We start from the raw sequence: 55,966 nt of genomic DNA on the forward strand, positions 1-55,966 counted from the left end.
TGTCGGTGCTGGCGCTGGCCGCCCTCGCCGTGCTGCTGTCGATCTGCTCGGAGGCGGACGCGTTCGTGGCGGCGTCACTGACCCAGTTCTCGCTGACGGCCCGGCTCGCGTTCCTCGTCGTGGGCCCCATGGTCGACCTGAAGCTCTTCGCCATGCAGGCGGGCACCTTCGGCCGCCCCTTCGCCCTGCGCTTCGCCCCCGCGACCCTCGCCCTGGCGGTGGCCGTGTCGGCCCTGACGGGAGCGGTGCTGCTGTGAGGGGGAACCTCAACCACCAGGCCCAGGCGGCCCTGCTGTTCCTGCTCGGCGCGACCGTGCTGCACGCCGGACTGACCGACCTCCACCTGCGGTACGTCAAGGCGGGCCTGCGTCCGCTGCTCCTGCTGTCGGGAGCGGTGCTGATCGCGACGGCGGCGGCGACGGTCTGGTACGCGTGGCGCCGCCCGCGGCGCGCGGAGGGCCACCGGGAGCCCCGTGTCTCCTGGCTCCTGACCCTGCCCCTGTTCGCCCTGATCCTGGTCGCCCCGCCGGCCCTGGGCTCCTACAGCGCCACCCACACCGGCACGGCCCTGCGGGAACCGCTCGGCTTCCCGGACCTGCCCGCCGAGGGCCCCCTGCGCCTCGGCGTCGGGGAGTACGCGGCCCGCGCGGTCTACGACCACGGCCGCCACCTGCGGGGCCGCTCGATCAGCGTCACCGGTTTCGTGGCCCTGGACGGCGACGGCGCCCCGTACCTGGTCCGCATGGGCCTCAACTGCTGTGCCGCAGACGCCCAGCCGGTCAAGATCGCCCTCGCCGGGGAGGTGCCCCCGGTGCTGCGGCCGGACACCTGGCTGGAGCTCACCGGCGCCTACAGCCCGCGGCGCACCACGGACCCGGTCAACGACGGCCCGGTCCCCTACTTCGAGGTCACCGCCGCCGAACCCGTCCCGGCCCCCGCCGACCCGTACGACGACGCCTGGGCGGGTTAGGACCCGTACGGCTGCTGCTGCGACCGCTGCCCGCTGTCCGGGCCGCCGACGGCCTGCGCCTGGAGCTGCTCGGCCTGCTCCGCGGTCAGCTTCTGCTCCGCGCCGCAGAAGGTGCACTGCGTCGTGTACTTCGTCGAGACCGGGAACAGCGGCACGAAGAACAGGGTGAACTTGGTGACCCGCTTCCTGAGCGTGTGCGCGGACGGGTTCCCGCACTGCGCGCACACCAGCGTGAGTATCGCGAGCTGGTACAGATACCCCTTGGTACCAAAAATGATCATGTCGTCGATCCTTCCCGGGCCCCCGGCCCCCGAACCACCTCATCAGACGGTGACCGCGGTCGGCAACGTCACCGGCCGGAACACTGCCGCACCCTGCACAAGCGCACCGGCCCCCGGAGGCGGCACGCTTCCCCCACGACCGAAGCCGGTGGTGACGAGGGTGTCGTCACGTAGGCGTTCCGCCCGACCTCCCGGAGAGAAGAGGCAGCCGTGCAGATCACCGTCTCCACCGTGTCGCTCACCGTCGACGACCTGTCCGCCTCGCGGCGGTTCTTCACCAGCCACCTCGGCTACCGGGAGATCGCCGCCGCCGACGGATTCGCCTCACTGACCCGGGGTGACGCGGCCGTCGACCTCGTGCTGCTGCGCGACGGCGCCGAGGTCCCGCCCGCCGTCCGGCGCGACCGGGCCGGCGGGGACTTCGCCCTGGCCTTCACGGTCACCGGCATCGAGGCCGAGGAGGAGCGGCTGCGCGAGCGGGGGGTGGCCGTCACCATGCCGCTGCGCAAGGAGCCGTGGGGCGAGCGGCTGTTCCAGGTCACCGACCCCAACGGGATCGTCGTCCGGTTCGTGGAGTGGGCGGCGCCCGGGCAGGCGGGTGCGGGCGCGTACGCCTAAGGTGGACGCCGTACACCGGGGCGCCGAGAGGGGATGGCGGAGATCAGCAGGCAGGCCGACGCCGTCCACCGGACCCGCACCCCCCTGAGCAGGCAGCGGGTGCTGTCCGCCGCCGTCGCCCTGGCCGACGAGGGCGGGGTCGACGCGCTCAGCATGCGGAAGCTGGCGCAGGAGCTCGGTGTCGTGCCGATGGCGCTGTACAAGCACGTGGCCCACAAGAACGAGCTGCTGGACGGCATGATCGACGTCCTCGTCGGCGAGATCGACCCGCCGGTCGCGGACACCGACTGGAAGACCGCCGTCCGGCTGCGGGTGCTGTCCGCCCGCCGCATGCTGCTGCGTCACCCGTGGGCGTCCGGGATCATCGAGGCGCGGATGAAGGCGCGGGCCGCGCCGACCCCCGCGGTGCTGGCGTACCTGGACTCGATGATCGGGATCTTCCGGGCCGGGGGATTCTCCGTCGGCCTGGTCCATCACGCGATGCACGTCATGGGCAGCCGGCTGCTGGGCTTCTCCCAGGAGCTGTTCGACGACGCCCCCGGCCGCGAGCCGGACCCGGACGCGCCGCCGCCGGAGGAGATGGCCGCGCGCTACCCGCACATCGCCGAGCTGGCGAGCGCGGTCGCCCATGACGCCGGGTCCGTCGTCGGCTCAGGATGCGACGACCAGTACGAATTCGAGTTCGCCCTCGACCTGACCCTGGACGGTCTGGCCCGGCTGCTGCCCTGACCCCGCCCCGCCCCCACCCCGCCCCTTCCGGGCCCTTGCCAGGTGTACGGCGTACACCCATGATGGGGTGTACGCCGTACACCCTTGAGGGGGGATACGGATGAAGGCGATCGTGCAGGAGCGCTTCGGGCCACCGGACATCTTGCGACTGGCAGACGTCGACCGCCCCGAGCCGGGGGCCGGCCAGGTACGGGTGCGGGTGCACGCCGCCGCGCTCAACCCCTACGACTGGCACATGATGCGCGGCGACCCGTACGCGGCCCGGCTGACGCCGGGGGTCGGGCTGACCCGGCCGAAGGCGCGGGTGGCCGGGATCGACGCCGCCGGACGGGTCGAGGCGGTCGGCCCGGACGTGCGCGGACTCCGGCCCGGCGACGAGGTCCTGGGCTTCTGCACGGGAGCCTTCGCCGAGTACGCGTGCACCACCGAAGGCATGCTGGTCCGCAAACCCGCGGCGCTGACCTTCGAGCAGGCCGCGGCCCTCCCGATGGGGGCGGTGACGGCCCTGCGCGGCATCCGGACCGTGGGCCGGGTGGGGGAGGGACAGCGGGTGCTGGTCAACGGGGCCGGCGGCGGGGTGGGCACGTGCGCCGTGCAGATCGCCGTCTCCCTCGGCGCCGAGGTCACCGCGGTGTGCGGCGACGGCAACGCCGGGCTGGTGCGCTCCCTGGGCGCCGCGCACGTCGTCGACTACACCCGCGAGGACTTCACCGCCGCCGGCGCACGCTACGACGTCGTCCTGGACAACGTGGGCAACCACCCGACGGGGCGGCTGCGCCGGACGCTCACCCCGACGGGCACGCTGGTGGCCAACGCCGGCGGTTCGCCCGGCCGGGTGTTCGGCGCGATGGGCGCCACGCTGAAGCTGCTCGCCGCCGGCGCCCTCGCCCGGCAGCGGCTCCGGGTGATCCTCCCGGCGGTCCCGTCCGGACCGGTCCGGGAGGACCTGCGGGACGTCGTCGCGCTCGTCGAGGCCGGCCGCCTCACCCCGGTGGTCGGCAGGACGTTGCCGCTGGCGGAGGCGGCCGCGGGCATGCGCCTGGTGGAAGAGGGACACGCCCGCGGCAAGGTCGTACTGACGGTGGGGTGAGGGGCCGCCGTGCGGGTCACACCGTGAGCTTGACGGCTTCCAGCCAGACGTCGTTCTCGAGGGTGCCCCCGAAGACGAAGTCGGGGCGGGGCTTGCTGCACACCCGCCCGCCCCAGTCGCGCTGGCGCAGCCGGATGGTGTTGCAGATCTCGCCGCTGCCCACGTTCAGGGCGAAGCCCAGCATGTTCGGGGCGTCCTTCTTCGGGCTGCCGATGGTGTAGTTCTTGCCGTTGCCGGTGACGGCCGTCCACGACGGCTGCCACTCACCGCGGCCGTCGACCGGCTTCGCGGAGTGCCGGAAGGCGTTGCCTGCCGAGCCGTCGACGCCGTGCACCGCGATGTTCAGGGCCTTGATCGGCCGGTTCTGGCCCGTGGTGCCGGCCATCGTGCCGTCGCACACCGGCTTCTGCCAGCCCCGCCCGGAGACGTACGCGCGGTAGCAGATGTGCCGTCCGGAGGGGTCGCTCGCGGCGAGCCGCTTCACGGCGGTGGCGGCGGTGTCCTGCGGGGGCTTCGCCGTGACGGTGGTGGTGTTCCCGGGGGCCGTGGCGGTCACGGTGACGGTGACGCCCCCGCCGCTCTGCGTGCCCGTGGTGTCCTTGGGCTTCGGCTTGCCCTTTTCCTTGCCCTTGTCCTTGTCCTTCGCGTCGTCCTCGGCCGACGGCGAGGTGGTGACCGGAGGGGGCGGCGAGATCGGCCGCGGGGGCGCCGTGAGGCTCGGCGACGCCTCGGCGGAGGCGGAGCTGCCGGCGGCGGCCTGTTCCTGGTTGCCGCCGTCGTCCGAGCCGCCGCTGCCGAGCACCACCAGCGGGATGATGACCAGGGCGGCCACACCGAGTGCCACGGGTCCGACGACCAGGGGCCGGCTGAGCAGCCCGGGGCCCTCGAACTCGTCGTCCGACTGCCGGGAGCCGGCCCTGCGGACGGGCCTGGGCAGCGGCCCGCTCCGGCCCCCGTCCCCCGCCCGCCCTCCGGACCAGGGCCCCGAATCCGCCCCCAGCCCCACTTCCGGCTCATCCCCCGACCCCGAACCCGCCCCGGCTGCGAATCCCGCCCCGGCTGCGGATCCCGCCCCGGCTGCGGACCCTGCCCCGGCTGCGGATCCCGCCCCGGCTCGCAGGCTCGCTCCTGACCCCGCTCCCCGGCCCGTTCCCGTTCCGGCACTCGGCTCAGCACCCAGCCCGGCTTCGGACTCCGGTCCGGCACCCGGACCTGCCCCCGGCCCGGCACCGAACTCCGGTCCCGCACCCGGACCCGCCCCCGTGCCGAACTCCGGTCCCGCTCCCAGCTCTGCTCCGGACTCCGGCCACGTACCGGGACCGGTTCCCAGGCCTGCTTCCGGATCTGCTCCGGGGCTCGCTCCCAGGCCCGCACCCGTCTCGGCACCGGACTCCGGTCCCGTACCGGGGCCTGCTTCCAGGCCCGCTTCGGGCTCTGTTCCGCGGCTCTTGCCGAGCCCCGCTCCCATGCCCGCGCCGGCACCGGATTCCGGTCCCGCTCCCGCTCCTGGGGCCGCTTCCAGATCTGCTCCGGGCCCAGCGCCGAACTCCGGTGTACCCGGAACCGCTTCAGAACCTGCTTCCGTCCCGGCACTCGGCACGGCCCCGGGCGCCCGTCCCGGCCCGGCCACGGGGATAACCCCCGTGTCGCCAGGGCGTGGTGGGGGTGGGCCCTCGGGTTCGGGGAGGGTGTACGTCGCCTCGTCGATGCCGGCGTCGGTGGCGGGGGCCGGCGTCGGCGTCGGCATGGGGGACGGGGGCGCCGGCGGACCCTGTTCCCGCAGCGCGCTCGAGCCGTCCGGGGCGACCTCGACGAACGCCACGTAGCCCGCGGCGGGATCGGAGATCGCCGCCGTGACCGTGGTGTCCCGGTCCCGCGCGTGTCCGTGCAGGAGGTCGAGGATCGCGGCGTCGACCGCCTCCCCCTCGGCCACCGGCACCGGTTCACCGTCGACGGCGGCGGAGCCGTCACCGGAGATGACCACCGTGAAGTGCGGGAGCACGGCGTGTTCGCCTCCGGTGACCGGCCCGTCCGCCGCTTCTCCCTCGCCCCGGCTCATACGCGTTCCTCTCTGGCGTCCCCGGCCGCAGGACCCGGCCGGCGCCGTGTCGGCGTTGCCCGCGTACCGCAACGGGCGCCGGCCGGAAAAGGTTCAACTCCCCCGCGACAAGCGGCAGAACGGCGGATTCGGCGATGACACGGACGGAATGGCACGTTCCGTCCTGCCGACGGAGACGGAGCGCTGTCGCACTAGAGTCCGAGGGTGGACCACTACGTGAATTCCCTTCGTTTCGCCGTGCTGGGACCGGTCCGGGCATGGCGCGGGAAACAGGAACTGGACCTCGGCTCCCCGCAGCAGAAGGTGGTACTGGCGGCGCTGCTGCTGCGGCGCGGTCGGCCCCTGCCGCTCGGTGAACTCCTCGACGCCGTCTGGGGGGAGCAGCCCCCCACGGCCGCCGTGTCCGTCCTGCGGACCTATGTGTCGCGGCTGCGCAAGGTGCTGGAGCCCGACCGCGGCCCGGTGGGGCAGCCGAGGGTGATCGTCTCCGTCGGCGACGGATACGCGCTGCGGATCCCGGACGACGCCCTGGACCTCGCCGTGTTCCAGCGGCGGGTCACGGAGGCGAAGCGGGCGCGCGCCGCGGGCGACGTGTCGGGCGCCGCGGAACTGCTGCACACCGCACTCGACGGATGGCGGGGAGCCGCGCTGGCCGGACTGCCCGGCCCGCTGGGCGAGACCGTGTCCGCCTGGCTGGACGAGGAGTGGCTGACCGCCCTGGAGGCGCGGCTGGACGCCGACATCGAGCGCGGACGCCACCACGAGGTGATCGCCGAGCTGATCCCGCTCACCGGCACCCACCCGCTGCGGGAGGAACTGAGCCGGCTGCTCATGCTCGCCCTGTACCGGTCCGGGCGGCAGGCCGAGGCGCTGGCCGCGTACCGCGGGACCCGCGGCGCCCTGGTGAGGGAGCTGGGCGTCGAACCCGGCGCCCCGCTGCAGGAGTTGCGGGACCGCATCCTGGCCGCCGACCCGTCCCTGCTCCCGCACCCGGCCCCTGCCCCCGCACCGCCCGCCCCGCCCGAGCCGTCCGTCACCGCCCCCGCGGACGCCCGTACGGCGGCCGAGGAGCCGGAACCGTACGAACCGGACCGCTCCGCCTCCTCGGCCCCGCACGCCGCCCGCTTCGAGGCGGCGCGCCCCGCGCAACTCCCCGCCGATCTGCCCACCTTCGCCGGACGGCACGAGGAACTCGACCGCACCAACGCCCTGTTACCCGCGGACGGCAGTCCTCCGTCGACCGTGGTGATCAGCGCGATCGGCGGCATGGGCGGCATCGGCAAGTCAACCCTCGCCGTGCACTGGGCGCATCGCGTGGCGGACCGGTTCCCCGACGGCCAGCTCTACATCAATCTGCGCGGCTTCGACCCGACCGGCTCGGCGGTGACCCCCGACGACGCCGTGCGCACCTTCCTCGACGCCCTCGGCGTCCCCCCGATGCGCATCCCGGCCGGTCTCGACGCGCAGGTGGCGCTGTATCGCAGCCTGCTCGCGCGGCGCAGGGTGCTGGTGCTGCTCGACAACGCCCGCGACACCGAACAGGTCCGCCCGCTGCTGCCCGGCTCCCCGGGCTGCCTGGTCATCGTCACCAGCCGCAACCGGCTCACCGGCCTGGTCGCGGGTGAGGGCGCGCACCCGCTGACCCTGGACCAGCTGACCTCCGCGGAGGCGCGCGACCTGCTGGCCCTGCGTCTGGGCACCGACCGGCTGGCCGCGGAACCGCGGGCGGCGGACGAGATCGTCAGCCGGTGCGGCCGGCTGCCGCTCGCGCTCGCCATCGTCGCCGCCCACGCCCGCGCCCACCCCGACTTCCCGCTCAGCGCCATCGCCGACGAGGTGAGCGACAGCCACGGCAGTCTGGACGCCTTCGCCGGCGGCGACGACATCACCACCGACGTACGGGCCGTCTTCTCCTGGTCCTACAAGGCGCTGTCGGCCCCGGCGGCACGCGTGTTCCGGCTGCTGGGCCTGCACGCGGGGCCGGACGTCTCGGCGCCCGCGGCGGCCGCGCTCGCCGGTCTCGCCCCGCGTGCGGCCCGCGCTCTGCTGACGGAGCTGACCCGCGCCCATCTGCTCACCGAGCACCGTCCGGGCCGCTTCACCCTGCACGACCTGCTGCGCGTCTACGCCGCCGAACGGGTCCGCGCCGAGGAGACGCCCGAGGAGCGGGACCTGGCCCTGCGGCGGCTGCTCTCCTGGTACCTGCACACCGCCGACGCGGCCTACCCGCACATCACCCCCAACCGCCGCCGCATCCGCCTGGAGCCGTGGGACGGTGAGTGCCCGCCGCTGGAGTTCCCGACGCAGGAACGCGCGGTGGAGTGGTGCGAGACGGAGCGCTCCAACCTGGTCGTCGCGGTGCACCAGGCCCACCAGGCCGGGCAGACCGGCATCGCGTGGCGGCTGCCCGCCGTCCTGTGGGGCTTCTTCTACCTGCGCAGTCACACGCACGACTGGCTGGACACCTCCCGCACCGGGCTGGCCGCCGCCCGCGCGGCCGGGGACCGGGAGGGGGAGGCCCAGAGCCTGTCCGACACGGCCGCCGCGCTGCGCAGCTCCGGCCGGCCCGACGAGGCCATCGAGCTCCTGCACGAGGCGCTGGAGCTGAACGAGGAACTCGGCGACGGTGAGGCCAGGTCGTCGGTGATCTCCAACCTGGGCGACGCCTACCTGCACGCCGGCCGGCTCGACAAGTCCGTCGAGTACACCCGTCGCGGGCTCGCCCTCGACCGCGTCGCGGGCAGTGTCTGGGGGGAGGGCATCGCCCTGTCCAACCTGGGCGACGCCTACCAGCGGATGGGCCGCTACGACGAGGCCCTGGGCTGCCTCGAGCGGGCGCTGGTCGTGCTGCGGGCGGGCGGCAACCGCTGGGTCGAGGGCGTCACGCTCGACATCCTCGGCACCATCCACCGCCGGCTCGGCCACTACGCCGAGTCCGTCGAGCACTACCGTCAGGCGCTCGCCACGCACCGGGACATCGGCAACCGCTGGGGCGAGGGCCACACCCTGGGCCACCTCGGGGACGCCCATCTGGACGCCGACGAGCCGGAGGCCGCCCGCACGAGCTGGCGGCAGGCCCTGGCGATCTTCGCGGAGTTCGGCCATCCGGACGCGGAGAAGATCCGTGAGCGGCTCGCCGGTCTGCGCGCCGGAGCGGCGGGCGCACGCGGCCGCGGGGCCGCGCCGAGACGGACCGCCTGACATGGATCTCCCTCGCCGGTGAAGCGCGCCGGGCCACCCCCGGCGCTCACCCCGGACAACGGCTGGGAGGTGAGGACGGTTCAACTCCGCGGGGAACCGTCCTCACCTCCTACGGCGATACCTCAGCGCACCTCGCGGTAGACGCGCCCGCTCGCGTTGGCGACCGCGCCGTCGTAGAGCCCCGTGGGGCTCGTCTCCCTGGACAGCGCGAACCACGCGTAGCGCTCGACGAAGCCGAGGCCGTTCAGCATCTCGGTCGAGGACCGGATGAACGCGGTCTGCTCCTGCTCGCTGGGGTAGCGCGGGGTGCCGCCGGAGAAGTCGATCAGCCCGTACTCCGTCAGCCAGACCGGCTTGTCGTACCGCTCGTGCACGGCCTGCAGATAGCCGCGCAGCTGGTTGGCCGCGTCGGGGCCGAAGTCGGCTCCGTACCAGTGCACGGGGATGAAGTCGACGCGCAGACCGCGCTGCTGCGCCCCCTTCATGAAGCGGTCCAGCCAGCCGTCCGCGACGTCCCCGCCGGAGGCGACCGCGGGGGCGCCCAGGCGCAGACCGGTGGACTCCAGCCGGGGCCACAGGTCGAGTGCCTGCTCGGGCGTCATGTTGGCCTGGCCGGGATGGTCCGGTTCGTTGAAGCCGAGGAGCGCCTTGCCCTCCTCGGCGGCCTTTCCGAGTTCCGCGTCGGTGACCGAGCCGGGGCCCCAGATCATCGGGACGAACTCGACGCCCTCCGGCCGGTTCACACCGGCGCCGGAGGAGGCCCAGTTGAAGTACCAGGACGAGCCGGAGTCGGCCAGGGCCTCGGACGCGCCGGCCACCGGGTTCAGGCCGACGCCCTTGCGGGAGGCGGCCGGTGTGCCGCCGCCGTCGCCGGGCTGCTCGGTGACCGCGGGGGCGGGCGGGGGAGCCGGGTCACCGCCGTTGCCGTGGAAGGTGACGGTCATGCCGGTGCACTGCCTGCACTGGTACACGACCTGGTTGCCCTGCTCGGCGTCGTGCTTGGACCAGCTGTAGGCGGTGGGGCACTTCGCGGCCAGCGCGTCGCTGTACGGGGTCTTGGCGTCCCGGTTCGGGTTGACGCACACCAGCGACCGGCCGGAGGCCTCGTCCTTGACCAGGTTCTCCGCCGGGCAGGCGGCCAGCAGGTCGGTGGCGCAGCCCGCCGGGGTGCACTCGCCCGACTCGGGCGGGGTCACGCCGTCCGGCGTGATGGTGATCGGCGACGCGACCGCGTTGACATAGCTGACGTTGTACCAGGGGGCCAGGCTGTCCCGGGGGTCGAAGTTGAACTCGGCGAGACCGGTGGGCTGTTCGCCCGTCACACACCGGTCGGCCCAGGGCCCGCAGTCGCCGACGGCGCAGTGGAACGTGCTGCCCTCCTCACCGGTGCAGCCCTCGCGGGCGAAGAACTTGCCGCGCCAGTGCCCGGCCCCGGAGCGCTCGGGGATCGTGATGGTGGCCGACTGGCCCGGGTCCACCGTCGGCAGTCCGGTGAGCCCGGTCGATCCGTCCGCGTTGACCGTGCTGCCGATCCAGATCCGGTGGTCCGTGGTGTTGCGGAAGGTGACGGTGTGCTCGGGGGAACCGGCGTCCGCGGCCGGTGTGCCCGCGATCTCCACGCCGTCCTGGCGCTGGCTCTGGAGCAGCAGCGCGGTGCCGGTGACCCCGGCGACCACCAGGAGCAGCGCCAGCAGGAACGAGGTGCGCCTGCGCATGAGGGGTCTACGCACGGGGTGCGCCTCCCGTGGGGGCGACGTACGTCATGTCCGTCCTCTCTTCTGGGGGGTGGGGGTGGGTGTGTGGACGGGTGCCGGGCTGCGCGGCCTCGTCGGCGAGTCGGCGCCGCCCGGGGTCGTGGGGGTGCGTGAGGGCCCGAGCGTGTCGAGCGAGCTGCGCACGGCCGCGTGTCCGTCGCCGCTGAGCAGGGACGGCAGGGGCGCGGCCGGTGACAGCAGGGGAGACACCGGCGGACCGGGACTCGTGGGGGTGCTGCTGCGGGTGCTCGTGGGGGTGCCGTCCACCGAGCCGGCGGCGTACGAGGCACGCTCGGACTGGGCGGCCCGCTCGGCCGCGAGGAAGGCGTGCCCGTCGAAGGTGTCGGTGGCGCGCGGGGTGACGGTGGGGTTGTTGCCGAGCTGCTCCCGGTGGACCTCGGTGGCGGTCCTGAAGGCCTCGCCGCCGAGGTCGTCGGTGGGGCTGGGGGAGGCGGTGGCACCGATGCCGCGCTGTTCCCACTGCATCCGCCGGGCCGCCTCGATGGCCTGGCCGTCGGTCATCTCGCCGGCGCGGGGCAGCTCGAAGCTGCTCCGCTCCCGCACCTCGGCCGCCTGCGCGTCCGGCTGTTCCCGTGACGCCGGACGCTCCCAGCGCGCACGCAGCGCCGCGAAGTGTTCCGCGTCGGCCGCCATGATCCGGTCCCGGGCGGCGTTCAGCGCCTCGTCGGCGGTGAGGGTGCTCGCGTTCGATTCCGTCCGCGTGCTGCTGTCGGTGGCGGTGGGCGTGCGGGGGACCGGCGCGGTCCGGGAGGCGTCGTCGCGCGCCGCCGCGCGCTCCCGCGGCGCCGCGGGCGGGGACGTCTCCCGCAGCGCCTCCCGCATCTGCGCGTTGGCGGCGTACCGGGCGACGGTCGGCATGCTCCCGGGGGACTGCTCGAACGCCTTCTTCCACCGCTCGTCGGTCCTGACCAGGTGGAGCACCGCGTCCTCGAACGCCTCGTGCTGCAACGTGGAGAGCCGGCCGATCCGCTGCCCGAGGCGTGCCAGTTCCGGGTGGGCCGGCGGCCCGGAGGCCGCTCGGGGCGCCTCCCGGGCGGACATCTGGGCGGGCGTCTGCGCGAAGGTCTGCGCGGGCGTCTGGGCCGGGGCAGGAGGCCAGGGCCCGCCCGCGTCGACGGCGGGGGCGGCGGCGTAATCCTGGCCGGGCGGGCCCGACCCGCGGCCGGCGAGCCGGTCGAAGAGCCGGCGCAACTCGGCCGAGAGACGGGTCCAGAGGCCCGCCGTGTCCCCGGCGTTCCGTCCGGTGTCGCGGCGCTCGTTCCTCAGCCGGTACTCGGCCTTGATGAGATCACGGGCGAGACCGACTTCGGGACGTTCCTTGACCAGCCGGTTCCGGTTCGGGGAGGCCGCGTTGTCATCCGCCACGGTGCCCCTCTCTCAGGTCGGAAGGTGCGGACACGAGGCGACAACGGGCCGGAACGGGCGGGCGGTTCAAATGCCCCCGGCCCGGTGCCGCCTCGCCCGGTCACCCGGCGGGCGGCGGTGCCCCCGGCGGCGGTCCGAACGGGTCGAGGATGTCGACGGGGGGAGCCTCCTTCGCGCGGTGGGCGCCGGGCTTGCAGCCGGCGAAGGGGCCCTGCGGATCCCGGAGGGCGGACATCACCGGCCCCAGGTAGTCGCGGTGCCAGTTGGCGGGCCCGATCGCCTCGGAGCCCGGCCCGGTCATGTCCCCCCAGGCCAGCCACAGGCCGTGCAGCTGGGCGACCGCCTCCGGGTGCTCCCACCAGCGGCCGCACCACGGGGCGGTGGAGGTCACCTCCCTGCCGTACACCGGCAGCAGCACGTGGTGCGTCCACAGGGTGAGGCGGCGCAGGGTGTCCGCGTACTCGGGGCCCTCCAGATAGAGGATGAACTTGGGCGGGGAGGGCCCTTCGGGTGCGGGGGGCGGCGGGTTCTCCCGCTTCGCCTCCCGTTCCCAGGTCCGCTCCGGCTTTCCGGCGGCGGTGTCGGTCGTCATGCTGCTCCTGGGTGCGACCGCCCGGCGGGGGCCGAACCGGCCCCCGCCGGACGCTCATGGATCGTTCCTACATGGACGGGCCGCTGCCGCCCTGCCTCTGGTGCTGGCTGCCCTGGTGCTGGTGGCCGCCCCTGTGCCTGGTGGTGTTGTAGCCGGACTGCTGGCTGTTCTGTCCGTCCGTCGGGTAGTAGGAGTAGGTGGAGGCCGAGCTGGACACCGGGTTCTGCGGGTAGTAGTTGCCCTGCTGGTACGACTGCTGGGTGGGGTTGTACGACCCGGACGTGTACGGCTGCTGGGTGGGGTTGTACGACCCGGACGTGTACGGCTGCTGGGTGGGGTTGTACGACCCGGAGGTGTACGGCTGCCGGGGGTAGGGCGCCGGGGCGGGCTGCTGGCCGTACGGGTCGCTGCTGGTGGACACCGAGCTGTGCCGGGTGCTGTGCGGCGAGAGGTCGGAGAGCTGGTAGCCCTGCATCTGCTGGGTCAGCGACGTCATGCTCGCGTGGTACGGCGTATCCAGCTGGTATCCGGCGGGCGGCGCGGCCGAGCTCGCGCTGGAGGAGACCGGCGGCAGCGGGGCCCGGGGCGCGGGGGTCTGCTGCTGGTTCTGGAGCCAGGGGGACGCCCCGGCGGCCAGCCCGGAGCCGATGGCGCCCACGGCCATGCCCATCTGGGCGGTGCTCGCACTCGATATCGCGCCGGTGCTGTAGCCGCCGTACACGCCCGCGAACCCGGCCGCGGCCAGGTCCAGGCTCATCTGCGCGTAGTTGACCTTCTTCGCCGTCTCACCGGGGTGCTTGTAGTTCCACCAGAGCTTGGAGAGTTCCTTGCCGCCCCGGTAGCCGGACACCAGCCCGGAGATGGTGACACCGCCGCCGTAGGCCGCCTGACCGCTGGTGGAGGAGGGCGCCGCCGCCGGCTGGCCCGCGATGCCGGCGCCCTGCAGGATGGCGCCGCCGCCGACGCCGAGGGACTCGATCAGCCGGGTGTCGTTCTCCGCGACCCACTTGGCGGTCGAGGAGGCGCTGCTCTTGATCCCCGAGGCGACCTTGTTGCCCACCCGGTAGAACCACTCGTTGCTGCCGGCCGGGGACCAGGCGGTCCGCTGTGGGATCTCCCGCAGGGACTCCGGGTCCAGGTTCGGGGCGTTCCGCAGGACGCGTTCCGACGGGGGAGCCGGCGGCAGCGTCTCGAAGAGCTCCCGCAGTCCATAGCTGGATGCGCTGGAATCGCTCTCTCGGCTTCCCGACGACCCCGTGGGTGAGTTCTTGCGCTTCTTGTCCTTGGGTGGCATGCCGTACCTCCTTGTGGTCCGGTGCGGAGCCGGACCCCTGATGGCCGGCCCCGGCTCGCTGCCGGACAACAACGGAAACCGGACGGAACGGGTTCAAGGAGCCGAACGGGTTCGAGGAGCCGGACCGCGCGGGATGAACCGGCGGACCCGCCCACGCCGTTGTCGTGAACGCGGCGTTCGTGCGGGAGGGCGGCAGTACCCGCCCGCCGGCAAGCCGCGCCCGCATCCGAGGGAAAGGAAGGTGTCATGGCAGGATCCGATTCCGGAGCCAGCAGTACCGCTTCCAACGCCGGCTCTTACCGGTCCGTCAGGGTCCACCGCAACGGGGACGTCACCGATTCGAGCTCCGCCGTCCCGGACGACGCGCCCGAGCCCCACCGGGACTCCCTGGCCGGCGTGTACGACCAGGCCCACGACCGGTTCTACTCGATCACCGTCAGCTCCTCGGGCAGCGAGTACCAGGCCCGGCGCTGGGACCAGCGGGCGGCGAAGTGGATCAAGGACCACAAGGACGGCGTCGGCAGGGCCCTGGTCGACGTCGCCCCCTCCCTCATCCAGGGCGCGGCGAACTTCGCGCCCGCGGGGCTCGCCCGGACGGCCGTCAAGACGGTGGGCCTGGGCAGCCAGGTGGCGCTGACCGCCTACGACGCCTACCAGCTGTACCAGCAGGACCGGGCCGACCCGATGCGGGTGACCTCGCTCGGGGGCCGGGCGGTGTCCACGGGGCTCAACCTGTACAACGCCCTGGGTCCGCAGGGCACCGCCACCGCCGTGGCCGGCGGCGCCGCGAACTGGGCGGCCGGCGCGGCCACGGTGACCAAGGCGGTGGCCGACGCCCAGACGCCGACGCTGCCGCTGTACCAGCAGCGGGCCAACATCCCGCTCCAGGACCTGCCGGCCCGGCTGCAGCCGCCGCCGCCCGGCACACCCACGACCGTCTCCTCCATCGACTCGTTCCACACCGCGCCGTCGGCGCCCGGCGACGGCCCGGCCGTGCCGCTGCCCCGGCTCACCAGCCGGCCGGTGGGGGAGTTCGGCCCGCCGGGCGGCCGGGACACCCGGGAGGACCGGCGGCCGCCCGCGCAGGGCACCGCTCGCACGTCCGCCACGCACCGGACCGTCCACACGCCCCCGGCGCAGCGGGGCGGCTCCGGCCCGAGCATGTGACGCGGGCCTTCGCGGCGCGGTCGGGGCGGGGCCGTGAAGGCCCCGCCCCCTCACGCGTCCGGGCGCACCACCCCGAGGATCTCCATCGACCCGGCCGGCGCCACCGTCACGTAGCGGCCCGGACGCGGGGCGTGGATCATCCGGCCGTCGCCGATGTAGAGGGACACATGGCTGGCGTCGGCGTTGTAGATGATCAGGTCGCCGGGACGCATGTCCGCGACCGGGACCCGGTGCAGCAGGCGCCACTGCTCCTGCGAGGTGCGCGGGATGGCCACGCCCGCCTTCAGCCAGGCCTGCGAGGTCAGTCCGGAGCAGTCGTAGGAGTCGGGGCCCTCGGCGCCCCAGACGTACGGTTTGCCGAGTTCACGGCGGGCGAAGGCGACGGCCTCGCGGCCCGCGCCGCTGCCCTCGGTGCCGGCGGTGTCGAGGACGCCGGTCTCCACCCAATCCGCCTGCGCCTCCTCGGCGTTCCTCCGCTCCAGCGCGGCCAGCTCCCGGCGCTGCTTCTCCTCCAGCCGTGACTCGATCCGCTCCGCCGTGTCGATGCGCGCCTGGACCGTCCGGCGGTGGGAGTCGAGGGAGCTGCGGTTGCGGCGCAGCCGCTTCAGCTCCTCGGCCGCCTCCTCGCCACGGGTGCGCAGTTCCTCCTCGGTCCCGGTCAGGGCCTCGATCACCCGGTTCGTGCCCAGGTGCGCCTGGCGGGCCAGGGAGGCGTTGTCCAGGGCGTGTTCGGGGTCCCCACCGAGGACGAACTGCACCTCGGCGGGGACTCCGCCGCCGCGGTACTGGGAGCGGGCCGCCGCCCCGGCCAGCGCGGTGAGGCGGTTCAGCTTCTTCTCGGTGGCGGCCACCTGGGCCCGGAGCGTGCCGAGGCGCTTCTTCTGCCGGGTCACCTTGACCTCGGCCGCGTTGTACTTCTCCGTGGCGACCTCGGCGTCGTGGTAGAGCCGGTCGAGTTCGGCCCGCACCTCCGGGAGGGTCGCCGGTTCGGCGCTCGCGGGCTGGTGGAGCGCCGCCGTCAGCGCGAGGGCCAGTGTGACGGCGGCCGCCGTCCGGTGGCCGTGAGCGCCGGGGCTGCGTCGCATGGTGTCGTGGCTCCCTTCGTAGGCGCCGTGGGGGCGGGGTGGCCGGACATGGTCGGTGCGCCATGGGCCGCACACACAACGGGCGGGCGCCGTCCGGAGGTTCAAGGCGGGGTGAACCGGGGCGGCCCCGTCGCCCGTTGTGCGCGCAGGGCGCCGGGCGAAGGGGTTGGTATGAACGCGCAGTTGGTGCTGCTCGCGCTGTGCACGGGGTGCGGCCTCGGTTTTCTGCTGGCCGCGGTGCGGGCGGTGGCGTCGGCCGCGGTCCTGTGGGCGCGCGGCCGGCGGGTGATGGGACGCGTGACCGCACGTGCGGCGTCCGACCGGCGGCGCGGCGGGCTCGTCGTGTTCTCCGACCACTTGGGCAGGGACCTGGTCCTCGATCCGGGACCGTGCGGGCCGCTCTACGGAGTGCCCCCGGTCGGCGGCAGCGTGCCGGTCGTGTACGAGCGGGAGCGCCCCACCCGGGCCCGGCTGTGGACCTCCCGCCATCTGCTGGCGCCGTCCTTCGGCTGGTTCCTGTCCGCCACCGTGGCGTTCGGCACCGGGGTCGTGGTGGCGGGGTGAGCCGGGACGGGGACCCGCCCGGCCGCTCCCGGAGGGTCGGCGAACTCGACGTGCTGCGCGGGTTCGCCCTGTTGGGCATCCTGGTGGTCAACGCCCGGCTGATGGGGGACCCGTACGCGGCCTTCGGCGGCGGTCCCGGGGCGTCCGTCCCGGACCGGGTCGCCGCGTGGACGGTGACCGCGCTCTTCACCGCCAAGTTCTACGTCCTGTTCTCCTTCCTCTTCGGCTACAGCTTCGTCCTCCAGGAACGGTCCGCGCGCCGCGCGGGCGCCGCGTTCGCGCCCCGCCATCTGCGCCGTACGGCGGGCCTGTTCGTCCTCGGGGCCGGGCACGCGGTGCTCCTGTACCCGGGCGACATCCTGACGACGTACGCCGTCCTCGCCCTGGTGCTGTACGGGCTGCGCGGGCTCTCCGTGCGGGCCGCGATGCGGGTGGCCGCCGCCCTGCTGCTGGTGCTCTCGGCGCTGCTGCTCGGCTACGGGCTGCTGACCGTCGCCCTCACCGAACCGGTCACCGCCGCCGGGTACGCGCCCCGAGCCGCCGAACGGACCGCCGCCCTCCGGGGCGACGCCGGATCGGTGCTCGGCGCCCATCTGCGCGACCTGCCGACCGCCGTCGGCGCCGATCTGCTGTACGCCCCCGCCATGCTGGCCGCCTTCCTGGCGGGCTCCGCCGCCGCGCGGTCCCGGCTGGTGGAGCGGCGCGGCCGGGACCGGGAGTGGCTGCGCCGGACCGCGCTGCGATGCCTGCCGCCCGGCCTGGCCGGCGGGGTGGCCGCCGCCTGCTGTGCGAGCGGGCCGCTGGACAGCCGCTGGTTCCTGGTCGGACAGGCGGTGACGGTGCTGACCGCCCCGGCGCTCACGGCGTCGTACGCCTGCGGCCTGCTCCTGCTGCTCCCGCGGTGCGAGGACCGCCTCCCGGCGGCGGCGCTGGCCGCCGCCGGGCGCATGGCGCTCAGCCACTACCTCACCCAGTCACTGGTCCTCGCCTGGGTGTTCACCGGCTACGGGCTCGGACTGTACGACCGGGCCGGCCCGGCCACCGTCCTCGCCGGGTGCGTCCTGCTCTACGCCGCCCAACTCGCGCTCGCCGCACGCTTGTCGACGCGCGTGCGGTACGGGCCGGCCGAACTGGTACTGCGGACCGTCACGCTGGGCCGCCGCCGCCCCGGTCCCTCCGGGCGGGAGGTCACGGCACCGGCTTCGACAGCGGCACCCCCGGAACCCCCCGGGGGCCGGGCAGTCCCGGCACTCCCGCCGCCTCCGTCCCCGGCAGCAGACGGCGTGCGGCGCGCTCCGTGATGGCTGCCGTCTCCGCCTTCGCCGCCGCCGAGATCGCGGCGGCGCCGGGCTCCTTGTACCAGGGACGCAGCCGGATCAGCGCCGGCTTGACGCCGGTGGCGAGCAGCAGCGCCGTGCCCTTGGGCAGGGCGCGGATGCGGTCCGGCGGCAGGACGGCCTCCTGACGGTAGGAGTACGACCGCGAGGTGCCCTCCCTGCCGCGGGAGATGGTGGGCGTGCGCACGTCGTGCTGGCCGACGAGCGTGGAGATCTTCTGCACGAAGTCGGCGTCGTCCAGACCCGCGCCGAGCAGTTTGATGGTCGCCGCGCTCCACAGCGCGTCCATGCCGACCTCGCCCCACACCCGGGCGCCCTGGCGGTAACTCTGCAGCAGCGTCACGACGTTGATGCCGCGCGAACCGAAGTGCGAGTACAGGTCCGGCAGATCGGAGATGCGGCAGACGTTGGCGGCCTCGTCGAGGACCGCCGTCAGCGGCGGGTCGAGCCGGCCGCCCATGCGCTCGGCGGCGACCACACCGGCCCGCATGGTCGCGTCGGCGAGCCCCGCGATGACGCCGGCCGCGGAGCCGCCGCCGTCCTTGGAGAGCAGGTAGAGCGTGTCCTCGCCGAGGACGTGCAGGTCGGGACGGAACTCCGGCAGCGCCGGGTCGGGCGAGACCCAGGCCAGGATCTCCGGGTCCAGCAGACAGGACACGGTCTGGCGGGCGGTCTCGTAGATGCCGTCGCGGGTCTCCACCGCACCGCGCACCGTGCCCTGCAACTGCTCGGCCATCGCCACCAGTCCGGCGTCCCTGAGCAGGTCGACCGGGGTGCGGTCGGCGGGGTCGGCGAGCCAGCCGAGCAGCTGGTGCAGGGGGGTGCCGCTGCGGGCGGCGGCCAGGAAGAGGGCGGTCAGGGTGTTCTGGGCGGCCGAGATCCAGAAGTCCTTCTTCGCGGTGTCGTCGTTGACGGACGCGACGAAGTGGCCGGCCATGCGGCGGGCGCCCTCGATGGTGTGGCACTCGCCGAGCAGGTTCCACCACATGGCGCGCGGGGTGTGGGCGATGCCCTGCGGGTCGAACGTCCACACCGTGCCCGCCCGCTCGCGCTCGGCGCGGGTGACGGCGTACACGTCGGACTTGTTGGAGGTGAGCAGGACCGCGCCCTGCGCCCGCAGCACCCGGGGCACCGCGATGCCGGTGGACTTGCCGGCCCGCGGCGCCATCAGGTCCAGCTCCACGTCCTCGTAACTGCTGCGCAGCTCCGGCCCGTTCGGGCTGAGGTCGCCGAGGAGGTTGCCGGTCTCGTCCGGGTGCAGCCGGTCCCGGCCCTGCAGGCTGGGGCGCAGGTCGCGGGCGCGCGCCTCGATGCCCTTGGGGCACATGGCGGCCAGCTCCCGGCGTCCCGCGAGGCCCTTGGTCCGCCCGGCCCGGCCCAGCAGCATGCGCGCCACCAGGGCGAGGGGCACGGCGACGAGCACCAGCAGGCCGAGCATGCCCCCGTAGAGCGCGGCGGCCGGGGCGCCCGGCCACAGGCCGGTGGGCCCTTCGGAGACCAGCCGCTGCACGGTGGACAGCGCGAACGGCGGACCGTCCCAGCCGTTGCCGGTCAGCCCGGACCCGAGGGTCCCGCCGGCCCGGACGACGGTGAACATCAGCAGACCGGTGCCGGCGATCGCCACGATCGCCCAGGGCAGCTGCTCGTGCGCGGAACCGGTGCCCGGAGACCTCACGCGGTCCACCTCCCCGCCGCGCCCGGACCGCCTGGACCGCCGGGACCGCCGGGGCCGCCCGGCGTCGCGTACGCCCCTTCCTGCGCGGCCCGTGCGACCTGTGCGGCGGTCTGCGCGAGCTCCTGCTCCACCGCACGCTCGACGGCCGCCTCGTTCGGCGTCCACCGGGTGTTGGTGTTGTGCAGCCGGCGTTCGGCGTCAGTGATGGCGACCTGGATCGGGATGCCGGGACGCCCGCCGACCTTGATGAGGAAGCGGCCCCGGCCGGGCGGCTCCTCGTGCTCCCCGGCGGCGCCCCAGCCGGGCGGCGACGACCAGGACGACACGAGTTCGATCTCGCGCCGGGACAGGCCCACCACCTTGCCGAGGTCCTCCATCTCCGCCTTCGGCAGCCCCGCGCACACCACCATCCCGGCCCGCTCGACGAACCCGCGGGCCTTGGCCCGGTCGGAGTCGGTGCCGAGGGCCTCGGCGTCCTTCAGCGTGTGGGTGATCTTGGCGTCGCCGAGACCGAGGGAACGGTTGAGCCGGGTCAGCGCGTCGATGCGGTCGACGATGCCGGAGGCGGCGCGCAGCGGGCGCCACAGCTCGTCCAGCACCGTGAAGAACCAGCGGCGGGGCTCCAGCCCGGCGTCCGCGAGGGCGTGCGAGGCGGCCACCGTGCCGAGCCCGTCGGACCAGGCGGCGAGCATCGCGGCGGCGGTCAGCTGGGTGTCGGCCTCACCGATGCCGGAGATGTCGATGCACACCGCGGGGGCCGAGGGGTCGATGCGGGTGGACGTCTCGGAGGCGAAGGTGTCGCCGAGCGGGCCGTCGAGGATGCCGAGCAGGGAGCGGTGCAGCGGATCGACGGCGTCCCGGTAGCGGGCGTCGTCGCCCCGGTCGAGGGTGACCGCCCGCACCCGGTCGGGGCCCTCGGTGAGCACCCGCAGCACGTCCGGCAGCAGCACCGTGCGGCCGGGCGGGGTGCGTTCGCGCAGGTGGTGCAGGACGGCGGAGAGCACGGACTGCTCGTGGTCGTCCATCGGCCGGCCGCGCACGATGGTGATCAGCGCGGCCACCATGTTCAGCACCCGGCCGTGCGTCTCGGCCTTCAGCACCTCGCCCGCCTCGCCGCCGATCCGGGCCGCCGCCGCGCCCATCGCGCCCGGGTCCAGGACGTTGATGCCGCCCCGGCCGCGGCCGATGGAGATCACCTGGCCGCCGAGGGCGCGCACCGTGTCGGCGTAGTCGGGCTTGAGGTCGCCGAGGACCAGCGGCACTACCCCGGTGGCGGACAGCCCGATCAGCATCCGGTTGACCAGCGTGGACTTGCCCAGACCCGGCATACCGAGCATGAAAAGCGACGGGTTGGAGATGTAGCGGGCCCGGGTGAACCAGTTCAGGGGGTCGCCGCAGACCGTGGCGCCGGTGAACAGGTGCTGTCCCAGCGGTACGCCCGTCATGGGCGAGCCGGAACCCGCGGCGAACGGCCACATGCCGCACGCCTGCACGGTGGTGGCCCGCCACATGGTCGGCGGGTCCAGGTACCCGACCCGCCCGCCTCCGGCGCCGTACCAGCCGCGCGGCGGCACATACGGCTCACGCGGGCGGGAAGCGGCCTTCTTCTTGCCGCCCTTCCCCTTGCCTCCGCCGTCGCCGTGTTCCTCGGCCCGCCCGGCCTTCTCCCGCTCCTTGCGCTCCTTGCGGCCGGGCTTTCCCGGGCGGGCGGCACCCGCTCCGGCGCGCAGCGCGCCCAGTTCCTCGCGCGCCCGCAGCTCGGCCAGCCGGTCGGCCTGCTCGGCCCTCTTCTCCTCGCGCCGGCTCACAGCGCCTCCTGCAGCTCGTGCGGGATCAGGGTCTGCTCCCACGGGAGGATCCCGGCGGGCAGCGTGCAGCTGAACGCGGCCGCCTGCATCCGGTCCGCGGGCCGCATCAGCACCCGCGAGGCGGCCGTCAGGTTCCGCACGGTGACGCTGGCGTCGGCCAGCTGCTCCATGGTGTCGACGGTGACCGTCAGCATCAGCGAGAACTCCACGAGCCCCGCGCCCGACGCCTCCTCGGCCGCGGTCTGCTCGGCCGCCCGCATCTCCGAGGCGGCGCGGGCCTGCACCATGCCCCGGCCGGACGTCGCCATGAACTGGGCGCTGCGCCGGTCCGCCTCGACGATCCGCGCCGAGGTGGCCGGGTCGATCGGCCGGTACACCAGCGCGACCCGCTTGCGGCGGGTGCCGGGCGCCGCCTCCAGCATGCCGCGCAGCACCGAGGACCGTACGGTGCCGCGCGGCGCCAGCGTCATCAGCCAGGTCCGGGACACCCCCGAGTCGTGCTGGTAGCTGCCGACCGTCTCGACGGCCGCGGCGGGTCCGGCGTCGTCCCACTCCAGGCCCGTACCGCCGTGCCGGGCGCGGGCGTCGAGGACGTCGGCGGCGACCGCCGGGTCGTAGGCGACCCGCACCACCTCCGCGATGCGCTCCGCCGACAGCGGGTACGCCGCTCCTCCGCCGGCCGCGACCAGGCCGCTGAGCAGACCGGGGATGCGGATGGAGAGGTCCGTGATGACGTCCTCCTTCTTCCGCCGCTGGTTCGCGGGAACGCCGTAGGTGAGGCTGACGTAGGTGTGCATCTCCGAGGACGCCGTGGGGTAGCGCTCCACGACCTCCTCCATCACGGCACGGGCGGCGGCCGGCGCGTCCGGCTGGATGCGCGGGAGCACCTCGTGGGCGAGTCGGGTGCCGGGGTCGGGGGCGGTCTCCACGATCACGGACGCGCCGCGCAGCCCCGGCTCGTGGGCCAGCCGGGCCAGCCACTCGCCCCACAGCGCGACCCAGACGTCGACCTGGTCGGGGTCGACGAGCGAACCGCCGTCCGGGTCGCAGCCCAGGACGATCGTGTACAGGTTGCGGTTGGGGTGGTGCAGCACGCCGAAGGGACGGTCGTAGGCGTCCCTGCCCTCGGTGGCGGTCACCTTGTTGAGCAGTCCCGGCGGACGGAACCTGCCGCCGGGCCGGGCGGACAGCGGACCCGACACGTACAGGTGCGCCCCCCTGGCCCTGCGCCTCCGCCACCCGACGCGCAGGGCGATCAGCTGGTAGACGTTGCGGCCGTCCTGGGTGCGGATGGCGAGCGGGATCAGGAACACCGCGATGGGGACGAACACCACCATCGCCGCGTACAGCGAGATCAGTGACGCGAGCAGGGTGAGGACGAGCCCGCCGAAGACACCGAAGGTGCCGACGAGCCCGAGCGGACCGAGTCCCGGACGCCTGGGGCGGCGCCAGTTCCCGTAGGTCGGATGGGTGACGGCTTCCGTGGACATGAGGGTCCGTTTTCCCTTCGTGGAGTGGTCGGGTGTCGGGGACGGGCGCGTGACGGGGAGAGGAGGCCGCCGGACTCCCGGGGGGTCGGGAGTCCGGCGGCCGGTCGCGGGGGGTCAGGTGTTGTGACCCTTGTCGCCGTCGGCGCCCTCCAGGGACCCGGACGCGGTGCGGCCGACGACCTGCGCCGCGGTCACCGCCGCCCCGATGGCCACGCCGACCGGTCCGCCGGCCGCCGCGGCGGCCCGGCCCGCGCCGGCGGCGGCCCCGCCCCCGGCGCCCGAGGCGCTGCCTGCGCCGGCTCCCGGCGCGCCCGTGCGGCCCGAGCCGCCGAGGCCGGACGCACCGGCGGAACCGGCGGAGCCCGCGGAGCCCTGCGCGCCGCCCGAGCCGCCCGTACCGGACGCGCCCGACGCGCCGCGCGGACCGCTCCGCCCGCCGGAGCCCCCGCTGCCGCTGCCGACGCTGCCGCCGCCGAGCGAACGGGCGCCGGACGCCAGGCCGCCGCCCACCGACGACATCGCCCCGGACATCGCGGACGCCCCGCCGAGTGCGGCGGTGGCCGGCACGACCAGCTTCAGCAGCGCGGGCAGGGCGACGGCGGACAGCAGCATCACGCCGATGCCGGCGATGCGTTCGTTGATGTCGCTGCCGCCGTCCTTACCCGACGAGATCATCGCCGAACCGGCGTACAGCACCAGCCCTGCCGCCGGCTTGTACAACAGCCAGGCGATCATCCAGCCCAGGTGCTTGCGCCACCAGCCGCCGCCCCAGTCCGTCATGGAGGCCGCGGCGGCCAGCGGGAGGGTGCCGAGCAGCAGGATCATCACGCCGAGGCGGATGTACAGCAGGATCGTGTGGATGATGCCGGCGATCAGCAGCAGGAAGGCGAGGACGAGCAGCAGGAACGCCTCGATGCCGTTGCCGTCGGAGCAGGCGCCCACCGCGCTCAGCTGCTTCTCCGCGCCCGCGTTGAACAGGTAGGTGGAGTAGTCGTCCGACAGGGCGGCGGCGGCCGTGACGACGGTGGTGGCGGCGCCCGAGACGAGGACGACCCGCATGATGCCCTTCAGCGCGGTCGTACCGGCCGCACCGCGCCGCTCGATGGCCATCCGGGCGGACGCGAACAGCAGGGAGCCGACCGCCAGATAGACCACGATCCACTGGGTCTGACTGTTGATGTCCTTGGCCGTGGTGGTCCCCGAGAGGGTCGGGATGCTGGTGGTCAGCGCCCCGAACACCGCGATGGCGCCCGCGAGTACGGCGTTGGCGACGCCCTCGACGATGGTCCCGATGGGGTCGCCGAGGAAGCTGAAGAATCCGACCGCGATGTCGACGATGGGATTTCCGGTCGGGCACGCCATGTCAAACCCCCCACAGAAGATGGCCGTTGGTGCCCTGGACCGCCTTCACCGGCGTGTGCAGGGCACCGTTGTCGGAGGGCAGCACCTTCCAGTCGCCGCCGCTCCAGCGCAGGGCGACGTTGGTCGTGGCGTAGCCCTGACTGGTCTTGAGCAGCAGTTCGACGGTCGCCGCCCCGGCGGAGTAGGCGGGCACCGAGAACCCGGCGTAGGAGGCGACGGACGAACTGCTCGCCCCGGCACCGGAGTCGTCGTCCTGGACCGTGGAGCGCTTGAAGACGAACAGGTCCCGTCCCCGGCCGGACACGACCTGCTCCCGCGCGATCGTCCGCCAGTCGGGCCCGCTCATCTGCGAGGGGATGATGTGGGCGGCCAGCACGGCCCCGGCCGGTGTGTGCGCGAAGCACCACCACACGGGTCCCTGGGTGAGGGTCGGCCCGGCCGAGGCCGAGACGGGCACGCGCGAGATGTCGAGGGTGCGCCAGTCGACGTCGTCGGGCGGGGCCGAGGGCAGGGTGTCGCCGTCGCTGTCGTCCGTACGGCAGCCCGCCGGCCGGCCGTCCTCCAGGGCCGCCGTGCCGGACAGCGGGCCATCGGAGGCCGGGGCGCTGCCGCGGCCGCCGTCGGCGTCCTGGTCGGTGGTCAGCGCGACGATCCCGCTCAGCAGCACGACGACGCCGAGGAACGCGGCCGACACCTGCCAGCCGCGCTGCTTCCAGTACGGCCCCGAGGGCTCCGGCCGGTAGCGGCGCGGCTCCCGGTACTCCCTGCGTGTGAACATCTCGACCGTCCCCGTCCCCGTCGCCGGCTCAGTTGAAGACGAAGCCGACCAGCGGGCCCGCGGTGGCGACCAGGACGCAGCCGCCGAGCACCATGCCGAGGCGGCTCATGTGCTCGGAGCTCTCACCGCGCTTGAGCGAGATGGCCATCATCGTGCCGGTGATCAGCACGCCGGCGACGCCGGCCGCGGTACCGGCCCAGGCCGCTATGCCGAGCACGGTGTTGACCTTGCTGGTCAGTTCACCGGGGGCGTTGCTCTGCGGCTGGGGCACGCCGGCGGCGAGCACGTGGGTGGCTTCGAGGAGGAGGGACATGGGATCTCCGAGTGGTCGGCGCCGCGGCGTGACCGGTGGGCGCGGGGAGCGGATGGGGTGGGTGGTGCGGGAGGAGGTGCGTGGCCCTCAGTGGAGGGACAGGTCGCCGAGGAACGCGACGAGCGGGCCGGCCGTCGTGGCGATCAGACAGGCGAGGGTGACGAAGAAGAAGCCGCGGAAGTACGCGCCCCCTTCGCCCGGTTCGCCGCGGCGCAGCTGGATCGCCATCTGGAGGCCGACGATGAGCAGTCCGCCGACTCCCGCGGCCGAGGCGCACCAGGCGAGGACGCCGAGGATGGTGCCCGCGTCGGGGGTCGGGTTGTAGGCGGCCAGGTGCTCACCGAGGGGGAGGGCGAGGCCCGCCAGGGAGGAGGAGGTCATGACACGGTTCTTTCGCCGTCGGTTCCGGTGCCCACCAGGTCGGCGAGCGCGGCGAGCTGCCGGGGCAGGTACTTGGGCTGCCCTCCCGTGCGCCAGGCCGGGATCCACGGCACCCGGTGCACATGGGTGACCGAGCGGACCACCCGGATGCGGCGCAGCAGGTTGAGCGGGAGCCGTCCGGGCGCGTCGGCGATCAGGACGACACCCAGCAGGTCGATCCCCTGCGGTGCCTTTCCGTCCTGCAGCGCGCCCAGCGCCCGTGACACGGCGCGCAGTCCGCGCGCACTGGTCCGGCCGACCAGCATGACCCGGCGCGGTTCGCCCCGCGCCGGCTCCGGCCAGCGGGCCCCCACGTCGACCCCGCCGAGCGACTCGGCGAGCGAGGAGGCGCCGGCCCCGCCGTGCGCCTTGACCCACCCGATCTCGTCCCGCGACGCCCCGCCCGGCGTGCGCCGCCGCGGCTCGTCCCAGGGGGCCTCGCCACCGGGGGCGGGCTTGCGGGGCGCGACACCCTTGCGGACGGCGGGAGCGCCGGACACGGCGGGAGCACCGGACACGGCGGGGGCTGCGGGCGCGGCGGGGGCCGCCGGGGCCGGACGGACGGGAGCCTCGGGCCGGACCGGCTGGACCGGTTGTACCGGCTGTACGGGCTGTACGGGCTGAACCGGCGTCGCGTACCCCGTCACCGGAGCGGGATGCGCACCCGTACCCGATCCCGTACCCGCGCTCGCGGCGGTGCCCGTTCCGGAGGTGTCGCCGCCGGGGGGCGCGGGCCGTGCGGCGGTCTTCGGCCCCCGTACCCACGACCGCTGACCCGGTGGCGTCGGCTCAGGAGTGCCCATGTGCGGCCCGCCCCCTTCTCCGCTCGTGCTTCGGCTGCTGCTCTGGCTCATCTGATTTCCACGGGTTTGAACTTATTTGCGCCGAGCCCCGTTTCGATCTCCCGAGCCCGACGGACAGCACAACGGGCCGTCCGGCCGTCGCGGTTCAAGAGGAGCGGAAGAAGGCAGGCGCGCATGAGTGCGGGCACGGGAGAGAGCGGGGAGGGCGGGAACTCCACCGCCGTCAGGAACACCATCGCCGCGGGCACCGGCTGTGGCTGTCTGCTGTCGCCGCTCGCCCTGCTCGGCGCCCTGGTGGTGATCATCATCATCGGCGGGTTCGGCGTGCTGCTGGCCCCGCTCATCGCCCTGATCCTGCTGTTCTCGGGCGGCGGGGGCGACTCCGCGGGCCCGGAGGACGCGGACGAGGTGATCGCCATCTTCAACGGCGACGGCGGGGGCGAGCTGGACACCTCGACGGTGCCCGAGGACCTGGCGGAGCCGATCGAGGAGGCCGGCGAACTGTGCGACGCCGTCGGCCCGATCGTCATCGCCGCGCAGATCGAGCGGGAGTCCAACTTCAACGAGACGCTCGTCGGCGAGAACGGGGAGGAGGGCATCTCCCAGCTCCCGCCCGAGATCTTCGACGAGTACGGCGAGGACGACGACGACAACGACAAGACCTCGGCGCTGGACGCGGAGGACTCGATCATGGCGCAGGGCCGCTACATGTGCGACCTGGCCGAAGAGGCCCAGCAGATGATCGACGCCAACGAGGCCACCGGCAGCGTCCTCGACCTCGCCCTGGCGGGCTACCACGTGGGCATGGACGCCGTACGCGCGGCCGAGGGGGTACCGCAGACGAACGAGGCACAGGGCTATGTGCTCGCGATCCGCGCCCAGTTCGCCAAGTATGAGGGCGTTGCCGCACCGCCGCCCGGAGCCACTCCGGGCGTCACTCCCGGCATGGGCCCGGACCCCACGGCCTCCCCTTCCGGCGGCTCACCCACCCCTTCCACCACACCCGACCCTTCCGGCCAATGAGCAACAGGAGGACAGCAGCCATGGCCCCCTTCGCGGTGCGCATCTCGGACGAGGGCCTCGCCGAGATCGACGGAGAGCCCCTGGCCACCGACCCGGGCCAGTCCGTGCACGAGGCCGTGCTCGATCGCTTGCAGCAGTACGCGGAGCAGCGTGCCGTCGCCGTCGAGGCGACGGTGACCGACGGTCCCGGCGCGGCGCACTTCGTCCTGGAGGTGTCCCCCGACGGCTCCAGCCGCCTCCTCGACCGACCCTCGACCCCGACCCCGACCCCGGCGCCTGCTCCCGCCCCACCCCCGGCCCCCGCTTCCGCGGTGGCCACGGCGATCGCCCGCGCCCGGGCCGCCGCGACGGCGCCCCCCGCCCCGGCGCCCCGCCCCCTCCCCTCGCAACTGGCGGGCCGCATCGCGCACATCAACGCGCTGGCGACCGCGGGCCGGCTGGCGGAGGCGTCGGCGGAGGCGACCGCGCTGCGCGAGGGGCTGACCCGCTCGGCGGGCACGGAACACCCGGACGCGCTGGAGGCACGGGCCATGGAGGCCTACCTGGCGCACCTGCGCGGCGACCACCGGGAGGCCACGGTGCTGGCCCTGTCGGTGGCCCGCATCCTGTGCGGGACCGGCGACCCGCAGGCGCCGGCGGCGGTGATGCGGGCGGCGGCGGCCTGGCAGCGGCTGGAGGAAGACCGGGCGGTGGAGATCCACGGCAACGAACTGCTCCACATGTGGGGCCGGCTGCACGGCGACGGCCGCCTCGGCCCCGCGGACGAACGACTCGCCCAACGGGTCCGCGACCGGCTGGAGGCCCTGCCCGCCCACGTCTGACCCCCTGACCCGCATACACCCGATCCACGCGTCGTGGATCGGGCGTCAAGCGAACGTGGAACCCGCCTGACCACACTCCGTTCCCCCGGAGGCCCGGCTCCAGCCCCCACAGCTGCGACCGGCCACCCCAAGGAGCGGGAGCACACGATGAATGTGACGGTGATCGGGTCGGCGAGCGCGGCGTCCGCCGAGGAACGGGCCCTGCGGGACCTCTACCTGGAACACGGTCCGGCCCTGTACGCGTACGTGCTGCGCATGCTGGGCGGGGACACCCACCGCACGGAGGACGTCATCCAGGAGACGCTGCTGCGCTGCTGGAACAAACGGAACCTGGCGGACCGCGAGGGCATGGCCGTACGCCCCTGGATGTTCCGCGTCGCCCGCAACATCGTGATCGACGCGCACCGCACGAAGGCGGCCCGCCCGCCGGAGATCGGCGGCGCGACCTGGCTGACCGAACTGGGCGCCGACGCCGACGACATAGAACGCATGCTGTCGTCGATCGTGCTGCACGACGCCCTGCGGGCCCTCACCCCCGCCCACCGCGAGGTCCTGGAGGCCACCTTCTTCGCCGACCGCACCACCCAGCAGGCGGCCGCCACCCTCGGCGTCCCCCAGGGCACGGTGAAGTCCCGCGTCTACTACGCCCTGCGCAGCCTCCGCACGGCCCTGGAGGACCGCGGCATGCACTCGGAAGACCGCGGCGACCGGCCCTCCCGCTGACTCAGAACCGGCGGGACCCGGCCTTCAGCCCGCCTATGAAGACCCCCCAGGAACCGGCCCCGAAGCACACCGCCGGCCCGTGCGGAACCTTGCTGTCACGAACGGGAACGACCTCCGTGAACCCGTCGGCGACCTCCACGCAGTTGCCGCCCTCCTGATTGCTGTAGCTGCTCCTGCGCCAGGCGACGCCGTTCGGATCGGGAAGGAACATTCGCTTCACGGTGACAGCCCTCCATCGCGGATCGGATCATGTCGAGCGACATGAGTGTGGGCAGGGCGTCCGCCCGAAGCCGATCGTAGGTCAACGAGAAGCGCTCAACCTCTGTCGGATCCTCGATGAGTCGGCCATTGTGCGCGCCTTCCGTGTAGGCGACCTCCGACCCGTCCGGCAGTGTCAGAACGGTCAGTGACCCGCCCATGGCGTCGTGCTCACCCTGCGCGAACGGCAGCACCTGCACCTTGATGTGCCGCTCCGCCGCCGCCTCCACCAGCCGCCCCAACTGGGCCCGCATGACGTCATCACCGCCGATCGGACGCTTGAGCACCGCCTCGTCGAGCACCACCCACAGCTCCGGTGCGTCGGGTGAGCCGAGCCGCTGCTGCCGCGCCATACGCGCGCTGACCCGTTCCTCCAGTTGTTCGTCGCCGCTGAGCGTCACACCCACGCTCAGGACGGCCCGCGCGTACGCCTCGGTCTGCAACAGCCCGGGCACCAGGTGCGCCGCGTACTCCCGTACGGAAACCGCCTGTTCAGCGTGGGCGATGAACTTCCTGAACCAGTCGGGGAAAGCTTCCCGGTATACGTACGGCCAGAGGTCGACGAGGAGATCGTCCGCGCCCAGGGCCGTGTCCAGCGCACGGGCCAGTGCCAGCGTCGGCTTGGCGCCCGAGGCCCGTTCGATCTGCGTGATCCGGGTGCTCACCACATGCGTCCTGGCGCCGAGCTCGGCCTGGGTCAGTCCGGCCGCCGTACGGAGCCTGCGCACCCGCGCGCCGAACAGGGCCGCCATGGACGCACTGGGGTCAATTCCCTTGGCCAAAGCGTCACTTCCCTCCCTTATCGCCTGAAAGGTAATGCCGTAGTGCCTGTTGAGCGTAGGGAGATCGTCCGATCCTTATGCACAGAACGTGACAACACCCTCACAACGAGGGACGTCTGAGCTCGACGGACAAGGACGCAGCCGTGCTGACAGGAACGCCCACCCAGGAAGACGAACCACGACGAGGCGTCGGACCCGTCGCCGTCACGGAGGCGCGCGCACAGTTCGCCTCCTCACCGCGAGGCGCCCGGCTCGCCCGGCGTCACGCCGTGCGGTGGCTGGAGGAATGGGGCTGCCCGCCGCCCTCGGACACCTCGTGCACGGTGGCACTGATCGTCGGCGAACTCACCGCGAACGCCGTGCGGCACGGCAGGGTCCCCGGCCACGACTTCGCCCTCCGCCTCACCCTCGACCCGGAGGCGAACCTGATCCGGGTCGAGGTCTCGGACGCCGCCGGGACGAAGACCCCTCCCGCGTCGCCACTCCCGCCCTGCCCCGAGGGCGAGTCGGGCAGGGGCCTCCTCCTGGTGGACGTACTCGCCGCCCGCTGGGGCTCGACCCCTCGCCGGCCGGTGGGCAAGACGGTCTGGGCGGAAGTGCTCCTGCCCTGAGAACCCGGAACCTCAGCCCAGCAGCCCTTCCTGCCCGACGTCCATGACGTCGGCGGTGTCCTCGGCCGGCGGGGCCTCGACCGTGACGGGCCCGTCGACGTCAAGGAAAGTGACGGTCAGGTCCAGCGCCTCCCCGCCGGTCCCGGCCTTCCACCGGAACTGCTTGGCGCGATCGTCGCCGTCGACCCACAGGTCCATGGTGAGCGTGTCGGAGACGCCCAGCCCCATGAGCTGGTCCAGGCCCTCGATCCGGCGCTCCCGGGTCGCCGCGTCGGGGGCGTCGTCACGGGCGGCGCGCAGGCCGTCCAGTGTGACCGTTCCCCTGTAATGGGTGGTCCTGGCGCCGTCGACCGTCTCGGTCCCGACCAGCCGCACGTCCTTGGACCCGGTCAGCAGGGTGGACTGCACGACGGGGCTGCTCTCCAGCGTGCGGGGCAGGACGCCGTAGGAGTCGTTGTCCACGGTGAGCCCTCCCCACACCGCCGGCTCAGCCCTGAACCACCCCTTTCCCTTCACCGCCTTACCGACGTACATCACCTCGTCGACGAACCGGACCGGCAACCGCCCCATCTCCATGCTCAAGGCCGGTGGGTCCGTCTTCATGAACGCGTCGGCCTCCACCCGGCCCCGCTCCGGAAGGGTCCCGGTGACCCGGTAGTGCGCCGACTCGACGCCCGCGGATTCCGCCGCCGCCTCCGCCACAACCGCCGCAGGACTCCCCCCGGACCCACCCCCACCCTCGTCACCGCAAGCCCCCGCACCCCCGACAATCAGCACGACGGCGAACCCCACCCCCACCACTCTGCCCATCCCGCCCCCACGCACCGTTTCCCCCACGCTTCCCCCCAACACCAAGGCACTCTCCCCATATCCCGGCCGCGAGAGTATCCGGCCGTGGGCCGGTCCCGACGCGGGGCATGGCGATGAGTTCCCGAAGCGGGCGGAGTCCAACAATGTGACCGTCTCCGCAGCCCACCGGAGGAGAACGCCATGACCGCCACCTACACCTTCGACGTCTTCTCCAGCCTCGACGGTTACGGCGCCGCCGGCGGCGACTGGACCGGCTACTGGGGCAAGCAGGGCCCGGAACTTCTCGACCGCCGCCTCGCCCTGTACGACACCGAGCAGCGGATGGTCTTCGGGGCCAACACCTATCGCCTGTTCGCGCAGATGCTGGCCGTGAGCACCGAGGACTCCGACGTGCGCGACCCGTGGGGCCTGCGCTTGTGGAACACGCCGGCGACGGTGGTGTCGACGACCCTGAGGGACCCCCTCGACTGGCCTGACGCGACCCTCGTCAGCGGCGACGCCGTCGACGTCGTCGCCCGGCTCAAGGAGGAGTCCGACGTGCCGCTGCGCTCGCACGGCAGCCTGTCGATGAACCGTGCCCTGATGGCGGCGGGCCTGGTCGACCGCGTACAGGTGACGATCTTCCCCGTCATCACCGGCGAGACCGGCCTCGACCGGATCTTCCAGGGCGCGGCCGACTTCGACCTGGAACTGCTCGAACACCACACCCTCGACGGCCGCACCCAAGAACTCACCTACCGTCCCACCCTCCACTGACGAGTCCGCCACTGGTCACTGATGCCCTCGGGTGTGCCGGGCACCGTCGAAGCCGCCGATCTTCTGCTCGAGCAGTTCGGCCAGCCGCAGTGGGGTGCGGTCCTCGAACATCGGACCGATGAGCTGCACACCCACCGGCAGGCCTTCGGGGGTCCGGCCCGCCGGTACGGCGGTGGCGGGCAGGCCGGGCATGGTGGCCAGACCGGCCCAGACGAGCTGGTCGAGGTAGGGGTACTCGACGCCGTCGATGGCGATCCGGCGGTCCAGCAGATCTGGGGTGTGGTCGTGCGGGAACGCGGGTGTCGGCGTGATCGGGCACACCACCGCGTCGAAGTCGGCGAAGAGCCCCCGCCAGCCGTGACGGTGGAGCTCGCGACGGTCGTTCGCCCGAATCCAGTCGCGATGGCTGAGCACCATCCCGCGCAGCCGCGCCGCGCCGAGACTCCGGTCGTCCGCGCTCAGTCCGGCGGCACGGGTCCGCAGTTGCTCGTACGCCTCGGCGGGGAAACCCGCGACGGCGCCCGAGAACAGCAACTGCATGTAGAGCGTCGCGGCTTCGGCCAGGTCGGGCAGCAGCGGACTGTGCCGTTCGACGCGTGCGCCGCCGTCGACGAGGGCGCCGGCCACCCGGTCCACGCCCGCCCGCACAGCGGACCCGGTCGGAATGAACGGATGCTCGTCGAGGACCAGGACCCGGAAGTCGCTCAGCCGCTGGTGGCGTGCGGGCGGCAGGGTCAAGGCGTGCGCCACGCCCAGCGTCAGCGGGTCCGGCCCGGCCATGACGTCCAGCAAGAGCGTGAGATCGCGGGCGGTGCGCGCCATCGGGCCGACGACGGCGAGGTCGAGGTCGACCGGCAGTGCCGGCGTGGCCGGCGGGACCATACCTCGGTTAGCCACCAGCCGGAGGGTCGGCTTATGGGCGTAGACACCGCAGAAATGCGCGGGGGTGCGCAGCGAGCCGCCGATATCGGAACCGATGGACAACGCGCCGAATCCAGCCGCCAGGGCCGCCGCCGATCCGCCGGAGGAACCGCCCGGCGTACGCTCGTGGTCCCACGGGTTGTTGGTGGTGCCGTAAATGTCATTGAAGCTCTGCAGATCCCGCAGCCCCAGGGGCACGTTGGTCTTACCGAGCACCACCGCGCCGGCGGCCCGCAGCCGCGACACCTGTACGGCGTCCTCGGTCGGCACGAAGTCCCGGTGCGTCGGGATGCCCCAGGTCGTGGGCAGCCCGGCGATGTCGTAGGACTCCTTGACCGTCACCGGGACACCGAGCAGTGGCCGGTCCTCCCCGCGGGCGCGCGCCTGGTCGGCGTGGTGCGCGGCGGCCCGCGCGCGGTCGAAGTCGGGCACGCAGATCGCGTTGATCGCCTTGTCGTCCCGTTCGATACGGGAGATCGCCTCGTCGGTCAGCTCCACTGACGTCACTTCACCGGCACGTAAGGCGACCGCTATTTCTTCGGCCGACGCAAAATTCCACTCCATGAATCGGACCGTATCCGCCTCTTGGGGAGGCCATAAAACGCCGATTCGCACAACACAAGTCGACGGATCCACCTGCGAGGCACCAGCGCCTTGGATCACACTGCCCTGGTGATGGACAAGCTTGTGTTCCTGGCCAAGATCCTGGGGTTACTCGCGTTCTGCTACGCAGCAGCGGTGGCCTGGGCCAGGTCCGCACCGGTTCGGTCCGCACTGGGTTCCCGGGCAGAGCGACTGATCGAGCGCGGAGTGGAGGCGATGGTCGGCCGGTGGGACGCATGGATCACCGCTCACGCGATGCAGCGCGTGAGCAACGCCTTGGTCCACCTGTCGCCCGCGGCGCCCGGGGTCCCGACGCGGGGGTGGCTCGCCGTCATCGAAGCGGCCAAGGCATGGACCGCCTTCATGCCCTTCGTGCTCGTCGCACAGCTGCTCAAGATCGTTTTACTGGCTCTGGCCCTGTTCAACCTGGGGACGATCGTCGCCGGCGTCAGAGATCTGGTGGAGCACCCGCCGGGTGGCGAGCGTCCGCGCCAACGGAACTGCGTAGGGCTTGGCCCTGCTGACGACCATGAGCATGCGGCTGGTGGCGGCCTCTTCGACGAGTGCATGGGGTCAGGCCCGGACCCGCTCGCACCATTGGAGAACGCGGGCCGTGAGGCGGCGGACCGGGTGTGGTCGGCGCTCGCGGCTGCGGTGACCGATCCGTGGGGCGACCCAGTGGCCACGACGAAGGTCATCATCGCCTTCACCTTGCTGGTGATGGCCATACGGGCCGTATGGGGGACTGTGTCCCCCTTCTACCGCGCCGGCGACTCTCGTGAGTACCGTCGGGCCGGTCTTCAGAGCACGGCGGCTGGGGAGCTGCACCGCGCGCCCTCCTCACGCGGCGAGACGGCACAGTGGCAGCCGGTCGTCGTCCTCCTTGCTGTCTGCACGAGTGTGGGGCTGGCGTACAGGCAGTTGGAATCCCGCGACGCGCTGTCCGCACCACGGGTCAGCCTGAAGACGGCCGAGCGGGCTGTCTGGTCCGCCTGGCGAACTCGACACGGTCGCGTTCGGCGGGCTCGTCGCAACGAACTGAAACGGCATGCCGCAGAGGTGGTGGGAGCTCTGCGGGCCATGGAGGCGAGACAGGACAGCGGGGCCGACACGGCGAAGGTCTTCGAGGACACGGCGGTGATGCTGCTGAAGATCGCCCAGCGGTACGCCGAAGGGCGCACGCTCGCGCTTCTCGACCCCGGCGACCTGTCGGACGTGACTCCCGCACACAACCGGGAGTGGGTGCGCCTGGTCGCCCTCGGCCTGATCGTCACCGGCACAGTGGCGGGCGCGCTGGCGATCGGGTTGCCGGACGCGGCAGCGACCCCGCTGATCGGGGTGGTTTCACTGCTCTCGTGGACCGTCCTGTACGGAGGGCGGATGGTCGGTACCGACCTCGTCGACGTCATGCGAGGACAGAGCCGCGGCTGACGGCCGGTGCGCACCTCGCCTGTGTTTGTTCGCCGGTGCGCGTCGGCGTTGTCACGCAGTTGGACACTCGCCCGGCCAACGCGGAACTGTACGAGGTGTGTTCGCTGTCGTGTCCTGTCGTGGACATAGCCAAGCCGAGATCCAGCTCCTGTCTCCCTTGGGCGGGCTCCGCATTGTTCGGGGCTGCCATGGGCTGCGTCGCCTGGCCGCTGACCGTTTGGGCGCGCGCGTACTGCGACGCGGGTTACGACGCCGGCGGACGTTTCGAGCTCAACTTCTTGCTCCCTCTGGTCGTGGGAGCCGAAGCACTTGCTGGGCTTGTGGCGTGGGCCATCGGCTGTCGGCTGGCGCTTGGTGCGCCAACGGCGGTCCGCGTTTCGCTGCCAACGCTGCTCGTGGTTGTCGCGACGGTGTGGCTGGCATGGTGGCTCTTCGCGACCCGGGGGACGTTGGACGGCTATCCCGGCGACTCCGGCCTCTGCCCTGTGAGTAACGTCCCGCCGCAGTGGCCTGACTGGATCCCAGCCTGATCAGCCACAACTATGCTTCGCCGGTACCTGAGGCGCCCTCTCTGAGTCGGACTCTTATCCGCGCGGTAACCAGTAACCCTCCTCGGGCCGGGCCTCGGGCGGGGACCACGATACGGGGGGCGCGGACCCGGTTTGGAAGATCGCGCGCGCGGGTGGTCGCTGACCTGCCCGTTCCTCGCTGAGCTCCCGTGGCTTCCCGTGTCTCCCCCCACCCGGAGACGCTGCCGCAGCGGGCACGCGGCGTGCACGCCCAATCGTCGGCCTGCCGATCTTCTTGGCTTCGAGAAAGGGGCGATTGGATGGACCACACAGCCGCGAGCGAGCCGAACCCGGACACGCGGGAAGCGCTAATCACGCAGGCAGACAGGCAAGCAAAACAGGTGAGGCACCTAGGAACGTTTGTAGGTGCCTCACCTGCTGTTATGGCTGTCGGGGTGGCGGGATTTGAACCCACGACCTCCTCGTCCCGAAGCAACTCGGCTGGACGTTCGACCTTGGGCTGCTGTGCCTCTCACCTGCGGTGATGGTCCGCAGACATCCGCGCTTGTCCGCCGCTGTTCGCATGTGGTGTCACGCAGTTAGACACTCACTCGGGACGCGACCCGCCTGGAGACGCTGCGCGGGTTCGACGGGGGAGCCTGCCGTCTGCGCCAGATGGCTGTGCCATCAGGTCACGAGAAACTGTGCTGCTCACGGACGGTCGTGCGCGTACCGTCGGTCTGAACCATGGGGGTGGAGGCCTGTGCTGTACGCACAGGAGGTGATCCTGAACGAACTCGCACAGGGGCTCAGACCGACGGCCGACGGCGTTGAGTGGTTCGAGGGCCTCTTAGAAGACGACCAACGCAAGGTCCTGCACGCGCTGGTGCTGTTCTGCGGGCAGGCCCGTGCCTGCGAGGAGGACGTACCGGAGAGCATCACGCGTTCCGGCATCCGCCCCACTCACACGCCGGCGGTGATGCTCACGAAGTGGCGCTTCGGAATGGAAGCACTTCCGGCCTACGAACTCACCAAGTCCTTCCGCCTGCTCGTCGCCCTCTTCAGCATCGCCGACACCCGCAGGCGAACACTGCACTGTGCCGACGGATGCGGTCACGCCTGGCACAACCTGCCGGATCCGCCAGACGACGCAACCTGAGACGTCTTCTTGCCCTGGGTCTTGTCGGAGATCTTGGAGAGCTGGGTTCCTGCTGGTCCGGGGCGGTGGGAACGTGCGCCTGGTGGTCGTTGTTGGTCGTCATTGGCCACTGTCGAGCGGCCTCGGACGGCCCAGGGACGGCCCGGCTCCTCAGTCTGAGTGGTGGGCCGCCGACCTCAGCGCGAGGGGCGCCTCTTCGGGGGGACTGGGCCCGGGATCACATCCTTGCCAAGGTGTTCCTTGATCAGGTACTTGAGTTCTGGCCCTTCGATGAGCTGAAGCCGTCCATGTTGGCGGGCAAAGTCGTGGCTGGCCCTGCCGAACCAGGATGTGGTGATCAGGACCCCCTTGGCGGCACGCTTGTGCTCGACCACTCCGGCGAGCGCCTGGACGGACTCAACACCCACGAGCTTGCTGTAGCGCTTCGCCTGAATGATGCACTCACCGTTGAAGACGGGGTCCTTGCTGACGGCAACCGCGTCAACGCCCTCGTCTTTGGAGGCCTGGGTGTTCCAGGCCTCCATGCCGATCGCCTCGAACAGTTGGCGAATCAGGTGCTCGAACTCGGTGGGCGTCAGCTTCACCAGCACGGGCCTGCTGTCTAGGCCAGCGACTACATCCATGCTGTCCATGAGCCGGTATTTCGATAGGTCGAACTCGACGATGGGGCGGATCGGTTCGAGATCGTAGGGGTTGGGCGATACCAGGGCGTTGAGTCCCCTGAGGCACTGCGCTGGATCAACCTGGCTGAGCCGGAGCTTCCCGAACTGCTCCCTGCTGGCGCTGAGTGTCACTAGGCAGGGTGAGACCTCCTGACCGGTGGCCCGGTCGATGGTTTTCACATGGCCGTTCAGGATCACGCCATTGACGATCCGGTCTGGATCGCTCGTCAGGACCTCGTGGACTGTCCTCAGGGCGACTTGTGCCAGGACGGAGGCGTAGATCTCCTTGCGTTCCTTCTCCGGACGAGGCAGGACGGTCGTCTCGTCTCGGTTCTTCACGTACCGGTAGCCCCGCGCGGTTGGAACGATCGCTTCAGGCGGCAAGTGGATCTCAACGAGTACGTCACCGGTGGCAGGTCGAAAGGCGATTCGATGCTCGTGCGGGAAGCCCACTGGGTACACCGACGCATCCAGAACGGCCCCTAGATGAGCCTCGACCGCCGCGGGCTCCCCGGCCTTGTACGCCTCGCGCTCCTCATCCAACTTTGCGTTGAAGGTCGCCACCTCCTCAAGGGCTTGCGCTTCGGCCTGGCGGTGCTCGGCACGCTTCCGCTCCAGCGTTGCCAGCCGCTTCTCTTCGGCCCTCCGGTGGCGATTCTGTGCCTCGCCGAACCGCACACGCGCCTCTGCAACCTCAGCCTCATAGCGCTTCCTGCCAAGACCAAGGACAGCAGCCAGGCCACCGGGTTCCGGTGGTGCGAACTCCTCCCATCGCGGGGCAGGCTCCGGACGAGACCAAGGACGCTCGTCCAACTTCCTCGGCGTGTGAGTCCTCCGCCGGCGCTCAAAGGTCGTCGGCGGATCCCCCACCAGCGCGTCACGGAGCAACTGTCCAAGCTGCTCGACCTCGTGCTCGACCCCGATCGTGCGAACCCGTGCCTGCTCGGCCTGCTGGTCCTGATACGCGGCCTTCCGCTCGCGTTCCTGCCGCTTGCTGGCTGTCTCGGCGGCCTTACGTTCCCGCTCCGCTTGTCGCGCCCGTTGCTCCTGGGCACGTCGTAAAGCTTGCTGCTGCCGCTGATAGTCGTTGCCTCGGCCGCTGCCCCGTTGCGCCACCTGGTTGCCCCTCCCCTGGCCCTACTCCGCCACAGGGCTGCATTCCCCTTCCACATCGCAGAATCACGCCCAGCAGGGACGTCACCTCAGCCGGACCGCACGGTGCACCGTTGGCTCAAGTCGTCTGCACCTCAACCCACGACAGTCAGCCACGATGGCGGGTTTGCCGACCGATCAGGCGCGCGTGTGCCTCGCTGCACCCCTACTGCCCTCAGCCACGCTGTCGAGGTGTCGTCGACCGGAGGCACCCAGGACGCCCGGCCCGTGAGCACACTGCCTGAGCCATCAGCTTGGGAAGCTGAGGTGATCTAGCGCTGCTTGCTCGGCTGACCTGCGGTGGACTGATGTGGGCGCACAGTTGGTCGCCGACTAGCTCCCCGAGATTCCCCGTGGTTCCCCGTGTGATCTGGCACGAGTCTGGCACGGCTCCGCCTCGATTCGCTTGTTCTGCAGGTAGTCGGTCTGCGTTCTCTGCATGATGTAGATCATGCAGGCCGTCTACGTCGTACAGGTTGTCACCGCCGGTCTGGGAGTGGGAGGGACGCTGGCAGCGGCTCTGTTGACCCAGGCAGCAAACCGTCGTGCAGATCGTGATCGATACAGCCGCGAAGATCGGCATCGATGGCTCGTGGAGCGACAGAGGGTGGGCACGAGGTTTCTGGCGGGCGCACTCGCAGTGGAGCGGAACCTATGGTCGCTGTGTTCGCACTTGGACAGGGAAGATCGCCCTGAGAGGCTGCCGGGGCATACGACCGTGCTTCTGACGCCGGAAGAGGGGATACCGGGAGTCCTTGATGCTCTGACCCGTGAGATCTTGATCGAGGGCATCGAGGAGGCTTTCGCTGATCTAGAGGGGCTGGAAGAGTTGGTCGCCGAGATAACGCTCATCGGGACACCGAGCGAGGCGGCCGCTGCATCTGATCTGATGGGTCGCCTCGCTGACACGGTGGGGTGGTTGGAGAGCTTCGCTCCATTCGACGTGGCCGCAGACTCTGTCGAGGGGTGTCGAACTGCCCGCGATCTCTTCTCCGTGGAAGCTCGTAAGAGCTTGCAAGTCGACGGAGGTTTTACCCCACCGGATAGGCGTCCCCGGGCATGATGTAGCTGTGGGCAAGTTGGTGTCGCCGCTCACCGGCGTGAGGCGAGCGCACTACATGACAGCATGTAGATGATTTGAATGGGTAACGGAGGGATGGCAATGATCGAACGAATTCCTGACGATGTCGTCCGCATTGCTCTCGATAAGGCTGAAGGGTTTCCTTTTGAGCGATTCGCCATCTCATTCTATTCATCTCTAGTGGGTGCGGAATTTGTGCCCCTGGGTGGCATCAAAGACGGCGGCGCCGATGCTCGCGACGGAACGCTTTACGAAGAGAAGGGCCGCCCGGATGTCTTTTACCAGGCAAGTGTTGAGGTAGATACGGAAGGGAAAATCAGGCGAACCATCGAGCGCTTGCGAGAATTTGGTCGTTCTCCGGGCGTCTTGTTCTATCTCACTTCCCAGCTCGTGAAGTATTCAGACAGAGTGGAGCGAGAGCTAACCAAGGAACTTGATGTAACTATTGTTATTCGAGACGGCAACTATGTCATCGCGCATGTCAACGACGAGGCGGCAGGCAGGGACGCATTCGACCAGCACTTGAAGAGTTATACGGACTTTCTCAAGCGAATTGGGTCGTCTCGGCTTATCGAGGCATCGCGACACGTTAAGGATCCTGCCGCCTTCGTCTTCCTTTCCCAAGAGCTTGAGCGTCGCTCCGGAAATGAAAAACTTGTGGACTCTGTCGTTGATTCCCTTGCCCTATGGGCCCTTGAGGGAACTGACCCTGACGCCGGAATCCTTTATAACAGCGAACAGGTAGAAGACATCGTAAATAAGTCGCTTCCTGGGGTTACCGGTTTCGTTAAGCCCCGTCTTCGTAGACGACTGATGGCGCTCTCAGACAAGCAGCGCAAAGGTGGGCGTGCAGTAAATTGGCACCGTAAACAAGATGCCTTTTGTCTCCCCTTCGAGACTCGGCAGCGTATCGAGGAGGAGAATACTGCCGACGAGAAGCTGCGGCTGGACGTAATCGCAAGCCTGGAAGACAGGCTGCGAGCTGAAAAGATCAATGGGATGGGTAAGGTCCGTAGCAGGAAGGCGGTGGAGGTTTCACTCCGTGCATTACAGCTGGCTTTTGAGCGCAACGGGCTTGAATTTTCCGCGTTCCTGCACGCTAAAGATAGTTCGGATTATACAACGATCACGGATTGCCTTGCTGTAGCCCTACGGGAGTATGGTGTCGTAGGGAAAGAATCGACGATTGTTGGCGACGGTGCCTTTTCGATACTCAGAGGGGTCTTGTATCACTCTACCGAAGTGGAAAGGCGTTACCTGCAGCGACTGTCCCACACCTACGCCCTGCTCTTCACTCTGAATACAGAGCCGAGGCTAGTTGAATTCTTCCAAGACATGACGGGAGAATTTCGGCTATACGTGGGCGCAGACCAGCTTGTTCTTGCTTTGAGTGAGCATTTCCTTGCAGAGCCAGATCGAGCAACGACAAACACCCTCTTGATGGCCAGCAAGCTCGGCGCAAAGCTCATCTTGGTAGAGCCTGTTCTGGATGAAGTCGTGAATCATCTTCGTGTGTGTGACTTTGAGTATCGCAATCACCTTGCCCACGTTGATGAGTTTATGAACTATGAGATTGCAAGAAACGCCCCGCACATAGTCCTCCGTTCGTACTTGTATGCGAGGATCAATCAGGATCTTGGCTGGAGAAGGCCCAAGAGTTGGCCTGCGTTTGTCAAGCATTTCTGCACCTACGCAGACCTGCATCGCGGCGCTGCCTTCGAAGATGTTCGGCGTTATCTACAGGCAAAATTCTCGCTAACGTTCGAGAGTGTCAGCGACTTGGAGGATCTCGTAGAGATTGAGGATGTCGAGAGCCTGGCAGATGAACTTGAGGATTCGAAGCGTGATCGGAGACTGGCCCGAAATGATGCTCTTTTGGCTCTATCGGTATACGGGCACCGTAGGCGCAGGAAAGAAACGTCTAGCATCTCCGAGTTTGGGTACGCGACCTGGTGGCTAACGTCTGAAACGGCGATCTTGAAGTACACCAAGGATTTGGTAAAGGAAAATCGTGCGCGTTACGTTATGAGGCCTGATTTTCTTCTCAACTTCCTTATGCTTGCGCCTAGTGCTGCCACGGCGCGTAATACCTTCAAATCCGTTTTTCCCAGTCTGCTGGGTATCAAGTTGGCTCGACGGATGAAGCTTGACACCTTCAACGAGATTATGGATTCCGTAACCGAAGCGGTGGACTTGGATGAAGCTCGGCGCAGCGCCGAAATTGCGAAATATGTCGATAGGCTAAAAAGCGACTTTTCTAGACAGTATACAATTCTTGGGGCCGGCGAAAGAATGCAAGGCGTTGATCTGGTTGCACAAAAGGCCGCACTTGAGAATGGTGGAGGCGGAGCAAAGTAGGCCTGGCTGTTAAAACTGAGGTCGGTGGAGCGGCTTTGGGGTGGCGCTGCTTTGGCGCGAGTGATCATGGCCCCGTAAGCTTGCGGCGCGTCGGGCAGGTAGTGGACCTGCCCGATAAAGCACGACGGTGGGGCCGTGATCTTCGAGGCTCGCGCCAAAGTGGCTCCGTAAAGCCGTGGAGCCGACCGCCCCAGCCACGACGTACCCCTTCTCTGACATCAGGCGGCTGCATGCTTTGAGCGCGGCACGGGCGCCGGCCGGGCTGGAGCGGGGCGGAGACAGGAGCGCAGGCCCGGCCGGGGGCCGGGCCGCGCGCGGTGAGCGGAGCGAGCCGCCTTGAACCCGTGAAGAAGGTTGTAACTCAGTCGTCGGAGGGGATGTTGTCCGGTCCCAGTAGATGCTTGACAGTTCGGTCCCAGCTGATGGTTGACAGTGGCCGTGTTCGGCTTTTCTGTGCGCGTCGTTGCGGTGCGTGTGGGGAGGCCGGGATTGGCGCTGGTGGAGTTGTCGGTTGTCGAGCAGAGATACCGGGCTGTGCTTGCGGTGCTGGCGGGTGCGACGGTGACGGAGGTCGCCGCCTCGCTGGGGGTGTCGCGGCAGACGGTGAGCGGGTGGAAGTCCCGGTATGAGGCCTCGGGCCTGGCTGGGTTGGCGGATCGGTCGCGTAGGCCGGCGTCGTGTCCGCATCAGGCGTCTGCCGAGGTGGAGGCGGCGGTGTGTGAGCTGCGGCGCAAGCACTCGAAGTGGGGGCCGCGGCGGATCGCGTTCGTGCTGGAGAAGTCCGGGGCAGTCCTGCCGGTGCCGTCGCGGATGACCGTGTATCGGATCCTGGTCCGTCATGGGCTGGTGGAGCCGGGGGTGCGGCGCCGGAAGCGGTCGGATTACAAGCGCTGGCAGCGGGACCGTCCGATGCAGTTGTGGCAGATGGACATCGTCGGCGGTGTGATGCTCGTCGACCCAGTGACGGGTGAGTTGACCGAGGCGAAGGTCGTGACCGGGGTGGACGACCATTCCCGGTACTGCGTGATCGCGTCGGTGGTGGAGCGGGCGACCGGTCGGGCGGTCTGCTCGGCGTTCGCGAGGGCCTTGCAGCGGTTCGGAGTGCCGGAAGAGGTGCTGACCGACAACGGCAAGCAGTTCACCGACCGGTTCGGGCATGGCGGTGAGGTGCTGTTCGACCGGATCTGCCGGGAGAACGGGATCGCCCACCGGCTCACCCAGCCGGCCTCGCCGACCACGACGGGCAAGGTCGAGCGGTTCCACCAGACGCTGCGGCGCGAACTCCTCGACGACTGCGGCGCCTTCGTGAGCATCGAGGATGCTCAGGCGGCGCTGGATGTGTGGGTGGATGAATACAACTCGATGCGTCCGCATCAGGCGCTGGACATGCAGTCTCCCGCCGACCGGTTCACCCCCGTTCCAGACGAGGAGCGGGACATGCTGGGCCTGAGGGTGCCCGGGATGCTGGCGGTGGTGCCGCCGCAGCGGACACCTCCCGCGGAGCCGGAACCGGTCGTTGAGGCGCCCGTGTCGCCCGGCCTTCCGGGGCTGGCCCCGGTGCCGGTGGAGGCGGGTGGGCCGGTGGAGTTCGAGCGGGTGGTGCCGGCGAGTGGGAATCTGCAGGTCGCGGGCAAGCAGTTCTGGCTGGGGCCGGCCCGGGCGGGGCTGACGGTGACGTTCTGGGCGGACACGTCGGTGATCCATCTGCTGATCGCCGGGACGCGGATCAAGACGGTGCGGTCGCATCTGTCGGTTGCGGATCTGGGGCGGCTGGCGGCCCGGGGCGGTCGTGCGGCCGGACCCTCGCCACTGCCGGCCGGTGACGGGGTGGCGTTCGAGGTGGACCGGGTGGTGAACAACAGCGGGCTGGTGGGTCTGGGCGGGCACCAGGTGCTGGCGGCGGAGATCCTCGGCGGCCGCCAGGTGGGTGTCCGCATCGACGACGAGACGCTGTCGTTCTTCGATCCGTCCTCACGGGAACTGCTGCGAGTGAGAACCAACCCGCTGACCAGCGAGGAAGTCCGCAGGCTGCGAGGTCTGCGGCCGGCCGGACCGCCACCACGGCCCCGTGTCGAGCCGGTGCGGGTGCAGCGGCGGGTCAGCGCGGTGGGCACGGTCATGGTCTGCCGCCAGGTCGTCTCCCTCGGCCGCCCCTACGCAGGCCAGACCGTGACCGTGCACGTCACGGACACGACGATCACCGTCGACCTGGACGGCCAGATCCGCGTCATCCGCCGCACGACCGACGTCCCGGTCCGTAACGTGAAAGCCAACAAGCCCCACAAGGTTTCCGATGTTGTCTAGGCCCAGCGTCAACCATCACCTGGGACCAGATCGTCAGGCATCACCTGGGACCCGACACGTCGGAGGGGATGCGCCACAAGGGAGCTGCGTACTGCTCCGGACGGTTGTTGATGAGCAGTTGGCGTAGAGCGTCCCTGTGAGAGCCACTGAGAATCAGGGCCTCGGTGAGGTGGCGGAACGTCGTGTGGGTGACTCCGCGGGCTCGGGCCTCACTCTGGAACTGGTCGAGTCGAGACAGTACGTCGTCGGGGTCCAGCTTCGTCGGTGGCCGCTCAGTGAGCCATGCTGCCTTGTTGCGTTCGTCGTCGATCTCCGAGAAGCCGCAGATCTCGCGGCTGTGTGCCTCGGCCTCGTCCAGGGTGGCGGTCGTCATGATGGCGCGGGCCAGGCTGTTGCGGCTGACCGCGTCGTCCAGGTCGACTTCGTGGACCGTGGGTCCTTCGTCAGTGAGGGGGACGGGGAGGCCGGCGTCGCGCACCTCGCAGATGCCGCGGGCTCCTCGGGCTGTTGCGGCGAGCATGGCGGTGGCCTCCGAGGGGTGCCATTCCAGGATGCTGCCGATCGTCTCCACGTCCTCGGCCGTGAAGGTGTGGACGGGAGTGCCGAACAGAGGGCGCAGGTCGTCGGGGGAGATCTCGCCGTCCAGACCGGGGCCTGCGACCAGGAGCCGGATCGGGGCGTTGACCTGGCAGCAGGCGGCGAGGGTGAGGGCCTCGGCGAGGGGGCTCTTGAGGGTGGGTTCGTCGCCCTGGGCGAGGATGTCGCCGCCGACGTCGAGCAGATCGATCGAGGCCGGCGCCAGGTGGGACACCAGCTCTTCGAGCTGGCGGGTGATGCCCTCGGCGCCGTGGTGCGGGTCGAGCAGAGCCAGTGTGTGCGGGAGCTCTGTCGCGAGTCGGGGGAGTGTGGAGCCCGCCGGGGCGATCGGCTGGGCCTCGGCCGGCACCGACCAGACGGACTGAGTGACGGGTTCGAGTCCCGTGAAGCTGTCTGCTCCCCGTGGTCCCGGGAGAGGGTCGATAAGGAGGCGGTCCCACGCGTACGTGAGGATCACCGCCTGGTCCTCGTCGCCGTAGAGGGCGGCGTGAAGCATGGCGGCGGCGACTGCGTCGCCCCCTCCTCCTGCAACGCCGACGAGTGGGCGCCCCGAGAGCTCCGGCACAGCTGCGTGTCCCTGCTGTCCGACCGTGGTGTCCCGCTGGAAGTGATCTCCCGGCTCGTCGGGCACTCCGGGACGGCCGTGACCGAGGAGGTCTACCGGAAGCAGATCCGGCCCGTGATCCAGACCGGCGCCGTGGTCATGGACGGGATCTTCGGCGCTGATCCGCAGCGGCCGTAGACACGCGGGAACCGGTAGTCACGCAGATAGACACGCAGACGGAACAGGCCCGGCAGCTACTCACATGAGTAGCTGCCGGGCCTGGTGTTTCTCTGTCGGGGTGGCGGGATTTGAACCCACGACCTCTTCGTCCCGAACGAAGCGCGCTGCCAAGCTGCGCTACACCCCGATCGTCGCTGCTCTCGCGGCGACGACGTTTACTTTAGCCCACTGGAGGCCGTGGACGAAATCCGGTTTTCAGGCCGCGGCGGACCAGGTTCGGGCGGACGTGGTCCAGGGCCACCTGGATGACGGCCGCGGCGTAGAAGGCGAGGCCGAGCAGGAGGGCGTTGGCGAGAACGTTCCGGTAGCCGTGCCGGGCGACGTCGAGGAACGGGTAGAGGTAGGCGTCGGGGGAGTCGGTGAGGAGTGCGCCCCGGGCCAGGGTGAAGGCCAGGTAGGCCAGGGGGTACAGCATCCAGGTGGTGGCGTGGCGGAGGTGGGTGCGGGCCGGCGGGGAGAGCAGGAGCCAGTCCAGCACCGCGGCGACGGGGAGCACCGTGTGCAGGGTGTGGGCGGCGACCGGCTCCAGCCAGGAGGCGCCGGCCGCCTCGCCGGTCATCGAGAAGCGCGGGGTCGCGTCCGCCAGGAGGATGTGGTGGACCAGTCCCGCCATGACCACGTACAGCAGGGCCGCGCCCGTGAGGGCGCCCGGCAGGGGGTGGCGGGCGCTCCAGGCGCGGCGGGCCGACGCGAGCATGACCAGGGCCAGCAGCAGCGCGCTCTGCACCGCGAAGTAGCTCAGGACCCGGGCCGGGCTGACGACGAGGGCCTCGACCAGCACCGCTCCCGCCGCGAGCAGCGCCACGAACAGGCGGTACGCCGCCGCCAGCGGGCGGCGGTCCAGCGGGACGACGGCTCTGGCGGGGGCGAAGAGCGGGGCCGACGCCGGATGCGTACGCGGCAGGGCGGGTACGTCCGGCAGGTCCCTGGGTATCGGGGCGGTCATGCACCCCAGCGTGAGCGGATGTCCGGTTCGGGGCGATGTGAGTAAGCCGGACGGGTGACGTGCGCCCCGCGGGGCTCAGTCCTTGCCCACGAGGGTCAGCAGCGTCGCCTCCGGGGGGCAGGCGAAGCGGACCGGCGTGTAGCGGCTGGTGCCGCAGCCGGCCGAGACGTGGAGGTAGGACGTGCGGCCCTCGGAGGTGTGCGTGGAGAGGCCCTTCACCCGGTCGGTGTCCAGGTCGCAGTTGGTGACCAGGGCGCCGTAGAAGGGGATGCAGACCTGGCCGCCGTGGGTGTGCCCGGCCAGGACCAGGGGGTAGCCGTCGGCGGTGAAGGAGTCCAGGACCCGCAGGTACGGGGCGTGGACGACGCCCATCGAGAAGTCCGCCGTGTCCGACGGGCCGCCCGACACCTCCGTGTACCGGTCGCGCTTGATGTGCGGGTCGTCCAGGCCGGTCAGCTCGACCGACGCGCCCTCGACCTTCAGCGTGCCCCTGGTGTTCGTCAGATTCAGCCAGCCCGCCGCGTCGAAGCCGTCCCGCAGGTCCTCCCACGGGTTGTGGACCGCGTCGACCACCGGCGGGTTGCCGTTGAGACCGTGCCGGCCCTGGACCTTCTCGAGCAGGTAGCGGGCGGGGTTGCGCGGCTTGGGGCCGTAGTAGTCGTTGGAGCCGAAGACGTACGCGCCCGGGAACTCCATCAGCGGGCCGAGCGCGTCGAGGACCTCCGGCACGCCCTCCGGGTCGGACAGGTTGTCGCCGGTGTTGATCACGAAGTCGGGGCGCAGGCCCGCCAGCGAGTGCAGCCAGCGCTGCTTCTTGCGCTGACCGCACACCATGTGGATGTCGGAGACCTGCAGCACGCGCATCGGGCGCATTCCGGAGGGCAGGACGGGGACCGTCACCCGTCGCAGCCGGAAGGAGCGGGCCTCGAAGCCCGCCGCGTACAGCAGTCCGGCGGCACCGGCCGCCGTGATTCCCAGGGGGATTCCGTATCGCGCGCGCATGCGTCCATCGTGTCAGACCCGGAGAGCGCCGCCGAACGCCTGTGGACACGGCGGGCCTTCGATCGCGACGGGCCTTAAATCAGCAGGCGTTCCGCCGCGCGCACCTGCGACAATCAAGTCATGACCACGCTCAAGTCGAAGCTGCAGGAAGACCTCAACGCCGCGATCAAGGAGCGCGACGAGCTCCGCTCCTCGACGCTCCGGCTGACGCTCGCCGCGATCACCAAGGAGGAGGTCGCGGGCAAGGAGAAGCGCGAGCTCTCCGACGACGAGGTGCAGAAGGTGATCACCCGCGAGGCGAAGAAGCGCCGTGAGGCGGCGGAGGCCTTCGCGCAGGGCGGCCGCCCCGAGCAGTCCGAGCGGGAGAAGGCGGAGGGCGAGGTGCTGGCGCAGTACCTGCCCAAGCAGCTTTCCGACGAGGAGCTGAACGCGATCGTCGCCCAGGCGGTGGAGGAGGCCAGGGCTGCGGGTGCGGAAGGGCCGCGGGCCATGGGCGCCGTGATGAAGATCGTGAACCCGAAGGTGGCCGGGCAGGCCGAGGGCGGCCGGGTCGCCGCGGTGGTGAAGAAGCTGCTGGCCGGCTGAGTACGAGCCGCGTACAGGCCGAGTACGACCGACGGCCGGGGACGCCCCCCGGCCGTCCCCACCCCGCGTCCGCGCCCCCCCGGACGCCCAGGGGCCCGGGCCCGGTTGCCCCGCCCCGAGAACCGGCTGGGTCGTCACGTACGCCCTGCAGCGAGGTCCCCGGGCGGGGGCCGGCGTGGTGCCCGATGTGACGGAGCCGGCCCGGCGCCGCAGGGCCGCCCGCTACCGCTGAGAGAACGGTCTCCTGGCCCCGTGGCCACCGGCGGCGTCGCCGTCGCCGTTGGCCACGGACCTGTCCCGGCGGCGTGAGTGCAGCAGACCCAGTTCCTGGGCGCGTGCGCCCAGGGCCACTCGCCCGTTGGCCCCCAACTGCTCCATGAGCCGCTGAACCCTGCGCTGCACGGTGCGGTGACCCACGTCGAGATGCCGCGCGATCGACGCGTCACTGAGTCCCGTATACAAGAGGTTCAAGATTTTTCGGTCATTGGCGTCGATGGCAGAAAGATCGGAAAAAGTTCTCGGTGCGGTGGTCAAAATATCCCCGATGCGGTCTGTGGTCTCTTTTCGTCTTTATTTTAAATGCGGCTTGGTTGCATGGGGAAGTTAATAAAATGGGAAGGAAAAGGGCGGGACGGTGCCGAAGCACCGTCCCGCCCGCCGTCGGCCGGGCCGTCACAGAGACGGCCCGGGGCCCGCTCAGTACCAGGGCGTGCAGCTCTGGTCGCCCGACGGGTCCTCGACACAGGCCCGCATCATGTGCGTCGAGGGGTTGTAGTACATCGGCGTGCGCGTCCAGTAGTAGTTCGTCCCGCCCGGGATCTTGGCGGTCCAGCCCGAGGCGCCGCCCTGCTTCAGGCCGAGCCGCCAGTAGCAGGTGGACTGGTCCTTGGTGCAGCGCTGGACGTACACGTCCCAGTTCTGCTCGCCCGAACCGCTGATGTAGTGGAGCCGGGCCCAGCTGTACTGGTCGCCGTCGGTCTTGCCCCACCGCATCTCGTACAGGAACGAGTTGCCGAGCTGGTAGGGGCCGTACGGGGAGACCGGCCCGGTCTCCCAGCTCTGGATGTTCGGGTCGTGGCCGTCGCAGCCGAAGTTGTCACACGCGAGGACGCCGGCCGAGGCGGAAGCCGGGACCATCAGGGCCAGGGCGAGCGCGCTGAACAGGGCGCCGAACATCACGCCGATCCGTGACCGGAGTTTCATTTCTCCTCCATGGGCAAAAGCACCGAAAAAAGAGCACCCGGACAAGCGGTGCCGCAGGTGACTATGTCATGGCCGGGACGGAGTAATGCATAATTCTGTGGCACTGGCGTAATGATGCCGGGCATGTTTATTTCGGCGGGCGCATGGAAAAAGGGAAAAAACCGCGCTTCGCCCCCTTCCAGAGAAGGGGGCGGAAGCACGGCGGTTCGGCGAGGGGCGCTCAGCCGCAGTGGACGCCCTTGAGGCTCCGGCCGGCCCATATGCCGCCGTTGTCCTCGCCGCCGCCGAGGTCGATGCAGTGCCCGTTGGTCGACGTCACGGTGACCGGCCCCGCGTAGTAGCTGTACGCACCGTAGTCGAGCTTGTTGTTGCTGCTGCCGGTGATGTTGATGCCGACTTCCATGTAGTGGCTCTTGCCGTAGTACTTCTTGGCCAGCAGCACGGCGCAGTTGGTCCCGCCGTTCGCCGAGGAGTAGTACAGGCGCAGCTGCCCCCACACCTCGCCCGACGCGGGGGTGTTGTACGTGTCGATGAGGCTCCCCGGGCAGCCGTACTCGGAGGCGCCCGCGGTGGCGGCGAAGGCGCCGGGCGCCGTGGCCACACCGAGAGCGGTGAACGACAGCGTGAGGGCGGCCGCGGTGGCGAGTGTTCTGCGCATGGTCAGGCCACCCCGTGGCAGTTGGACACGACGTTGGAGCCGAAGTCGATTCCGCCCGTGACGGTGCCGTCCCAGTCCCCGAGGAAGGCGTTGATGACGACGGACGTCCCTTCCTTGATGTCGAGGTTGACGTCGCGGACGCCGGAGTCCGCGCCGTTCCTGTTCCAGTAGAAGTAGTGACCGTCGCCGTAGATCTCGATTCCCCCGATGGCGGAGTGGCCGTCGGCGAAGATGTCGTCGATCAGCAGGTGCTCTCCGTACGCCTTGAACGTGGCCTTGGCGCCGCCGTTGTCGGAGTAGTCGGTGCAGTCCGTCTCGGCCCCGGCGGTCGACGTCATGCCGATGCTGAGGGCGGCGACGATCGGGAGTACGGCGGCGACGCGCGCGAACTTGCGCATGGGATTACCTCTTCGTTCTCTCGTGGTGGATCCGTGGGTTTGTGGTTCAGTCCTTGTGGCAGGAGGCCGAGATCACCAGCCGCGGCTCCAGGTCCGCCGAGAAGGGCGTGCCGGCCGCGGGGCTCTGCTCGCAGACCGTGGAGGACCAGCTGCGCTCCTTGGACAGGGGCTCGCCGGTGATGTCCACGTGAATGCGCTGCGGTGTGTATCCCGCGAGTACGAGCCGGTCGGAGGCCGCGCGCAGGCGCACGCCCACGACGTTCGGCGTCGCGTCGGCCTTCCTTTCGGCGCCGACCTTCTCCGGGCAGGCCTCGGAATCGCGGACCGCGAAGAGGATCACCGCGCTGAGCTTCGGCTTCTCCTTCTCGAAACAGACCTTGAATTCCTCCGCGTGAGCCGGACTCACATACCGGTTCAGGCCTGTCGCGTCGCGGAGCGAAAACCCCTTTTTCTGGTCCGCCTTTTCCTGCATGGCGACGTCGAGCGGGCCCTTGGCAGGAGTGGCGGCGGATTCACTGCCGGCGTGTGCCGCGACCGGATTGCTGTGCTCGTCTCCCGCTGTGTCCGAGCCGCACCCGGTGATACCGGCCAGAATCGCCAGAGAGGCCGCGCCGCTTGCCAAGAGGCCGCGTATTCGCCCCTCGAAGTCCTTCTGGAACCCCATGAATCACTCCTCCCCTCATGCGCACGGTGATCAAAGGAACACCAGGGGAATTGCCGAGTCAAGGGATCAGTCGCTGTCCGAATTGGGCAATTGCTGAGTCATTCTGTGTCTTCGGGTCCGTCTCATGTGGCGCCCGCCCGCGGGCCGGAGCGGGCCCCCGCCCGGCCCGCAGCCCCGCGGCCCTCACGATCGCGGCGGCCCAGTCGGAGTCGCCCGGACGCGCGAACTGACCGCCTGCCGCGGCCCGGTGCAGCCCTCGCCACACCCCGGCCTTCGTCCAGGCGGTGAAGCGGCGGTGCGCGGTCGCCGGCGACACCCCGAGCCAGGGCGGCAGCAGGCGCCAGGCACAGCCGCTGGTCAGCACGTACACCACCGCGGTGAGCACCGCGCGCTCGTCGGCGGGGGGCGTGCCCCCGCCCTGCCTGCGCGGGGCGAACGCCGGCAGCAGCGGCTTCGTCAGGGCCCACAACTCGTCGGTGACCAGCCGTCGGGAGAGATCGCCAAGCATGCCCACCATCGTCGTCGGCGCCACATGAGACAGCGGTCGGCCGACGTGAATTGTCGCAATTACGCCAGCGGCCCTCCCTCGGCCCAACGGGCCGCCGGGCCGAGGGAGGGCCGCGGAACGGAGCAGGGGCCCGCCGGTCACCGGCGGGCCCCTCCTCCGTCGTGGTCGCCGGCCTCGCGACTGTGCGCCCGGCCGGACCCGGAAGCTCCTCGGAGCGGTTATCCGCGTCCTCCGCCGTTTCCGTTGCCCCGGATGAAGCCGTCGGGGAAGGTCGGCTCCGTGCCGCCGCCGCCGTCGTTCCCGCCGCCGGTCAGGCCGCCCAGGAAGCCGTCGCCCCCGTTGCCGCCATTGCCGTCACCGTTGCCGTTGTCGTTTCCGCCGCCGGGCTTGTCACCGCCGTCCTCGTCCTTCTCCTTCGGGTCGGGGATGTGGACGGGGACGAAGGAACCGGCCTCCTTGCCCGAGAGGGCGCCCGTCATGGCGTCCTTCCAGATCGGGCCCGGGGTGTCGGCGCCGTAGACGAGGTCGTGGTAGACGCCGCCGATGGTGATGTTCTGCATCTTCACCTGCTGGGTGGCGCTGCCGACCCAGACGGCGCCCGAGAGGTTCGGCGTGTAGCCGACGAACCAGGCGTTGCGGCGCTCGTCGGTGGTACCGGTCTTGCCCGCGTTGTCCCGGTCGCCGAGCCCGGCCTGCTGGCCGGTACCGGAGTCGACCACGCCCTTGAGCAGGGCGTTGATGGTGTCGGCGGTCTTTTCCGACATTGCCCGCGAACAGGCGGACTTCGGCACCTGGAGGCTCTTGCTGGTGTCGCCCACCCGCTGCGTGACCGCCTCGATGGCGACCGGCGTGCAGTACATGCCGCGGTTGGCGAAGGCGGCGTACGCGGACGCCATGGTCAGCGGGGAGACGGACTCGGTGCCCAGGGCGATCGACGGGACCTGGGGCATCTGCTTGCCGCTGCCCTGGCGGACGTGCAGCTTCTCGGCCATCTTGGTGACCGGGCAGAGACCGATGTCCGCGACCATCTCGATGAAGTAGGTGTTGACCGAGAGGGCCATCGCCTTCTTCAGCTGGTACGGGCCCTTCTCCGACTCGTTCTCGTTCGGGATCTTGGCGCCGTCTTCGTTGGTGTAGGGCTTGCCGCAGGTCTGGATGGGGCTCGGCACCGTCAGCTCGTACGGCGAGGGGTACTCCTGGGTCGCCGGGCGCCCCTCCTCGAGGGCGGCGGCCGCCACGAACGGCTTGAACGTGGAGCCCGTCGGGAAGCCGGCGCTCGTCCCCATCGCGTAGTCCACCGAGTAGTTGATCTCGGTCTCGTGCTCCTTGGCGTTGGAGCCGTACGGCTTCGACTGCCCCATCGCCACGATCTTGCCGGTCCCCGGCTCGACGAGGGTGGTCGCGGCGGCGACCTCGTCGCTCGCGTTGATGTGGTCCTGCAGCGACTGGTGGACGGACGCCTGGGCCTGCGGCTCCAGGGTGGTGCGGATGGTGAGGCCGCCCTGGTTCCACAGCTTCGCCCGGGTCTTCGCGTCCTTGCCGAAGACCGGGTCGTTGAGGAACACGTTCTTGACGTAGTTGCAGAAGAACCCGGCGTCGTTGACCGCGGTGATGCAGCCGTTCTTCGGCTTGCTGACCTTCAGTCCGAGCGGGGCCTTCGCCGCCTTGTCGGCCTCCTCCTGGGAGACGTCGCCGACCGCGGCCATCCGGGCGAGCACGGTGTTGCGCCGCTTCGTCGCCTCCGCCTCGTCGTTGACCGGGTCGTAGCGGCTCGGCGACTGGACGATGCCGGCGAGGAGGGCGGACTCCTGGAGGTTGAGGTCCTTGGCGGCCTTGGAGAAGTACCGCTGGGCGGCGGCCTCGACGCCGTACGCCTGCTGCCCGAAGAAGGTGATGTTGAGGTAGTTCTCGAGGATCTTCTTCTTGCCCAGCTCCTCCTCGACCTGGATCGCGAACTTCAGTTCGGCGATCTTGCGGCCGAGGGTCTGCTGCGTGGCCTGCGCGACCTTCGTCGGGTCGTCGCCCGCCTCCTCGACGAACACGTTCTTCACGTACTGCTGGGTGAGCGTGGACGCGCCCTCGGAGACCTCACCGCTGCGCGCGTTCTTGTTGAGGGCGCGCAGCACGCCCTTGAGGTCGACCGCGCCGTGCTCGTAGAAGCGCGAGTCCTCGATCGCGACGATCGCCTTCTGCATGAACGGCGAGATGTCCTTGAGGTCGACCACCGTGCGGTCGCGCGAGTAGACGGTGGCGATCTGGCCGCCGTCCGCGTCGAGGATGGTGGTGCGCTGACTCAGCGGCGGCGTCTTGAGGTTGGCCGGGAGCTCGTCGAAGCTCTCGACCGATCCCTTCGCCGCCAGGCCCAGCGCGCCCACGGCGGGCAGCGCGATGCCGGCCATGACGGCCCCCGCGAGGACACTGACACCGAGGAACTTGGCGGCCTGCTGCGTGGAGGACAGGCCACCGCCCGAGCGCTTCTTTGGCATGGGAGCAGCCTACGTTCTCATTCGCCGGACAAGCGTATATGCCTTGGCCTAAGCTGCTCTCAACTGTCACAGCAGTGAGGCCACGTATCAATACGTCCGGCGAACCCGAATCGTTCCGGATCTGCTCGACTTTCTTCGTACGAGTTCGGTCGAGGTGTGTTGAGTCCGTGTCCGGATCCGCCTCGTGTGTCACACCGTGCCCTATGTGACGCAACTGAAACGCCATGGAATGCCGGGTTCGTCACGCATGTCGCCCCCTCACTCCCCCGGGTGATCTGCCGCTTACCCATAGTCCGTTCGGACCATTCAAGATTGGGCCCGCTGGGGGTGTTGCGCTGTGCCCACCTTCCGTAACGTCCTCAACTGGCGGCGGTGAATATGCCGCTGCCGCCGTGGGGGAGCCTCGATTCGGGAGAGGACGGCGCCGGTATGGGCTGGGTTACCGACTGGAGTGCGCAGGCCGCCTGCCGCACTACCGATCCGGATGAACTGTTCGTTCAGGGAGCAGCGCAGAACAGGGCCAAGGCGGTGTGCACCGGATGTCCGGTACGCACCGAATGTCTGGCCGACGCGCTCGACAACCGCGTCGAGTTCGGCGTGTGGGGAGGCATGACGGAGCGTGAGCGCCGGGCGCTGCTGCGCCGGCGGCCCACCGTGACGTCCTGGCGCAGGCTGCTGGAGACCGCGCGCTCGGAGTACGAGCGGGGGACGGGTGTCGTCCCGCTCGACGACGACGAGGTGTACGAGAACTACGCGGCGGTGAGCTGAGGGCCCTCGGGGGGTCCTTGGTGCCACGCGGTTCCCCGACGGCTCCCGGGTCAGGGGGTTTCGGGCAGCTCCGGCCGGCCGGCCGCGAGCCGGTCACCGATGTCCCGGAGCCCCGCGAGGTCGTGCACGTCACCGGGGAGCGCGGCCACCTCGGTCACCGCCACCTCGGGGTGCAGCGCGGTGAAGCGGTCACGTGTGCGCTGCTCGCGTGAGAGCAGCCGCATCCGCTCGGCGTGCAGCCTCAGCAGGCCGGCGGTGAGCCGGTCGACGGACCGCTCCGCGTCCGCTTCGGCGGTCTCAGAGGTGGGGGAGTCTGAACTGCCGTACGTTTCGGGAGAGTTACGAACTCCAGCTTTCCCGTCCTCCTGATCCACAATGCGGGAGTCCTCAAGATTTTCCGCGGCGGCGAGCGCCCGCTCGGCCGACAGCCGGTCCGCGCCGCTGCCGTGGACCCGGTTGAGCACCAGACCGGCCAGCGGCATCCGCTCCGCGGCCAGCCGCTCCACGAAGTACGCGGCCTCGCGCAGCGCGTCCCGCTCCGGGGCCGCCACCACCAGGAACGCCGTCCCCGGCGCCTGGAGCAGCTTGTACGTGGCGTCCGCACGCGTACGGAACCCGCCGAACATC

Annotated in this window: 52 protein-coding genes, 1 tRNA gene and 1 pseudogene (2 of these 54 running past the window's edge); 22 read left to right on the plus strand and 32 right to left on the minus strand. The window is 70.8% G+C overall.

Annotated elements, in window-relative coordinates; genetic code table 11:
* Both CNQ36_RS18910 and CNQ36_RS18915 read left to right on the plus strand, forming a co-directional pair.
* A protein-coding gene (locus tag CNQ36_RS18910; RefSeq protein WP_398488138.1) for a permease crosses the window boundary here: on the plus strand, positions 1-257 show its final stretch. Its footprint begins 772 nt before the window's first position; the window shows 257 of its 1,029 coding nt (coding positions 773-1,029); its start codon lies beyond the left edge, outside the window; the stop codon is at positions 255-257.
* Positions 254-970 carry a TIGR03943 family putative permease subunit gene (locus CNQ36_RS18915; protein ID WP_004928546.1) on the plus strand — a complete coding sequence of 239 codons (717 nt, stop codon included), beginning with the start codon at positions 254-256 and terminating at the stop codon, positions 968-970. Before CNQ36_RS18910 ends, CNQ36_RS18915 begins: the two co-directional genes overlap by 4 nt.
* On the opposite strand, the gene CNQ36_RS18920 is transcribed toward CNQ36_RS18915, so the two are convergent.
* The gene (locus CNQ36_RS18920; RefSeq protein ID WP_004928543.1) at positions 967-1,251 is read right to left on the minus strand and encodes a zinc-ribbon domain-containing protein; all 285 of its coding nucleotides are present in this window, start codon (positions 1,249-1,251) and stop codon (positions 967-969) included. The genes CNQ36_RS18915 and CNQ36_RS18920 overlap by 4 nt on opposite strands.
* A 210-nt stretch (positions 1,252-1,461) precedes the next feature.
* Between CNQ36_RS18920 and CNQ36_RS18925 the strand changes: the two genes are divergently transcribed.
* From CNQ36_RS18925 to CNQ36_RS18935, 3 genes are all read left to right on the plus strand, one after another.
* The gene (locus tag CNQ36_RS18925; protein WP_121546868.1) at positions 1,462-1,869 is read left to right on the plus strand and encodes a VOC family protein; all 408 of its coding nucleotides are present in this window, start codon (positions 1,462-1,464) and stop codon (positions 1,867-1,869) included.
* Positions 1,870-1,902: 33 nt separating this feature from the next.
* On the plus strand, positions 1,903-2,598 hold the full coding sequence (locus CNQ36_RS18930) for a TetR/AcrR family transcriptional regulator (protein ID WP_004928536.1): 696 nt from the start codon (positions 1,903-1,905) through the stop codon (positions 2,596-2,598).
* Between the two features lie 100 nt (positions 2,599-2,698).
* On the plus strand, positions 2,699-3,688 hold the full coding sequence (locus CNQ36_RS18935) for an NAD(P)-dependent alcohol dehydrogenase (RefSeq protein WP_121546869.1): 990 nt from the start codon (positions 2,699-2,701) through the stop codon (positions 3,686-3,688).
* A gap of 16 nt (positions 3,689-3,704) precedes the next feature.
* On the opposite strand, the gene CNQ36_RS18940 is transcribed toward CNQ36_RS18935, so the two are convergent.
* Positions 3,705-4,694 carry a hypothetical protein gene (locus CNQ36_RS18940; protein WP_206278470.1) on the minus strand — a complete coding sequence of 330 codons (990 nt, stop codon included), beginning with the start codon at positions 4,692-4,694 and terminating at the stop codon, positions 3,705-3,707.
* A 1,269-nt stretch (positions 4,695-5,963) separates the two neighbouring features.
* Between CNQ36_RS18940 and CNQ36_RS18945 the strand changes: the two genes are divergently transcribed.
* Positions 5,964-8,948 carry an AfsR/SARP family transcriptional regulator gene (locus tag CNQ36_RS18945; RefSeq protein WP_228313006.1) on the plus strand — a complete coding sequence of 995 codons (2,985 nt, stop codon included), beginning with the start codon at positions 5,964-5,966 and terminating at the stop codon, positions 8,946-8,948.
* Positions 8,949-9,070: 122 nt separating this feature from the next.
* Here CNQ36_RS18945 and CNQ36_RS18950 read toward each other — a convergent pair whose 3' ends face one another.
* The 4 genes from CNQ36_RS18950 to CNQ36_RS18965 all read right to left on the minus strand — a co-directional run bounded on the left by CNQ36_RS18950 (position 9,071) and on the right by CNQ36_RS18965 (position 13,974).
* The gene (locus tag CNQ36_RS18950; protein WP_228313007.1) at positions 9,071-10,678 is read right to left on the minus strand and encodes a glycosyl hydrolase; all 1,608 of its coding nucleotides are present in this window, start codon (positions 10,676-10,678) and stop codon (positions 9,071-9,073) included.
* 30 nt (positions 10,679-10,708) lie between these two features.
* Entirely contained in the window at positions 10,709-12,088 is a 1,380-nt protein-coding gene (locus CNQ36_RS18955) for a hypothetical protein (RefSeq protein WP_121546871.1), read from the minus strand.
* A gap of 100 nt (positions 12,089-12,188) precedes the next feature.
* Positions 12,189-12,680, minus strand: coding sequence for a DUF4913 domain-containing protein (locus tag CNQ36_RS18960; protein WP_228313008.1), 492 nt, complete (start codon positions 12,678-12,680; stop codon positions 12,189-12,191).
* A 67-nt stretch (positions 12,681-12,747) separates the two neighbouring features.
* Positions 12,748-13,974 carry a TrbL/VirB6 family protein gene (locus CNQ36_RS18965; protein WP_121546872.1) on the minus strand — a complete coding sequence of 409 codons (1,227 nt, stop codon included), beginning with the start codon at positions 13,972-13,974 and terminating at the stop codon, positions 12,748-12,750.
* Between the two features lie 246 nt (positions 13,975-14,220).
* Here CNQ36_RS18965 and CNQ36_RS18970 point away from each other — a divergent pair, with 246 nt between their 5' ends.
* The gene (locus CNQ36_RS18970; RefSeq protein ID WP_121546873.1) at positions 14,221-15,141 is read left to right on the plus strand and encodes a hypothetical protein; all 921 of its coding nucleotides are present in this window, start codon (positions 14,221-14,223) and stop codon (positions 15,139-15,141) included.
* Between the two features lie 50 nt (positions 15,142-15,191).
* Here the strand turns inward: CNQ36_RS18970 and CNQ36_RS18975 are convergent, their stop codons facing one another.
* Entirely contained in the window at positions 15,192-16,226 is a 1,035-nt protein-coding gene (locus CNQ36_RS18975) for a C40 family peptidase (protein WP_121546874.1), read from the minus strand.
* A 171-nt stretch (positions 16,227-16,397) separates the two neighbouring features.
* Here CNQ36_RS18975 and CNQ36_RS18980 point away from each other — a divergent pair, with 171 nt between their 5' ends.
* On the plus strand, positions 16,398-16,790 hold the full coding sequence (locus CNQ36_RS18980; RefSeq protein ID WP_040906580.1) for a hypothetical protein: 393 nt from the start codon (positions 16,398-16,400) through the stop codon (positions 16,788-16,790).
* On the plus strand, positions 16,787-18,091 hold the full coding sequence (locus tag CNQ36_RS18985; RefSeq protein ID WP_228313009.1) for a DUF418 domain-containing protein: 1,305 nt from the start codon (positions 16,787-16,789) through the stop codon (positions 18,089-18,091). Before CNQ36_RS18980 ends, CNQ36_RS18985 begins: the two co-directional genes overlap by 4 nt.
* Here CNQ36_RS18985 and CNQ36_RS18990 read toward each other — a convergent pair.
* The 8 genes from CNQ36_RS18990 to CNQ36_RS19025 all read right to left on the minus strand — a co-directional run bounded on the left by CNQ36_RS18990 (position 17,979) and on the right by CNQ36_RS19025 (position 26,473).
* Positions 17,979-19,724, minus strand: a complete 1,746-nt coding sequence (locus tag CNQ36_RS18990) for a type IV secretory system conjugative DNA transfer family protein (protein ID WP_121548516.1) — start codon at positions 19,722-19,724, stop codon at positions 17,979-17,981. The genes CNQ36_RS18985 and CNQ36_RS18990 overlap by 113 nt on opposite strands.
* Positions 19,725-19,798: 74 nt before the next feature.
* On the minus strand, positions 19,799-21,313 hold the full coding sequence (locus tag CNQ36_RS18995) for an ATP/GTP-binding protein (protein WP_404763700.1): 1,515 nt from the start codon (positions 21,311-21,313) through the stop codon (positions 19,799-19,801).
* A 293-nt stretch (positions 21,314-21,606) separates the two neighbouring features.
* Positions 21,607-23,100 carry an SCO6880 family protein gene (locus CNQ36_RS19000; RefSeq protein ID WP_004928506.1) on the minus strand — a complete coding sequence of 498 codons (1,494 nt, stop codon included), beginning with the start codon at positions 23,098-23,100 and terminating at the stop codon, positions 21,607-21,609.
* A gap of 114 nt (positions 23,101-23,214) precedes the next feature.
* Positions 23,215-24,462 (minus strand): hypothetical protein, encoded by a 1,248-nt coding sequence (locus CNQ36_RS19005; protein ID WP_121546875.1) that lies wholly within the window; start codon positions 24,460-24,462, stop codon positions 23,215-23,217.
* 1 nt (position 24,463) lies between these two features.
* A complete protein-coding gene (locus tag CNQ36_RS19010) occupies positions 24,464-25,240 on the minus strand; it encodes a DUF8175 domain-containg protein (RefSeq protein ID WP_121546876.1) in 777 nt (258 codons plus the stop codon).
* Between the two features lie 28 nt (positions 25,241-25,268).
* The gene (locus CNQ36_RS19015; RefSeq protein WP_121546877.1) at positions 25,269-25,553 is read right to left on the minus strand and encodes a hypothetical protein; all 285 of its coding nucleotides are present in this window, start codon (positions 25,551-25,553) and stop codon (positions 25,269-25,271) included.
* 87 nt (positions 25,554-25,640) lie between these two features.
* A complete protein-coding gene (locus tag CNQ36_RS19020; RefSeq protein WP_121546878.1) occupies positions 25,641-25,934 on the minus strand; it encodes a hypothetical protein in 294 nt (97 codons plus the stop codon).
* Complete coding sequence (locus CNQ36_RS19025; protein ID WP_228313011.1) at positions 25,931-26,473, minus strand: DUF6668 family protein; 543 nt, start codon at positions 26,471-26,473, stop codon at positions 25,931-25,933. Before CNQ36_RS19025 ends, CNQ36_RS19020 begins: the two co-directional genes overlap by 4 nt.
* Before the next feature lie 477 nt (positions 26,474-26,950).
* On the opposite strand from CNQ36_RS19025, the gene CNQ36_RS19030 reads away from it, so the two are divergent.
* The 3 genes from CNQ36_RS19030 (at position 26,951) to CNQ36_RS19045 (ending at position 29,343) form a co-directional block, all read left to right on the plus strand.
* Positions 26,951-27,799 (plus strand): transglycosylase SLT domain-containing protein, encoded by an 849-nt coding sequence (locus tag CNQ36_RS19030; RefSeq protein WP_121546879.1) that lies wholly within the window; start codon positions 26,951-26,953, stop codon positions 27,797-27,799.
* A 20-nt stretch (positions 27,800-27,819) separates the two neighbouring features.
* Positions 27,820-28,620, plus strand: a complete 801-nt coding sequence (locus CNQ36_RS34755; RefSeq protein ID WP_163013297.1) for a hypothetical protein — start codon at positions 27,820-27,822, stop codon at positions 28,618-28,620.
* Positions 28,621-28,767: 147 nt separating this feature from the next.
* Positions 28,768-29,343 (plus strand): sigma-70 family RNA polymerase sigma factor, encoded by a 576-nt coding sequence (locus CNQ36_RS19045; protein WP_040908601.1) that lies wholly within the window; start codon positions 28,768-28,770, stop codon positions 29,341-29,343.
* A gap of 1 nt (position 29,344) precedes the next feature.
* Here CNQ36_RS19045 and CNQ36_RS35310 read toward each other — a convergent pair whose 3' ends face one another.
* Complete coding sequence (locus tag CNQ36_RS35310; RefSeq protein ID WP_228313012.1) at positions 29,345-29,482, minus strand: DUF397 domain-containing protein; 138 nt, start codon at positions 29,480-29,482, stop codon at positions 29,345-29,347.
* Complete coding sequence (locus CNQ36_RS19055; RefSeq protein WP_121546883.1) at positions 29,439-30,353, minus strand: helix-turn-helix domain-containing protein; 915 nt, start codon at positions 30,351-30,353, stop codon at positions 29,439-29,441. The genes CNQ36_RS35310 and CNQ36_RS19055 overlap by 44 nt, the downstream gene beginning before the upstream one ends.
* Positions 30,354-30,526: 173 nt before the next feature.
* Between CNQ36_RS19055 and CNQ36_RS19060 the strand changes: the two genes are divergently transcribed.
* The gene (locus CNQ36_RS19060) at positions 30,527-30,994 is read left to right on the plus strand and encodes an ATP-binding protein (protein WP_121546884.1); all 468 of its coding nucleotides are present in this window, start codon (positions 30,527-30,529) and stop codon (positions 30,992-30,994) included.
* 12 nt (positions 30,995-31,006) lie between these two features.
* Here CNQ36_RS19060 and CNQ36_RS19065 read toward each other — a convergent pair whose 3' ends face one another.
* Positions 31,007-31,804, minus strand: coding sequence for an SCO4651 family lipoprotein (locus CNQ36_RS19065; RefSeq protein ID WP_476756072.1), 798 nt, complete (start codon positions 31,802-31,804; stop codon positions 31,007-31,009).
* A gap of 180 nt (positions 31,805-31,984) precedes the next feature.
* Between CNQ36_RS19065 and CNQ36_RS19070 the strand changes: the two genes are divergently transcribed.
* On the plus strand, positions 31,985-32,560 hold the full coding sequence (locus CNQ36_RS19070; RefSeq protein WP_121546885.1) for a dihydrofolate reductase family protein: 576 nt from the start codon (positions 31,985-31,987) through the stop codon (positions 32,558-32,560).
* A gap of 15 nt (positions 32,561-32,575) precedes the next feature.
* On the opposite strand, the gene CNQ36_RS19075 is transcribed toward CNQ36_RS19070, so the two are convergent.
* The gene (locus CNQ36_RS19075) at positions 32,576-34,045 is read right to left on the minus strand and encodes an amidase (protein ID WP_121546886.1); all 1,470 of its coding nucleotides are present in this window, start codon (positions 34,043-34,045) and stop codon (positions 32,576-32,578) included.
* Positions 34,046-34,153: 108 nt separating this feature from the next.
* On the opposite strand from CNQ36_RS19075, the gene CNQ36_RS19080 reads away from it, so the two are divergent.
* Positions 34,154-35,515 carry a hypothetical protein gene (locus CNQ36_RS19080; protein WP_163013298.1) on the plus strand — a complete coding sequence of 454 codons (1,362 nt, stop codon included), beginning with the start codon at positions 34,154-34,156 and terminating at the stop codon, positions 35,513-35,515.
* A 1,290-nt stretch (positions 35,516-36,805) separates the two neighbouring features.
* Positions 36,806-37,183 (plus strand): DUF5958 family protein, encoded by a 378-nt coding sequence (locus CNQ36_RS19090; protein WP_228313014.1) that lies wholly within the window; start codon positions 36,806-36,808, stop codon positions 37,181-37,183.
* Positions 37,184-37,359: 176 nt separating this feature from the next.
* On the opposite strand, the gene CNQ36_RS19095 is transcribed toward CNQ36_RS19090, so the two are convergent.
* A complete protein-coding gene (locus CNQ36_RS19095; RefSeq protein ID WP_121546889.1) occupies positions 37,360-38,961 on the minus strand; it encodes a restriction endonuclease in 1,602 nt (533 codons plus the stop codon).
* A 487-nt stretch (positions 38,962-39,448) separates the two neighbouring features.
* Here CNQ36_RS19095 and CNQ36_RS19100 point away from each other — a divergent pair, with 487 nt between their 5' ends.
* The 3 genes from CNQ36_RS19100 (at position 39,449) to CNQ36_RS19105 (ending at position 44,740) form a co-directional block, all read left to right on the plus strand.
* Positions 39,449-40,060, plus strand: coding sequence for a hypothetical protein (locus tag CNQ36_RS19100; RefSeq protein ID WP_163013299.1), 612 nt, complete (start codon positions 39,449-39,451; stop codon positions 40,058-40,060).
* Between the two features lie 93 nt (positions 40,061-40,153).
* Positions 40,154-42,436 carry a hypothetical protein gene (locus tag CNQ36_RS34760; protein WP_163013300.1) on the plus strand — a complete coding sequence of 761 codons (2,283 nt, stop codon included), beginning with the start codon at positions 40,154-40,156 and terminating at the stop codon, positions 42,434-42,436.
* A 504-nt stretch (positions 42,437-42,940) separates the two neighbouring features.
* Complete coding sequence (locus tag CNQ36_RS19105; protein ID WP_410177135.1) at positions 42,941-44,740, plus strand: IS481 family transposase; 1,800 nt, start codon at positions 42,941-42,943, stop codon at positions 44,738-44,740.
* 40 nt (positions 44,741-44,780) lie between these two features.
* Here the strand turns inward: CNQ36_RS19105 and CNQ36_RS19110 are convergent, their stop codons facing one another.
* Entirely contained in the window at positions 44,781-45,833 is a 1,053-nt protein-coding gene (locus CNQ36_RS19110; RefSeq protein ID WP_240659439.1) for a DUF1152 domain-containing protein, read from the minus strand.
* 33 nt (positions 45,834-45,866) lie between these two features.
* On the opposite strand from CNQ36_RS19110, the pseudogene CNQ36_RS19115 reads away from it, so the two are divergent.
* Positions 45,867-46,079 (plus strand): annotated as a pseudogene (locus CNQ36_RS19115) (site-specific integrase); the annotation flags it as partial.
* A gap of 95 nt (positions 46,080-46,174) precedes the next feature.
* Here CNQ36_RS19115 and CNQ36_RS19120 read toward each other — a convergent pair.
* The 3 genes from CNQ36_RS19120 to CNQ36_RS19130 form a co-directional block, all read right to left on the minus strand.
* Positions 46,175-46,248: transfer RNA gene (locus CNQ36_RS19120), tRNA-Pro, on the minus strand.
* A 33-nt stretch (positions 46,249-46,281) separates the two neighbouring features.
* Complete coding sequence (locus CNQ36_RS19125) at positions 46,282-47,067, minus strand: Pr6Pr family membrane protein (protein WP_121546893.1); 786 nt, start codon at positions 47,065-47,067, stop codon at positions 46,282-46,284.
* 75 nt (positions 47,068-47,142) lie between these two features.
* Complete coding sequence (locus tag CNQ36_RS19130) at positions 47,143-48,069, minus strand: metallophosphoesterase (RefSeq protein WP_121546894.1); 927 nt, start codon at positions 48,067-48,069, stop codon at positions 47,143-47,145.
* Positions 48,070-48,189: 120 nt separating this feature from the next.
* On the opposite strand from CNQ36_RS19130, the gene CNQ36_RS19135 reads away from it, so the two are divergent.
* Complete coding sequence (locus CNQ36_RS19135; protein WP_004928331.1) at positions 48,190-48,654, plus strand: GatB/YqeY domain-containing protein; 465 nt, start codon at positions 48,190-48,192, stop codon at positions 48,652-48,654.
* A gap of 222 nt (positions 48,655-48,876) precedes the next feature.
* Here CNQ36_RS19135 and CNQ36_RS19140 read toward each other — a convergent pair whose 3' ends face one another.
* From CNQ36_RS19140 to CNQ36_RS19170, 7 genes are all read right to left on the minus strand, one after another.
* Positions 48,877-49,188 carry a response regulator transcription factor gene (locus CNQ36_RS19140; protein ID WP_228313015.1) on the minus strand — a complete coding sequence of 104 codons (312 nt, stop codon included), beginning with the start codon at positions 49,186-49,188 and terminating at the stop codon, positions 48,877-48,879.
* 162 nt (positions 49,189-49,350) lie between these two features.
* Positions 49,351-49,857 carry a hypothetical protein gene (locus CNQ36_RS19145; protein WP_121546896.1) on the minus strand — a complete coding sequence of 169 codons (507 nt, stop codon included), beginning with the start codon at positions 49,855-49,857 and terminating at the stop codon, positions 49,351-49,353.
* Positions 49,858-50,077: 220 nt separating this feature from the next.
* Positions 50,078-50,515, minus strand: a complete 438-nt coding sequence (locus CNQ36_RS19150) for a hypothetical protein (RefSeq protein WP_121546897.1) — start codon at positions 50,513-50,515, stop codon at positions 50,078-50,080.
* 2 nt (positions 50,516-50,517) lie between these two features.
* Positions 50,518-50,913, minus strand: a complete 396-nt coding sequence (locus CNQ36_RS19155) for a hypothetical protein (protein ID WP_004928320.1) — start codon at positions 50,911-50,913, stop codon at positions 50,518-50,520.
* A gap of 46 nt (positions 50,914-50,959) precedes the next feature.
* Entirely contained in the window at positions 50,960-51,577 is a 618-nt protein-coding gene (locus tag CNQ36_RS19160) for a PASTA domain-containing protein (protein ID WP_121546898.1), read from the minus strand.
* A gap of 58 nt (positions 51,578-51,635) precedes the next feature.
* Positions 51,636-52,085 carry a transposase gene (locus tag CNQ36_RS19165; protein WP_163013301.1) on the minus strand — a complete coding sequence of 150 codons (450 nt, stop codon included), beginning with the start codon at positions 52,083-52,085 and terminating at the stop codon, positions 51,636-51,638.
* A gap of 218 nt (positions 52,086-52,303) precedes the next feature.
* Positions 52,304-54,571: a transglycosylase domain-containing protein gene (locus CNQ36_RS19170; RefSeq protein ID WP_004928314.1), complete on the minus strand. Its 2,268-nt coding sequence runs from the start codon at positions 54,569-54,571 to the stop codon at positions 52,304-52,306.
* A gap of 429 nt (positions 54,572-55,000) precedes the next feature.
* On the opposite strand from CNQ36_RS19170, the gene wblA reads away from it, so the two are divergent.
* Positions 55,001-55,339, plus strand: a complete 339-nt coding sequence (wblA, locus tag CNQ36_RS19180) for a transcriptional regulator WblA (protein ID WP_031115994.1) — start codon at positions 55,001-55,003, stop codon at positions 55,337-55,339.
* A 50-nt stretch (positions 55,340-55,389) separates the two neighbouring features.
* On the opposite strand, the gene bagB is transcribed toward wblA, so the two are convergent.
* Positions 55,390-55,966: the end of an ATPase BagB gene (gene bagB / locus CNQ36_RS19185; protein WP_121546900.1), read on the minus strand. 740 nt of this gene lie beyond the right edge of the window; the window shows 577 of its 1,317 coding nt (coding positions 741-1,317); its start codon lies off the right edge, out of view; the stop codon is at positions 55,390-55,392.

This window comes from Streptomyces fungicidicus, assembly GCF_003665435.1.
GTDB lineage: Bacteria > Actinomycetota > Actinomycetes > Streptomycetales > Streptomycetaceae > Streptomyces > Streptomyces fungicidicus.

Excerpts from the sequence above, each read along its gene's own strand:
- CNQ36_RS18920 (WP_004928543.1), bottom strand. The coding sequence starts at position 1,251 with ATGATCATTTTTGGTACCAAGGGGTATCTGTACCAGCTCGCGATACTC.
- CNQ36_RS18930 (WP_004928536.1), top strand. The coding sequence starts at position 1,903 with ATGGCGGAGATCAGCAGGCAGGCCGACGCCGTCCACCGGACCCGCACC.
- CNQ36_RS18935 (WP_121546869.1), top strand. The coding sequence starts at position 2,699 with ATGAAGGCGATCGTGCAGGAGCGCTTCGGGCCACCGGACATCTTGCGA.
- CNQ36_RS18960 (WP_228313008.1), bottom strand. The coding sequence starts at position 12,680 with ATGACGACCGACACCGCCGCCGGAAAGCCGGAGCGGACCTGGGAACGG.
- CNQ36_RS18965 (WP_121546872.1), bottom strand. The coding sequence starts at position 13,974 with ATGCCACCCAAGGACAAGAAGCGCAAGAACTCACCCACGGGGTCGTCG.
- CNQ36_RS18970 (WP_121546873.1), top strand. The coding sequence starts at position 14,221 with ATGGCAGGATCCGATTCCGGAGCCAGCAGTACCGCTTCCAACGCCGGC.
- CNQ36_RS18975 (WP_121546874.1), bottom strand. The coding sequence starts at position 16,226 with ATGCGACGCAGCCCCGGCGCTCACGGCCACCGGACGGCGGCCGCCGTC.
- CNQ36_RS18980 (WP_040906580.1), top strand. The coding sequence starts at position 16,398 with ATGAACGCGCAGTTGGTGCTGCTCGCGCTGTGCACGGGGTGCGGCCTC.
- CNQ36_RS18990 (WP_121548516.1), bottom strand. The coding sequence starts at position 19,724 with ATGTTCACCGTCGTCCGGGCCGGCGGGACCCTCGGGTCCGGGCTGACC.
- CNQ36_RS18995 (WP_404763700.1), bottom strand. The coding sequence starts at position 21,313 with ATGTGGCGGGCCACCACCGTGCAGGCGTGCGGCATGTGGCCGTTCGCC.
- CNQ36_RS19000 (WP_004928506.1), bottom strand. The coding sequence starts at position 23,100 with ATGTCCACGGAAGCCGTCACCCATCCGACCTACGGGAACTGGCGCCGC.
- CNQ36_RS19005 (WP_121546875.1), bottom strand. The coding sequence starts at position 24,462 with ATGGCGTGCCCGACCGGAAATCCCATCGTCGACATCGCGGTCGGATTC.
- CNQ36_RS19010 (WP_121546876.1), bottom strand. The coding sequence starts at position 25,240 with ATGTTCACACGCAGGGAGTACCGGGAGCCGCGCCGCTACCGGCCGGAG.
- CNQ36_RS19015 (WP_121546877.1), bottom strand. The coding sequence starts at position 25,553 with ATGTCCCTCCTCCTCGAAGCCACCCACGTGCTCGCCGCCGGCGTGCCC.
- CNQ36_RS19020 (WP_121546878.1), bottom strand. The coding sequence starts at position 25,934 with ATGACCTCCTCCTCCCTGGCGGGCCTCGCCCTCCCCCTCGGTGAGCAC.
- CNQ36_RS19030 (WP_121546879.1), top strand. The coding sequence starts at position 26,951 with ATGAGTGCGGGCACGGGAGAGAGCGGGGAGGGCGGGAACTCCACCGCC.
- CNQ36_RS34755 (WP_163013297.1), top strand. The coding sequence starts at position 27,820 with ATGGCCCCCTTCGCGGTGCGCATCTCGGACGAGGGCCTCGCCGAGATC.
- CNQ36_RS19045 (WP_040908601.1), top strand. The coding sequence starts at position 28,768 with ATGAATGTGACGGTGATCGGGTCGGCGAGCGCGGCGTCCGCCGAGGAA.
- CNQ36_RS19055 (WP_121546883.1), bottom strand. The coding sequence starts at position 30,353 with ATGGCGGCCCTGTTCGGCGCGCGGGTGCGCAGGCTCCGTACGGCGGCC.
- CNQ36_RS19065 (WP_476756072.1), bottom strand. The coding sequence starts at position 31,804 with ATGGGCAGAGTGGTGGGGGTGGGGTTCGCCGTCGTGCTGATTGTCGGG.
- CNQ36_RS19070 (WP_121546885.1), top strand. The coding sequence starts at position 31,985 with ATGACCGCCACCTACACCTTCGACGTCTTCTCCAGCCTCGACGGTTAC.
- CNQ36_RS19075 (WP_121546886.1), bottom strand. The coding sequence starts at position 34,045 with ATGGAGTGGAATTTTGCGTCGGCCGAAGAAATAGCGGTCGCCTTACGT.
- CNQ36_RS19100 (WP_163013299.1), top strand. The coding sequence starts at position 39,449 with ATGCAGGCCGTCTACGTCGTACAGGTTGTCACCGCCGGTCTGGGAGTG.
- CNQ36_RS34760 (WP_163013300.1), top strand. The coding sequence starts at position 40,154 with ATGGCAATGATCGAACGAATTCCTGACGATGTCGTCCGCATTGCTCTC.
- CNQ36_RS19110 (WP_240659439.1), bottom strand. The coding sequence starts at position 45,833 with ATGCTTCACGCCGCCCTCTACGGCGACGAGGACCAGGCGGTGATCCTC.
- CNQ36_RS19125 (WP_121546893.1), bottom strand. The coding sequence starts at position 47,067 with ATGACCGCCCCGATACCCAGGGACCTGCCGGACGTACCCGCCCTGCCG.
- CNQ36_RS19130 (WP_121546894.1), bottom strand. The coding sequence starts at position 48,069 with ATGCGCGCGCGATACGGAATCCCCCTGGGAATCACGGCGGCCGGTGCC.
- CNQ36_RS19135 (WP_004928331.1), top strand. The coding sequence starts at position 48,190 with ATGACCACGCTCAAGTCGAAGCTGCAGGAAGACCTCAACGCCGCGATC.
- CNQ36_RS19145 (WP_121546896.1), bottom strand. The coding sequence starts at position 49,857 with ATGAAACTCCGGTCACGGATCGGCGTGATGTTCGGCGCCCTGTTCAGC.
- CNQ36_RS19150 (WP_121546897.1), bottom strand. The coding sequence starts at position 50,515 with ATGCGCAGAACACTCGCCACCGCGGCCGCCCTCACGCTGTCGTTCACC.
- CNQ36_RS19155 (WP_004928320.1), bottom strand. The coding sequence starts at position 50,913 with ATGCGCAAGTTCGCGCGCGTCGCCGCCGTACTCCCGATCGTCGCCGCC.
- CNQ36_RS19160 (WP_121546898.1), bottom strand. The coding sequence starts at position 51,577 with ATGGGGTTCCAGAAGGACTTCGAGGGGCGAATACGCGGCCTCTTGGCA.
- CNQ36_RS19165 (WP_163013301.1), bottom strand. The coding sequence starts at position 52,085 with ATGCTTGGCGATCTCTCCCGACGGCTGGTCACCGACGAGTTGTGGGCC.
- CNQ36_RS19170 (WP_004928314.1), bottom strand. The coding sequence starts at position 54,571 with ATGCCAAAGAAGCGCTCGGGCGGTGGCCTGTCCTCCACGCAGCAGGCC.
- wblA (WP_031115994.1), top strand. The coding sequence starts at position 55,001 with ATGGGCTGGGTTACCGACTGGAGTGCGCAGGCCGCCTGCCGCACTACC.